The sequence below is a fragment of the Elizabethkingia miricola genome (assembly GCF_001675285.1).
Classification (GTDB): Bacteria; Bacteroidota; Bacteroidia; order Flavobacteriales; family Weeksellaceae; genus Elizabethkingia; species Elizabethkingia miricola.
On record NZ_LSGQ01000030.1, the window covers coordinates 402,916 to 460,586 of the forward strand.

The following is a 57,671-nucleotide window of genomic DNA, read 5'->3' on the forward strand; positions in this document are numbered from 1 at the left end:
GTCGAAGCAACTCGGTATACTTTTAAAGCCTGATCTTCTGAGGTCTTTTTCTTTTTCATTTGGATTTTCACCAGTTCGCCGGTGAGGCTCACAACACCTATATCATGTCCGGGACTTGATTCTACTGTGACAACACTACCTATATGAAGCGGCAGCTTATTTACATTATGATAAAAAGCTTTACGGTCATTCTTAAACCTTACTTCTACATAATGACATTGATTCGATGTAGGCTGAGCTACATTGGATAACCAGTCAAAAACGCTTAATTTATAACTATTCCCGCAGGTATCTACATTTTCACAGCCATTCGAGGAGATTTTCGGCCCACACGAATGGGAAGAATCGCCGGATGTCTTACATCCACAACTCATATTTTCTATTTATATTAATTACTGCAAATTTATAATATTTTTTTGATGCTTTTTTTATTTTATATTTTTCACAACTAGGCATATTTTAATAACATTTTCTCAAATAATAAAACCTATTATTAAAAATATAAAAACAGTACAATTTCTGAATACCCCGCTAATTTAACAAATACAAAAATTAAACAAAAAAACAAGGACTCCTAAACGCTCCTAATATAGTATATTTGTAGCTAAATAGTATTTTAAACATAGTTTTTCTTCCGATAAAACCTTAAATATTAACGAAGAATTAACAATTGTAAATAAAATAATTTTATATTTGAGAAAATTAATTATTCCAGTAATTATGAAAAAAGTTTTTTTATCTGTAGCACTAGCAGCAAGTATGGCAACATATGCAGGTGGTTTCAGGCTATCCTTACAAGGGGTTAAGCAACTTGCAATGGCTCATACCAGTGCTCACACAGAAGATGCCAGTGTAGCATTCTTCAACCCGGCAGGTATTTCATTTATCCCTTCTAAGCTTAGCGTTGCAGCTGGGGGCTTTGGGGTAAAAACATCAATGACATTTCAGAATCCTTCAACATTACAATCTTATAAAACAGACAATCCTATAAGTACTCCGATCTACGCGGCAGTAACTTATAAGGTTTTAGAGAATGTTTCTGTTGGTTTCAGTTTCACAACACCATATGGCAGCCACCTGGTTTGGGATAAGAACTGGGAAGGCAGAGAGGTTGTTCAGGAACTGAATCTAAGATCTTTCTTCTTCCAGCCTATGATCTCCGTGAAATTAGCACCGTGGATGTCTGTGGGGGTTAGCTATATTCACGCAACAGGAAAGCTAGATTGGACAAAAACAGCAACACTTGTTAATGGTGAAGCAAATCTGAAAGATGAAAAAGCAAAAGGAAACGGATTTGGATTAGGTTTCTATTTCCGTCCGGACGAAAAATTAGACATCTCTGTTGCATACCGTTCTGCAGTAGATATGAAGGCAGACAATGGTACTGTACAGCTTAGCAATGTATCGCCAGCATTATATCCTGCATTAGGATTAAACAGCACCGGAGCAGATTCTTTCAAAGCAATGTTACCATTAGTTGACGAATATACAATTGGGGTAACTTACAAAGTAACTCCAAGATGGTCAGTTTCTGGGGATTTCAATTATTACGGATGGGATCGTTACAGCAAGCTGAACATTAACTTTGCTAACGCAAAATTAGGAAATGACCCAAGCGATATGAGAGTTTATTCAGCTCCTAAAAACTTCAAAAACACAAAATCTTATAGAGTCGGAACACAATACTGGTTTACTGATATGATTGCCGGAAGACTTGGATATTACTATGATGAGTCTCCTTACAACGATAACCAATTTAGCCCGGAAACTCCTTCTATGAACAACAATGTACTAACAGGGGGTATCGGTCTTAAGTTTGGAAAACTTGGAGTAGACTTAGCAGCCAGCTACAATTTCTACAAGAGCAGAACTGTTAGCAATGACTTCTACAACATGAGCGGACAGATAAAAGGAAGTGCTTTTATCTTCGGACTTGGCCTTTCATATAATGCATTTTAATCTTGAATAACATGAAAAAATATATTTTAACATCATTATCTGTTGCTTCATTTCTTGCTTTATCGAGCTGTAAAACAGACTTCGATCAAAATGTATCAAGTATAAAGCCTACCAACGGTGATGCTGACTTCAGTAATTATATATCTTTAGGAAACTCACTAACTTCCGGATATAGAGATAATGCTCTTTACCTTGATGGACAAAAGGAGTCTTATCCTTCCATAATCGCAGCTCAGATGAAGCTTGCAGGCGGAGGCGAATTCAAACAACCATTAATGCCGAATAATACTGGTGGTTTTTCTAACCTTCCAGGTTTCTCAGGAAAATTAGAATTAAAAGTTGTTGACGGAGCACTAACTCCTGTACCTTCAGATCCAGGAGCAGCATTAGATAATGTAGCAGCCGGAAGACCTTACAATAATATGGGCGTACCAGGAGCAAAAGTCGCACATTTACTTGCTCCGGGATATGGTAATCCAGGAGGTCTTGCTGCTAAAACTGCAAATCCATATTTTGTGAGATTTGCATCCAGCGCTACAACTTCTGTTATTGCCGACTTTATCTCTCAGAAACCTACATTCTTTTCATTATGGATCGGAAACAATGATGCTTTACTATATGCTCTGGCAGGTGCTGATGATACGAAAGAAACATTGACTCCTCCTGATATGTTTAAAACCTACTACAACGCTCTTGTTGCTCAGATTGCCAGCACAAAAGCAAAAGGTGTAATTGCAAACATTCCGGACGTTACAACAATTCCTTCATTAACAACAGTACCTTACAACCCGCTTACAGCGGCATCATTAGGTAAAGGAGATGTTAATGTTGGTAATGCAACAATCGATCAGCTGAATGCAAGTCTTTACGGACCGCTAAACCAGATATTAACAGCTTTTGGGGCAGGAGACAGAATTAAACCTCTTTCCAAAACTGTAGCAAATCCTCTACTAATTCAGGATGAAAGTTTGACTAATTTAGGCCCACAGATTACAGCTGCAGCTCTTGCTAGCGGAAACGCTACACTAGTAGCTTTAGCTCCTTATTTAGGTGCAACTTATGGACAAGCCAGACAAGCTGCTCCTGGAGATTTGGTTCCATTGACTACAAGAAGTGCAATCGGAGCACAAGTTGCATTACCTACTGGAATTCCTGCATCATTAGGGGCTAATGGTGTTGCTTATCCTTTCGCAGACAATTATGTATTAACTGTTAAAGAAGTTACAACTATAAATGCAGCAATTGCAAGCTATAACACAACTATTCAGGCTGCAGCTACTGCCAATGGTTATGCTTTCGTAGATGCTAACGCAAAAATGAAAGAATTGAGCTCTCAGTCAGGAATTCAGTACAATGGTGTAAAATATACTGCAACATTTGTTACAGGTGGAGCTTTCTCTCTTGATGGTGTACACTTAACAGGTCGTGGCTATGCAGTTATTGCAAATGAGTTTATTAAGGCAATTAATAAAACTTACAGATCTACCCTTACACAGGTTAATCCTAACGATTACTCTGGCGTTAAATTCCCGTAAATCAAATATTTAAATATTAATTATAAAAACCACTCGAGCAATTGAGTGGTTTTTTTTAAATTTGCACCAAATAAAAAGTAAAGATGATTGAGAGTCAACCAACCTACCTTTTCTCTACAAGAACTAGTAAAGAACTGGCAGAGAAAATTGCTACCCACTATGGCCAGAATCTTGGAGCCATTAATATCTTAAATTTTAGCGATGGCGAATTTGAGCCTATATTAGAACAGTCTGTAAGAGGCGGAAGGGTATTCTTAATTGGATCAACATTTCCTCCGGCAGACAATTTATTAGAGCTTCTTCTAATGATTGATGCTGCAAAGAGAGCTTCTGCAAAAAACATTACAGTTGTTATCCCTTACTATGGATTGGCAAGACAAGACAGAAAAGATAAGCCAAGAGCTCCGATAGGTGCTAAATTAGTGGCTAATCTTTTAACAGCAGCTGGTGCTACAAGAATCATGACAATGGATCTACACGCAGATCAGATTCAGGGATTCTTCGAAATTCCGGTAGACCATTTGTATGCTTCTACAATTTTCATAGACTACATTCAGTCTTTAAATATTGAAAACCTTACTATTGCATCTCCGGATATGGGAGGAGCTAAAAGAGCTAAAAACTATGCTGGCCACCTTGGTGCAGAAGTAGTAATTGCATATAAGGAAAGAAAAAAGGCAAATGTTGTAGAAGAAATGTTCCTTATTGGTGATGTAAAAGATAGAAACGTTGTTCTTATAGACGATATGATCGATACAGCGGGAACTCTTTGTAAGGCTGCTGATATCCTTATGGAAAAAGGTGCTAAAACTGTAAGAGCTATGGCTACACACGGTGTACTTTCCGGAAAAGCATACGAAAACATCGAAAAATCTCAACTTTTAGAAGTAATCGTTACAGATACAATTCCTGTAAACACTGAATTATCCTCTAAAATAAAGGTATTATCATGTGCTCCGTTGTTTGCAGATGTTATGAGAAGTGTTCACGAACATCAATCTATTAGTGATAAATTTATTATTTAAAAAATAATTAATATCTTTGCACTCGAAAAATTTTAAACATTTTAAAATTCATTTATAATGAAATCTATTACAATTCAAGGTACAAAAAGAGAAAGCGTGGGCAAAAAGTCTACAAAAGCTTTACGTGATGCTGAATTAGTTCCTTGTGTTGTTTATGGAGGTACTGAAATTTTAAACTTCTCTACTGAAGAGAAAAGTTTTAAAGCTTTAGTTTACACTCCTGAAGCACACACGGTATCTATTGAGGTTGATGGTCAGGTAATCCCAGCTGTTCTTCAGGACATTCAGTTCCACCCAATTACTGACAAAATTTTACATGTTGACTTCTACCAATTATCAGAAGATAAGCCTGTAATTATGGAAGTTCCTGTAAGAATTACAGGGCGTGCAAAAGGTGTTGTTAGAGGTGGTGTTTTACGTCAGTCTTTCAGAAAACTGAAAATTAAAGCTCTTCCAGCTAACTTACCAGATGAAGTTGTTGTTGATGTTACTAAACTAAACATCGGTAACAAAATTTATGTTGGTGATATCAAAACTGACGTTTATGCATTCATGCACCCAGACAACGCAGTTATAGCAGCTGTTAAGATGTCTAGAAATGCAATGAAAGCAGGAGCTGCAGCTGATGATGACGATGAAGAAGAAACTGTATCTCCAGATGTTCCGACAACTGAAGAAAAATCTTTCGAAGGATAAGATCCCCAGAATATTTAAAAATAAAATCCCGCTTTATGCGGGATTTTTCATTTAGAACCTTATTTAAAAAATATTTGAAGAATAATTTTTTCTCTTAATTATAAACTCAGCGGTATACCTGCATAGAAATTCAGTAATTTCTGACTAAACAGGTAATTATACTTTGCCTGTGCTACAGATCCCTGAGCATTGGCATAGTTATTACGGGCAATATTCAGGTCATAAATTGTAGTTTTTCCTGCATCGTAACTTTTCTGAGCAAAATCCAAAGCCAATCCTGTACTCTTTTCTGCTTCCTGGGCCGCCAGATACTTTTCATAATTAGCGTTAACATCAAAAGCAGCCTTTTGTACATTTTCTTTTACGGCTTGTTTCTGCTGAGCCAACGAGTTTTTCGCAATTTCCTCATTAATTTTAGCCTGTTCTACCTGTACTTTAGTATTTCCCTGATTAAAAATCGGAATATTAGCAGAAAGACCTAACTGTTGAGAAAAGTTATCTTTATACTGCTTGAACAACGGTGGTGCAGTATACTGATTCTGATTCAGCGATGTATAGTAGTTCGTTCCTATACCTGCATTTCCCGTTACTGTTGGCCAATAAGCAGCTTTTGTTATCAAAGTCTGAGTTTCAGATGACTTTATTCTTGATTCTGCAGCTTTAATCTGAGGCTGAGTTTCATATGCTTTGTTTAAAACACTATCATCAGATACCAAAGGGGCAGTTAGTCCATCTATTCTGTGGTCTTCTACATCAAAGGTTTTATAATCTGCTAATTGTAATAACTGAGCCAGATTAAACAAAGCTCTCTCGGTTTCAATACGGGCATTACTAAGATTTTGCTTTTCTCTTGCTAATGCGGCCTCAGCTTCGTACTGAACGGTTAATGGAGTTGTTCCTACATCTGTTGTCATTTTTGCTTTATCAAAAGCCTTCTGAGCATTGTTTACAGCACTCTCATTAATCTTTATAATTTCTTTATTCAGTAAAACCGAAAGATACTGCTGAGCAATCTGAAGTGAAACATCATTTTTAACCGTTTCCAGATCATAGATACTTGCCTCTATATCATAGTTAGCTTTACGTACCTGCTTTTCCAGCCTGCCATTATTATAGATAAGGATATTAGCCCCTAGCCCAATAGAGTTATTGTAGTTATCAGTACGGTTAACAATACCTGTATTTGTTATGTTCTGTCCAAAGTTGGCATTATTGGATATAGACCCTCCCAGCGTAGGCAAAGAGGAATTTTTAGCCATTGAAAGATTTTTATCCTGAATCTGTTTATTGTACTGATTCTGTATGACTTTCAGATTATTTTTCATTGCATATTCTACGCATTCCTGCAAGGTCCATTTTTTTTGGGCACTTGCTGAAAAATAAAATCCAACGCATAACAATAAACAACAGATTTTCTTCATAGTCTTGTTTTACTTCAATTAGACGTATAAAATTTTGGTTTGTTACAATACTTCTGAAAATTATTTTGCAACCTCATTTTCCATTATAACCAAGGCTTCCGTAAGGCTTTTAGGCCTATACCCCAACTGTTCTTTTGTATGAGAAAGATCAAACCCAGTTCTCACCGGTCTGTTTTTATCCTGCCCTATATCTTCTGATGAAATAGCTGTAATTAAACTCTCGTCTAAATGATAAAACTGTGCAATTTTTCTGGCAAACTCTTCTATGCTGTATTCTTCCTCTCCACTAATATTAAAGATTCCTTTAGCTTTCTTTTCTACTACCAGGCGACACGCTGCAGCAAGATCATTAATAAAAGTAGGCATCCTCCAATGATTATTAACGACTTTAATTTCATTTCCTTCGGACAACATTTTCCTTACCCATAAAACAAAATTCCCCCTGGCTGGATCATCCGAATTTCCATAAACAAGAATAGTTCTTAGTATGGCATAGTCACATCCGGACTCTTCCAACTTTTCTTCAGACAAAGCTTTAGTTCTCCCATATTCATTGACAGGGCTTCTTTTATCATTTTCCTTGTAAGGGCCATTCAGCCCGTCAAACACAAAATCTGTTGATAATTGTATTACAAGACTTTGATGCTTTTTAGCCTGTTCTGCAATATTCACTACCGCATCAACATTAATAGCATACGCAAAATCTTTATCTTTTTCACATCCCTCTACATTTGTTACTGCTCCTGCATTGATTATAAAAGAAGGTTTATATTCATCGAATATATTGTTTACCTCTTCTTTATCGGCAATATTCAATTTTCTGAAGGTTGTATTCTCTGGTAAATCTGAAATTTTGTTGTCACTAAGTGATGTTGCTATAATTCTATAAGGTTGCCCTGAAAATTCTTTTATCAGGCGTCTTCCTAAAAAACCATTACTGCCTGTAATAAGAATTATCTGAAGATTATCATTTTTACCATTCATTTTTATTATATTTATTGGTACGAAGCTAAAAAAGATATTTTAATATTTTACTAAATTAGCGCAATGTTTATTAAGGAATATATTTCTAAAGACTATCCCGCCTTTCATCTATCAGATTCTCTGGAAGAAGTTAAGGCTATTGTGCGGGACTTTGGCTACTCCCATATTTTTGTAAAAAAGAATAGTGTATTTCTTGGAAATATAAGTACTGAGCTTATAGAAGAAAGTGAAGCCAAGCATCTTAATGAACTAAGTCATCATCTGGAAAGATTTGCAATGCTGGAAGACAGCACTTCTCTGGACAGCATCAGACTTCTGCATACATTCAATGCGAATGTTGTTCCGATTATCAATCAGAATGAAAAGTATTTAGGCTACATTTCTTGCGAAGATGTTTTTGCGGATTTCTCTAAGTACCCTTTGTTTTCAGAAAATGGAGCTGTTTTAATTGTTGAGACTGCTACCCGGAATTACTCTATGACCGAGATTGCTAAAATTGTAGAAAGCAATAACGGAAAGTTTTACGGAGCCTTCATCTATCACATGACTGAGGAAACGATTCAGATAGCACTGAAAATCAGCAGCGAGAACCTGAGCTCTATTGACGAAACATTTGACCGGTACAATTATATTGTGGTTCACAAATTTTACCACAATGAAAAAGATGACTTATTAAAAGATCGTTTTGGTTTTTTACAAAAATATATGGAATTTTGATTTATGAAGGCAGCTATATACACACAAAAGAGAGATCTGGATACATTTCTATATCTGAGCAGGTTTATCTCTGAACTCAACAAACGAAATGTTACCGCTGTACTTCATAAGGATACTGCCGAAGGATTACAGTTTTCCAAGGTTTTTCCTATTTTTTCAAATAAAGAAGACCTTAAAGATCAAGAGATTGATTATTTTTTTAGTTTCGGTGGAGACGGTACCATTCTGAATGCGTTAATTTTTGTCCAGGATTTGGGTATTCCTGTAGTAGGAGTCAATACCGGAAGATTAGGATTTCTGGCCAGCTTTACCAAAGAAGAAGTTTTTGACAATATAGATAAAGTCCTGAATAAACAACTAATCATTACCCAAAGATCAGTTATTAAAGTAAACGGTGTCAATATAGATTTTCCATATGCACTGAATGATGTTACTATTTCCAGAAAGGAAACAACCTCTATGATTACGGTAAATTCTTATATCAATGATGAGTTTCTGAACGTTTTCTGGGGGGACGGGCTTATTATTTCAACTCCGACCGGTTCTACTGCTTATTCATTGAGTTGTGGCGGCCCTATTATCTCTCCTGAGAATGATAATTTTGCCATTACACCAATTGCACCACACAACCTTAATGTAAGACCACTGATATTAAAAGATGATGTAAAAATCCGCCTGAAAGTGGAAAGTCGTGTACCACAATATTCTCTTTCTCTGGATTCCAGGTTATATCATATCGATACCTTAGAAGAAATTTCTCTTGAAAAAGCACCATTCACACTGTCTTTAGTCCAGCCTGATGATATTAGCTTTTTCGAAACAATAAGACAAAAACTACTTTGGGGGAACGATAAAAGAAATTAACCTGAATTTCTTATCTTTACCGAATAAAAATTTTAAATAACCTACATCAAATAAAAAAATAAGAAAATGAGCAAAATGTTTCCAGCTGGCGTAGCCACAGGTTCAATGGTTACTGACATTTTTCAGTATGCAAAAGAAAACAAATTTGCCTTACCGGCAGTAAATGTTATCGGTTCCAGCAACATCAATGCAACAATGGAAACAGCCGCTAAACTTAACGCACCGGTTATTATTCAGTTTTCCAATGGTGGAGCAATCTACAATGCAGGGAAAGGATTATCTAACGAGGGTCAAAGAGCTGCAATACTTGGAGCTATTGCCGGAGCACAACATATCCACACATTAGCAGAAGCTTATGGAGCAACTGTTATTTTACACACTGACCACTGTGCAAAAAAATTACTTCCTTGGATCGACGGACTTTTAGATGCCAGTGAAGCTTTCTATAAGCAAAATGGCAAATCTTTATATTCTTCTCACATGCTTGACCTTTCTGAAGAGCCTTTAGAAGAGAACCTGGAGGTCAGCGCAAAATATTTCGAAAGAATGGCAAAAATGCAGATGACTTTGGAAGTAGAGATCGGTGTAACAGGAGGTGAAGAAGATGGTGTAGACAACTCTGGTGTAGACAATTCATTGCTATATACTCAGCCGGAAGACGTAGCTTACACATACGAAAAGCTAAAAGCAATTTCTGATAACTTTACTATTGCAGCCGCTTTTGGTAACGTACACGGAGTATACAAGCCAGGTAACGTAAAGCTTACACCAAAAATCTTGGATAATTCACAGAAATATGTTCAGGAGAAATTCGGAACAGCAGATAAACCAATAAACTTTGTATTCCACGGAGGTTCTGGTTCTACTCTTGATGAAATTCGTGAAGCAATTGGTTATGGTGTTATCAAAATGAATATTGATACAGACCTTCAGTTTGCTTATGCAGAAGGAATCAGAGATTATATGAATGAAAAAATAGAATATCTGAGACATCAGATTGGTAACCCGGAAGGAGCAGATGTTCCAAACAAGAAATTCTATGACCCAAGAGTATGGGTTAGAAAAGGAGAAGAAACATTCTCTAAACGTCTTGTTCAAGCTTTCGAGGATCTAAATAATATTGATACCCTTAAATAATAAATCAACAGAAACAGAGTTAAAATTTTAGCTCTGTTTCTTCTCTTAAATAAATTAGAAAATGGCTTTTGACTGGTTTAAAAGAAAGAAACAAAACATCAACACACCAACGGAGCAGAAGAAAGATTCTCCGAAAGGATTGTGGCACCAAACACCAACAGGAAAAATTATTGAGCATGAAGAGCTGAAGAACAATAACTTCGTTTCTCCTGAGGATGGATTCCACGTGAGAATCGGAAGCAGAGAGTACTTCGATATGCTTTTCGATGGCAGCAAGTTTAAAGAGTTAGATGCTAATGTAGAAAGTGTAGATATTCTTAATTTTAAAGATACTAAAGCTTATACTGACCGATTAAAAGAGGTAAAAGGCAAGACTAAATTAACGGATTCTGTACGTAATGCCGTTGGTAAAGTAAACGGACTGGAACTTGTTGTATCATGCATGGATTTCTCTTTTATCGGAGGTTCATTAGGCTCTGTAATGGGAGAAAAAATCAGCCGTGCTATCGACTATGCAATGAAGCATAAATTACCATTTATGATTATTTGCCAGTCTGGTGGAGCAAGAATGCAGGAAGCAGCTTATTCACTAATGCAGTTAGCAAAAGTTCAGGCTAAGTTAGCTCAGCTTTCGGACAAAGGCTTACCATATGTTGCTTATTTAACTGACCCTACTTTTGGTGGTATTACAGCTTCTTTTGCGATGACTGCTGATATCATTATGGCTGAACCTGGTGCACTTATCGGTTTTGCAGGTCCTAGAGTTATCAGAGAAACAATTGGTAAGGATCTTCCTGAAGGCTTCCAGACGTCTGAATTCCTTTTAGAAAAAGGTTTTGTAGATTTTATCGTAAGAAGAAACGAAATTAAAGATACAGTATCCAGATCAATGAGATTACTGATGAATGTTAACGCTTAATACACAAGTTAATGAAAACCCTAAAAGTTTTTATTAATACTTTTAGACAATTAACATTTAAAAAATTTATAAGGTTGCTTAAACTCTCTTTAAGCAACCCTATTTTTTCTATATTATCCTTTGTCGCAACTGTCCGGGCCTATCTTATTGCCAAAAAATATTTTCCGAGAACCAACAGCACTGATGGTAAAGGAAATGCCTTCAGACATGCTCTATGGTGTTGTCTGATTCTGATGTATTGCTGCAAGGTATCATCACCCCAAAAGTGTATCCGCTGGTGTAAAAGAGTCACAGATTTTCATGAAGAGCTTTTCCCCAACGAGCCTTTACAAACCAAGATGGATCTGCACAACAACACAATAGGAATTCAGTTTTTTGAAAGCCTGTTACCTGGTGTCCACCGTCAATTTTTCGAAACTTCATTTTTCATCAACGGTCTTATCGAAAAAACACGCTATGCTGTATTTATTTCCAGTATGGATGAAGATGCAGGAGAGCAATTAATGTATATTCAGCGATAGTATTCCGGCTCCTTACAGTCAGTTGGTAAGTGCAAAACTTCCGTATTTGTATCTGGCAACAGGATCTGTTTTCTCAGCATAAATAATTTTATATCCGCTATCCAAAACGATTGGCAAATCCATTGCATTGAAATACAGAATTAATATTTTTCTGGGGTTTCTTATAAGAGACAATTCAATATTATGCAGTACTTTTTTTAAAACCGGTGGTCCAAAAGGATTGAAAAAGTAAAAAACATTTATATCATCCCGAATTTCATACGTTGTTGCATCACGATTATGAATGATATAACTTATCTTTTTTTTCCTTGTGAATTTTTGGATGTTCTTGTGGCATTCTTCTGCCAGAAGCGGCGATAGCTCTACCCCAATATATTTTTTAAAATTGTAGCGTGTCGCCAGTAAAATAGCAGCTCCTTTTCCGCAGCCTATATCAATAAATACACTTTCATTCCAGTTCCAGTCAACCTCATTTAGCATTCTGTTGAACGAATAATGCATAATAGGTTCGTACTTATAAGCATGCATATTGGGTAAGTTAAGCTCATCCGGAGTAAATACTTTGGATAACTTTATCCCGTATTTTAGGAAATAACCATAGCGGGAATACATAAACTTATAACTGTTTACAATTCCTCTTTCTTTAAGCAGAAAAATTGTTCTTTTGACAATATAAGGTATACTTCTCATTATATATTTATGAAATGGATTTAATGCAGGCAAATAGCTATTATATAATCAAATATAAGTTTTTTACCGCTTATGAATGATAATTTTTCAAAATTACCACCATAACCTTACTGTACTTGTGAATAAGAAGCAGAATCAATATTTTTTCCTTATTTTTACTAAAATTTAGCATAAATGGCTTTAAGCAGAATCTGGAGTGCTTTCATTATCGTTGCAATTGCCGTTGCAAGTATTAAATACCTCAGCTCTAGTGATTATAAATCGGTCTACAATGATATGATTGTAGGAAAAAGTGGAGATACTATACAAATCGGAAATAAAAATCTGACACAATTTTCACCGATAATCCGGGATTCAATTGCTAAAAACCCAAATTATCAGGAGAGCAGAATTCACTATAGCAAGAAAGAAGGCAGTGAAGACGTTAAGATATACCGGATTCAAGCCTCAGACGGGGTAATTAGCACCAGTAAAACTGCTGTTGATATTTGTATTGGCCTTATAGGTATTATGACCTTATTCATGGGTTTTATGAGCATCGCCGAAAAAGCAGGAGGTATCAATTTCCTTAGCCGCTTAATACAACCTTTTTTCTCAAAACTGTTTCCGGAAATCCCGAAAGGACACCCCTCTTTTGGTCATATGATGCTGAATTTTAGTGCTAACCTTCTGGGATTAGATAATGCAGCAACACCTTTTGGCCTAAAAGCCATGGAAAGCCTGCAAACCCTAAATCCAAATAAGGACAAAGCCAGCAATGCACAAATCATGTTTTTATGCTTACATGCCAGCGGATTAACCTTAATTCCTGTTAGTATTATTGCTATCCGGGCTTCCATGAAGTCTGCAACTCCTACAGATATCTTTCTGCCATGTATGATTGCCACTTTCTTTGCAACTATGGCGGCTATGATTATTGTTTCTTTTAAACAAAAGATTAACCTGTTACAGCCAGTTGTTCTGGCTTATTTAGGTGGAATTTCTGCTATTATAGCGCTATTGGTAATGTTTCTTGTTCGCCTGAACAAGGAAGAACTGGATGATTTTAGTAAACTTTTAAGCAATGGTATTATTCTGTTAATCTTCTTACTTATTGTATTAGGCGGTATTTATAAAAAGATCAATATTTTCGATGCTTTTATAGAAGGTGCGAAGGAAGGCTTCTATACCTGTGTAAAGATTATACCTTACTTAGTGGGTATTCTTATCGCTATCTCTTTACTTAGAACCAGCGGTGTTTTCGATATTATTATCGACGGAATGAAATATCTGGCAAACCTCTCCCATTTAGACACCAGGTTTGTAGATGGACTTCCGACAGCATTAATTAAACCTCTAAGTGGCTCCGGAGCTCGTGGAATGATGGTAGATACCATGCAGACCTTTGGACCTGACAGTTTTCAGGGAAGACTTTCTGCTATATTACAGGGAAGCTCTGATACTACATTTTATGTGATTGCAGTGTATTTTGGCGCTGTTTCTATTCGTGATACACGTTATACAGTAGGCACAATGCTACTGGCAGACTTAGTAGGTGTCATCACTTCTATTTTATTAGCTTACATGTTCTTTGGATAAATTAAAAATATGATTCAGGATAAAGACTTTACAATACGATTAATCAGACAACTTTCTCAGGCATTGGAAAAGCTGCTTTTAGGAAAACCGGAAGAAAGCTTGATGCAGAAAGAACTGGATTTTGATTCTCTTATGAGGGATATTTTCAAAATGAATTTTGAAGATGTATCTTCCAAAACTTCGGAAGAACTGATTCAACTGGTCGAGGAGAGGGAAACTAAAGATCATCCCGATTATTATGAAATGCTGGGAAATCTCTTTTACTTTCATTACCAACAGGATAATAATGCTGAATATGCACAGAAAGCAAAAGCAATGTATCAGAAATATCTGCAAACCAGCGGAATCTTCGCACTACCTATTATCAATAGAATCAACAGTATTCAATAAACTAAAAACTCCCTGAAATTTCAGGGAGTTTTTATTATGTTATTTAACTTTCTTCTGGTTCGCTTTTTCAATAATCTTTTCCAGAATTCTTAATGTTATCAGATATGTCGGTTTTACACCTGTAAGACCCAATCCTCCGGAAGATAGTGTACTACCTGTTTCCAGTGGGTTATCCGATGCATAATAAGCATAGATTACAAACAAATCTTCTTCAATGTGATTTCTGATTTTAGATGCAATCTGAATTGCTTTCTGATAATGTGCACCTTCCATTTCCAGCCCTACAGCTTTCCATGAAGTTGTCATAAAGTAAGAAAGGATATCTTTATTCTGAAGTGAAGTTCCCAAAACGGTAATCATGCTTCCTTCAAATGCTTTCAGCTCGTTGTCTGTAAAATCATCTTTGCTCAATGCATTTTTGAAAACATAGTTATCTGCAGTTCCCTCAAAGATATGAGATGTAGGAATCATAATATCTCCTTTACCTCCGGTAAGAATACCCGCTTTACCCATTACAGAAACAGATTTTACATTCATTTTAAATGTAATGTTATTTGTTTCAAACGGACGAAGCAATTCATCCATTACCTCAAAAGCCTGCTCTCCAAAAGCGTAGTCAAAGACCATAATAACATCGTCTCCGGAATACTTATAATGTCCTAGCGGGCTGTTTTTAAGATCAGTTTTGGCCAGATCAATAATCTGAACATCGATATTACTTCCACTGTCATCATCAATGTAGATAACACTTTTATTCTGAGCATAATCCGATATCTTATCTCTCAGTTCCTTTGTGTTACTTATCTTCTGATACAGAAGGTAATCTACTTCTTTTGTAACTTTTTTGTTCAGTGCATCATTTGCAAAAAGCATATTCTGCACACTGTGCATATTGGCACTTATAATATGTAAAGGTCTTTCATGAAGGTTATTTTCAACCAAAACTCTCTTTACATTATTCGCCCATTTCTCACCAAAGAAGTGATGCCCTACACGCTCCTGAAGGATTGAACTGAAATAAATTTCACGCTCTCTGCTTTCCTTCCAGTCTTCAAGACTTATCTGGCCTAACCAGTAAATAATCTTGAATAAACGATCTGGGTTATCATCATCACCAAAGTTGTTATAAGCTTCTAAAGTTTCATCAAACGGCCTTCCTAGCAATGCTGAAAGATGAACCAATGCCACTTCTTTTTCCTTTCTGGAAAACTTTTTTTCTCCTAATGCAACCTCTTCAATAATTTTCCAAACACGCTTAGGACGCCCGCCTTCATTCATATCGAAGCCGATATCACGTATTTTATCTGCTTCAAGATATAAGAATGTAAGATGCGTTAGAATATCATAGATTTCTGATCTTCCCAAAAGAACTTCAATGTTCATTTGGTGTTCATCTATACGATAACAATTTCTTCGACGTTTTTTAGGAACTATGGGGTCAAAGCTTCCTTTTTCGAAGCCTTCATCTGAAGTTAAATGAATGAAAGCACATTCTTCTATTCCTTCCGGAAGTCTGTCCAAAACATATAAAAGACCATTAAGCTCTACTTTGTTGGGATTCCCCATACTACCGTAGATCTCTGGTTGAATGATCATTAAAAGTTTACGTAATGCTTCGCCGGAAATACCTCCAGGTTTGAAAAACCCTCTGTAGAATAAGTGTCGCATGGAAACATAGATACGCTCGATAGCCTCTGTCGTTTCTCTCGCTCTTGAATTTACCATACTATTTCTTTTAGCAAATATAGGAGATATTCTCATTCCATGAAAGTTTTCTATCCTCTGTCCCACCTAAAAAAGCCTTTATTAAATAAAATTAATGATGCTTAAAGATCCCTTAAAACTATTTTACAATAAGGTAAATAATCCAGCGCTTTACCAATAAAAAAGCCCTTACAGTATTTTGTAAGGGCTTTGTACTTATATTGTTAAGATTATATTTTACTCAAAAGATTTCTGAAGTTAACCTTATCATCAATGATTCTTCTCAGTTCAGAAACCGGAACTCTTTCCTGCTGCATTGTATCTCTGTCTCTAAGTGTTACAGTATGATCGTTTAATGAATCATGATCAATGGTAATACAGAATGGCGTTCCTAAAGCATCATTTCTTCTGTAGCGCTTACCAATACTATCTTTATCTTCATAAATAAGATTGAAGTCAAATTTCAGATCGTTAAAGATTTTTTCAGCATACTCACCTAAACCATCTTTCTTCATTAATGGAAGAATAGCAGCTTTTACTGGTGCTAAAGCTGGAGGAAGAGAAAGAACAGTTCTTTCAGATCCGTCCTCTAGTACTTCATCTTTAAGACAGTGAGAAAGGATAGAAAGGAATAATCTGTCCAAACCTACAGACGTTTCCACTACGTATGGTACATAGCTTTCATTTCTTTCCGGATCAAAATATTGTAGTTTTTTACCAGAGAATTTCTCATGTGCAGAAAGGTCAAAATCAGTTCTGCTGTGAATACCTTCCAGTTCTTTGAATCCAAATGGGAATTTAAATTCTATATCAGCCGCAGCATTTGCATAGTGCGCTAATTTTTCATGATCGTGGAATTTGTAGTTCTCTTCACCAAGACCTAAAGCCAGGTGCCATTTCAAACGCGTTTGTTTCCATTTTTCATAGTACTCAAGTTCTGTTCCAGGAGGTACAAAGAACTGCATTTCCATTTGTTCGAATTCACGCATTCTGAAGATAAATTGTCTGGCTACAATTTCGTTACGGAATGCTTTACCTATTTGGGCAATACCGAAAGGTAGCTTATGGCGCGATGTTTTCTGAACGTTCAGGTAATTTACAAAAATACCCTGTGCTGTTTCCGGACGCAGGTAAAGATCCATTGCCGTTTCTGTAGTAGCACCAAGCTTAGTACCGAACATCAGGTTAAATTGTCTTACTTCTGTCCAGTTTTTAGAACCTGTATCCGGATCTGCAATTTCCAATTCTTCAATCAGAGATTTCACATCTGCCAGATCTTCATTTTCAAGAGATTTTGCCAGACGAGACAGAATAGTTTTCTGTTTCTCTCTGTATTCTATTACTCTTGGATTTGTAGCTTCAAACTGAGCTTTATCAAAAGCTTCCCCAAAACGTTTTGCCGCTTTATCTATCTCTTTCTGAGCTTTATCTTCTAATTTCGCACAATAGTCTTCTACCAGAACATCTGCACGGAAACGTTTTTTAGAATCTTTATTATCAATTAATGGATCATTGAAAGCGTCTACGTGTCCGGAAGCCTTCCAGATTGTAGGATGCATAAAAATTGCTGAATCAATTCCCACAATATTTTCGTTCAGTTGTACCATTGCTTTCCACCAATACTGCTTGATATTGTTTTTCAGCTCAGCACCGTTCTGTCCGTAGTCATAGATTGCAGAAAGCCCGTCATAAATTTCACTTGACGGAAATATAAAACCATACTCTTTCGCGTGAGAAATCACCTTCTTGAAAACGTCTTCCTGTTTAGCCATAATATTATTTAAAGTGCAAAAATAAGTTTTTTAGGGAGTTCTTTCAATTTTTTCATAAAAGTCATTATTATTTAGATACTAATTAGTACTTCTTTTCCGTTTCAGAATACTAATTTTACCGAAAATGAAATTTTTTTTCCAAAATCTTATATGTATTTTTGACATTAGAAAAATAAAAATCTACAATGCCTGATATCATTAGACTCCTTCCCGATCATGTAGCGAACCAAATTGCCGCCGGCGAAGTGGTGCAGAGACCTGCATCCATCGTTAAAGAGCTTTTGGAAAATGCTATAGATGCTGGTGCAACGTCCATAGAACTGATTGTGAAGGACGGTGGCCGGACTCTGGTACAGGTTGTAGATAACGGAAGCGGAATGTCGGCTACGGATGCCAGACTGGCTTTTGAGCGTCATGCTACTTCCAAAATAAGAACGACGGAAGATATTTTCCGAATTGCTACTAAAGGTTTCAGAGGTGAAGCTTTAGCTTCTATTGCAGCTGTTGCTCAGATAGACCTTAAAACCAAACAAGCAGAGACTTCATACGGCACGCATATTATGATCCACGGTGGGGAACTGATTGAACAGGAACCTGTGCAAAGTACAGACGGGAGCAATTTCGCTGTAAAAAATCTGTTTTATAATGTGCCTGCAAGAAGAAAGTTCTTAAAATCAGACAATGTTGAAATTCGCCATATTATGGACGAATTCCAGCGTGTTGCTCTTGCGCACCCGGGGTTAGAATTTTCACTTTACAATAATGATTCCGAAGTATTCCGTTTACGAAAAAGTACAGAATTACAAAGAATCGTCGATATTTTCGGGAGACGTTTACATTCCCTTTTAGTTCCAATTAAAGAGGAGACTGACTGGGTAAGACTTAGCGGATATGTAGGAAAACCCGAAGCTGCAAGAAAGAACAGAGGCGAACAGTTTTTCTTTGTTAATGGAAGATATTTTAAAAGCCCATATCTTTCCCGTGCAGTTCAGGAAGCATTCGAAGGGCTTTTACAGCCTCAGTATATCCCGAGTTATTTCCTGTTTTTAGAAATAGATCCGGAGAAAATAGATGTAAATATTCATCCACAAAAAACGGAAGTAAAATTTGAAGATGAGAATGTTATTTTCGCAATGTTGCGTTCCTCTATCAAGAGATCTCTTGGGATTTATAACATCTCCCCAAGCTTAGATTTCGACAGAGAACCTATGCATGATGAAATGATTGTTTCCCGCTCACCTAGTGACAGAGTTGTAATCCCTACTATTCAGGTAGACCGCAATTATAATCCTTTTCGGGAAGAAACTACTACCCCGAAACCGCAGGAAATAGTTAGTCTTACAGAAATGTATCAGACCAGTGTCTCGCCATCGCCTTCAAAAATCAACTTGTTTGATGAAGACGATACAGAAGATGAGCTGATGCGCCTTCCTAACGGATTTTGGCTTTACAATCACAACAACAAAACATTAATGCTCGATTTGGGCAGAATGCACCAATTGGTGCTTTATGAAAGAAAACAAAAGAAGAAAACCTCTCAAACACATAGTCAGAAATTATTATTCTCCCACGAGATTTATCTTAATGAGATAGAAAAAATGACCTACCTGGCCGTTCGTGAGAAGTTGATTAAAATAGGTTTTGATATGAATCTGGATGCAAGTGAACATATACTACATGTTCATGCTGTACCGGAAGACTTATCGGACAAAGATGTTATTCCTCTTTTACAGAAAATTTTTGCAGAATATGAAGACGAAAGCTTAGACTTTTTTGAATTCTTTGAAAGCAAACAGGTAAAATTACAATCTAAATCCAATTTCGACTTTCATCAGAAAGAAGACGTAGAAAGCCTTATTCAAGATTTTTCAGCACTGGGATTCCCGGAATATAACCACAATAAAAAGAAGTGTTATATAGAGCTTCCTATTGAAGAACTGAAAAATAAACTTAAAATGTAAAAAATATGCAAAGATATATTCCACCTATTACCAAAACCCTGCTAATCGTTAATGTTCTATTATTTGCAGCTACTTATCTGATAAAATCGCTTGGAGTAAATTTAGAAGTAGTTCTGGGGGCTTTTTTCCCGGGATCACCTAACTTTCAGTTTTATCAGGTTATTACTCACATGTTTATGCATGGCGGATTCGCGCATATCTTATTCAATATGATTGCTTTATGGTCTTTCGGGTCAGCTATCGAGATGACATTAGGACCTAAAAAGTATGCTATATTCTATTTTGTATGTGGTATTGGTGCTTATGTTCTATTTAATGTTGTTAACTATATCCAGGTAGACAGCCTTATTAACAGCCTTGTTGCACAGGGAACAGATATCGAACAGCTTTTTCACCTTTCAAAACTTGGCATTAATGGTAATTTGATAAATGATACCACAAATGCTACTTTCAGAGGAAACCCGGAGGAAGTTAAAGAACTTTTCGGTTTTTTAATAACACCAATGGTGGGTGCTTCAGGGGCTATTTACGGGCTTTTAGTAGCTTTTGCCATGCTTTATCCGGACGCTAAGATTATGATGCTGATTCCGCCAATTCCTATTAAAGCGAAGTATCTAATGCCTTTCCTTATCATCGTTGAGTTTTTCTTGGGTGTGAGAGATTCTCAGGGAGATAATGTTGCACACTTCGCACATCTTGGTGGCGCAGTTATTGCTTTTATCCTGATCAAAATTTGGACTAAAAACAGATTCAGGATAGATCGCCGATGAAAGTTATTCGACTTATACTTACATTATTGCATTTGGTGCTATTTTTTGCCCTTGCTGCAATGTTACTCAATAGTTTTATACCACCTAAGGTTTTTAAGTGGTTTAATTTTGTCCCCTTAGTATTTCCTCCGCTTATAATTGCATACGTTGTTCTTACGATTGTATGGATTGCAACCTGGAAAAAAAGGGCTATATTTTTCCTTATTGGTCTTCTTTTCTTTTTCAATCCTATCAGAAGATGGGTTAATTACAGCCCGGGGTCTTCATCAGGAAATCTAAAAGTTGTCACTTACAATATTCATGGCGGACAAGATCTCCCTGCTCTAAAATCCTTTTTGGAAGATGAAGCTCCTGATGTTATCTTTTTTCAGGAAAAAGGTTATCACAATAAAGAATCTTTATCTATTCCAGGGTTTAAGCATGCTGTAGAAGAACAGGTTGTAGCTATATATTCTAAATATCCGGTGAAAAATCAGGGTGAAATCATAAAAGATGGCAGCAATGGACATTCTCTGTATGCAGATATCAGCATAAATGGAAAAACCATTCGTTTTATTAATGTTTATCTTGAGCCTTTTTATCTGAAGAAAGATATGCTTCGTCCAACCGGAGACAATAAAATTAATGAAGAAAAAGCAAAAATTTTAGGTTCCCGAATGGCAGAAAGTTTCAGAATTCACCAGGACCAGGTCGCTGCTGTGCGGGAATTTGTACAGAATTCTCCTTATCCTGTTATCCTGGGTGGAGATTTCAATTCCGTACCCAGCTCCTATGAATATTACCATTTAAGCAAAAACCTTAATGACGCATTCATGGATGCGGGCTCTGGATCTGCTACAAGTTTTCACGATTACAAATTTCCAATTCGTATAGATTATCTCTTCAGCAGCCCGGCAATAAAGGCAACAAGCTATACTGTAGACCGAGAATTAAAAATTTCTGATCACTTTCCGGTAATTTCTTCTTTTAAAGTGAAATAAATATCATTTTTTTGCGTTAAATTCACATCTCAAACATTTAATCAACTAAATATGAAAAAAACAATTTTAGGTGTAGCAGTATTCTCTGCACTGGCTCTTACTTCTTGCAAAAAAGAAACGACAAGTACTGAAACTAAATCTACAGATTCCGGTACAGTTACAACAACTACAACTACTGAAACTAAATTAGATAGCGCAAAAGTAAAAGATGGCGTTCAGAAAGCTGAAGACAAAGTAGAAAATGCAGCTAACAAAACTGGTGATGCAATAAAAAATGCAGCTGATAAAACTGGTGACGCTGTAAAAGACGCAGCTAACAAGACTGGTGATGCAGTGAAAGATGCTGCTCATAAAACTGGTGATGCTGTAGACAAAGCTGGTAAAGATATTAAGCAAGGTGCTCAGAAAGCTGGTGATAAAATAGACAGAGCTGCTACTGCTGCTAAAGAAGAGTTAAAAAAATAATTAGATCTTCTTTTTCACAAGATATAACGGGCATTTCAATTGAAACGCCCGTTTTTTGGTTATAATTATTATATTTATCTATCAGAACAAGACATTTTCATAAATGAAATTTTTCATATTTTTGACGTCAATTCTATATTGTTTCCAACACACAATTTAATACAACTACCAAATGATCGAAAACTATTTACTCTGGGGAATAGGCATTGCCTTTGGTGTAATGCTCCTGGTAATGCTTGGACAAAGAATCCGCATTGCCTATCCTATATTCCTTACAGTTGCCGGACTGCTGATAAGTTTTATCCCTGGCTTACCGACTTTTCAGGTAGATCCTAGCATTGTTTTCCTTATCTTCCTGCCTCCTATTCTTTTTGAAGCGGCATGGAATACCTCATGGAAAGATTTTCTAAGGTTCAGAAGACCCATACTGGGACTGGCCTTTGGTTTGGTCTTTCTGACATCCATAGTAGTAGCATATCTCTCTTCTAATATGATTCCGGGAATAACTGTAGCAATGGGATTCTTACTGGGCGGGATTAACTCCCCTCCGGATGCTGTTGCCGCTACATCCATCTTAAAACACTTAAAAATTCCTAAAAGAACTCTTAGCATTCTGGAAGGAGAAAGCTTAATAAACGATGCATCGAGTTTAATAGTAATGAAGTTTGCACTGGCAGCCATACTTACCGGGCAGTTCGTAATGCAGGAGGCCATAGGAAACTTCTTTGTAATGGCTATTATGGGAGCTCTTGTAGGCCTTGTAGTTGCCTTCCTGTTAATGCTGATTTTCAGAATACTGCCAACAACTTCTGATATCGACACTATCTTTACACTGATTACACCTTATATCATGTATATTGTTGCCGAGCACTTCCATTATTCGGGGGTTCTGGCAGTTGTTACCGGCGGACTTGTTATGTCGTATAACTCTAACCGTTTTCAGACACATACAACGCGTATACAGGCGGTAAATGTGTGGAGTACAATTATATTCCTGATGAATGCTTTTATCTTTATTCTGATAGGCTTGCAAATGCCCGGCATTATAGATGAAATGTCACCGGAAGCTATAAAATCTGGTTTAGGTTATGCCGTAATCATTGGCGGGGCTATTGTATTGACCCGATTTGTATGGACCTTTACCTGGACCTATCTCCCGCCTTTATTATTTAAGAGTATCCGTAAAAAAGACAAACATTTAGACTGGAGGGAGCCTTTTATCTTAAGCCTTGCGGCCATGCGTGGTGTTGTATCCCTTGCCGGAGCGTTAGCTATTCCTTTGGCACTGCCATCAGGAGAAGCTTTTCCACACAGAGATATGATTATTTTTGTAACATTTATTATTATCCTGCTCACCCTTGTAGGACAAGGGCTTTTATTACCTATAATTCTGAAATACATTGATATCAAAGAAGTTGGAGCTACCATGTCTGAAGAAGAACAGGAAACAAGAATATTGTGGAAATTAAAAAGAATTGCACTGCATACTCTGGATAAGAACTATTCGGAAGAAGTACAAAAATATTCTTTGGTTAATAACCGGAAAATGCAATTGCAGGCAGATCTGGAGCTACTGGAAAATAGATTAAAATGCATTAATAACAGTTTCCATGGTGATGCGGTAAAATCGGTTACAGAAATCCGGAGAGAGATTATAAAGGAACAGAGAAAACTACTTTCAGAGCTTCGCAGAATGGATGAATTTGACGATTCTGTTCTTCGAAAGCAGGAATTGAGTCTCGATCTGGACGAAGCAAAAATTACAGGATTCCAGCACTAAAATAACATCATAAAAAATGATCGGAAAATTTCCGATCATTTTTATTTTATAAGAAAGATTTATCTTCTTGTTCTATGCCAGCATCTTTTGAGCTTTTTTCACACCCTCTGTTAAGATGTCTATTTCTTCAAATGTATTGTATACAGCAAAACTGGCTCTTACCGTTCCTGCCACACCAAAGTATTCCATGATTGGTTGTGTACAATGGTGACCAGTTCTTACAGCAATACCCAATTTATCCAGGATCATACCTACATCTGAGGCTATACCTATTCCGGACAGATTAAAGGAAACTACACCTGCTCTATTGGCTTTTTCACCATATACTTTTAGACCTTCTATTTCCAGAAGCTTACGTTGTGCATATTCCAGCAATGCATGTTCATGTGCTGCAATATTGGTCCTTCCTACCATCTCCATAAAATCTACCGCTGTTCCCAATGCAATATTACCTGCAATATTTGGTGTTCCCGCTTCAAATCTGAAAGGAAGTCCTGCATAGGTTGTTTTCTCAAATGTACAATGATCAATCATTTCGCCACCTCCGTGGAATGGGTTTAGCTGTTCTAAAACGGCTGCCTTACCATATAAAATTCCGGTTCCTGTTGGTCCATACATTTTATGGCCTGAGAAAGCGAAGAAATCGCAGTCCATTGCCTGAACATCTATTTCAAAATGTGGTGCAGCCTGTGCACCGTCTATGAATACAAAAGCATTAGATTTTGCTCTTATTTTTCTGATGATTTCATCAATCGGATTAACAATACCTAAGGCATTGGAAACCTGATTTACAGAAACAAGTTTTGTTTTCTCAGAAAGCCATTCATCCAGAACATCAATTTGCAAAATTCCTTCTTCATTCATTGGAATTACACGAAGTTTTGCTCCCGTTCTCTGACACAATATCTGCCAAGGAACAATATTAGAATGATGCTCCAGGTAAGAAATAATGATCTCATCATCTTTTTTAATCAGATCAGTAATAGCATAGGCAACAAGGTTTATACCTTCTGTTGTACCTTTAGTAAAAAGCACTTCATAGTCATGCTCCGCATTGATAAAATGCTGTACCTTCTTACGGGCATCTTCCATCATCTCTGTAGCAACCTGACTAAGCGTATGAATACCTCTGTGAACATTTGCGTTATAATGCTCATAGTAGTTATTAATAGATTCCAGAACCATTTTAGGTTTCTGGCTGGTCGCTGCATTATCTAAGTAAACTAAATCTTTACCATTTACCTTTTCCTGAAGAATAGGAAACTGTGAACGGATTTCCTGTATATCGAACATTAATTTTAGTTTTTTTGTTCTGTTAAAGCCTTTATATAAGCATCAACTTCTGCTTTTTCGCCGGCATATTTCTGCTGAAGCTCAGATCCTTCGCCCATTCTCCCGTAATATACGAGAGCTTTGTCTGCAAAGAATTTTTTATGAAAGTCCGATACTTCCGGTAATTGTGGAAAACGCTTATGAAACAACATTTCATAATAGGCCTGCCACTCTCTTTCATTTCTGTCCTCAACAAAGTCTTTAGCTGCTCTTTGTGCTACATGAACCATCTCATGAGCGATCATATTCATCACAAGAGCTAAATCAAAGTCAAACAGGTTTCGGGGAATCATAATTTTCTGAGCCTCTCCAAATTCTCCTTCTGTCGTCAACAAAATAGAATCTGGTTCCAGTTCGTCCCGAAAACCAAATCCTGAAAAATCTTTATTCTCCAATCCAAACTGGTGTACCACAAAGTCTGCGGCCTCCAGAATCTGGTTATGCTCTTTATAAGCATTGAGATTAAAGTTTATATTCTCCAGGTTCATTGCTGTATTATATAACTACCGCTGTGCCACTGGCTGTTACCATTAGCATACCACCGTTAGGTCCAACAGTTTCATAATCTAAGTCGATTCCGATAACTGCATTAGCACCCATCTGTACCGCACGCTCCTGTAACTCTCTTAAAGCGGTGTCTTTTCCTTCGATAAGAACCTTTTCATAGGTCGTAGATCTCCCTCCGAAAAAGTCGGTTAACCCTGCCATGAAGTCTTTAAGAGCATTCGCTCCGATAATGGTTTCTCCGGTAACAATTCCTTTGTATTCTTTTACCGGATGTCCTTCGATTGTGTTGGTGGTAGTTAGTATCATCTTTATGTTAATTAGAATTCGATATCTACTTCTAACTTCTCAGCTAAAAGCTTAGAAACTTTTAACTTAAGAGGCTCAATGTCAATATTCTGCATTGCATCGTGAGCAAAGGCATATAACAATAGTGCTCTTGCTTCATTTTTAGAGATACCTCTGGCTCTCAGATAGAATAATGCCTCATCATCCAGCTGTCCTACTGTACAGCCGTGAGAACACTTCACATCATCAGCAAAGATTTCTAACTGAGGTTTGGTATCGATTGTTGCTCCTTCGCTTAACAAAACATTGTTGTTTTGCTGATAAGCATTGGTTTTTTGTGCAATTTTATCTACAAATACTTTCCCGTTGAATACACCGTGTGATTTACCATTATAAACACCTTTATAATTCTGGTAGCTTTCACAGTTAGGGAAGTTATGATGTACAGCTGTATGGTGGTCTACTAACTGATCGTTATTAATGATCGTAATCCCGTTCATAAAGCTGTTGATATTCTCTCCGTTATGAATAAAATCCAGGTTGTTTCTTACCAGCTTACCTCCGAAAGAGAAAGTATTTACAGTCGCAAGGCTGTCTTTTTCCTGTCTTGCATAGGTATTATCCACTAAATAAGAAGTATCGCTGTCATTTTGCAGTTTATGCCAGTCTGCTTTAGCATTTGGATAAACAAAAATCTCGGTTACAGAATTGGTGAAGGTAAATGTATCGTCGAAGTTATGATGACTTTCAATAACCTCAACTTTAGATCCTGCTTCAGCAATCAGTAAATTTCTTGTATTGTAGAAAGTGTTTTCTTCCTGATTTTGTGATAAATAAAATACATGAATTGGTTTTTCAATCACTGTATTTTTCGGTACATGAAGGAAAAAACCATATTTGCAGTACGCAAGGTTTAGGTCTGCAAACGGATTATCCTCATGGGTAATTGTATTGAAATACTTCTCAAAAACTTCTTTGTGTTTTTCATCATTCAACGCATAATTGAAAGATAAAAACTCTACATTTTCAATTGAAATTTTTGAAAACTCTTTGCGTAATTCTCCGTTAATGAAAACAATATAATCAAAATTCTCTTCACCAATATGTAAAGCATCTAAGTCCTTTTTAGATACATTATGCTCTTTTTTAGGGAAGAAATTATATTCCTTATTAACGATTTCCGCAAGGTTGGTATATTTATATTCTTCGTTTTTCTTTTTAGGAAATCCTATCTCCTGGAACTTAGCCAAGGCCGCTTTTCTTTTATCATCCAGAAAGCGGTGTTTTAGAGTTTCTAAAAAAGCTTCGTGTTGTTGTAAAACTTGTTCTTGTAACATTGTAATGATTTAAGTTTGAATTTGATTATGATCTTCTTACTCTCCTTCTAAGGATTAGATAAGCCAGTCATAACCTTTCTCTTCAAGCTCTAATGCTAAAGTTTTATCTCCTGTTTTTACAATCTTACCATCTGCCAAAACATGTACAAAGTCTGGCTGGATATAGTTCAGTAGTCTCTGATAGTGAGTAATAACTAAAACAGCGTTTCCTTCGTTACGGAATTTGTTTACACCATCTGCTACAATTCTCAACGCATCGATATCCAAACCTGAATCCGTTTCATCCAGAATAGCTAATTTCGGATCTAACATCATCATCTGGAAAATCTCATTTCTCTTTTTTTCTCCACCCGAGAACCCTTCATTTAAAGAACGGGAAAGGAAATCTTTTTTGATCTCCAAAAGCTCAGATTTTTCACGAATTAACGCCAACATTTCTTTTGCAGGCATTTCTTCCAAACCTTTTGCTTTTCTGGTTTCGTTCATTGCTGCTTTAATGAAGTTAGTTACCGAAACTCCAGGAATTTCTACCGGATATTGGAAAGAAAGGAAAATACCTTTGTGTGCTCTTTCTTCCGGAGCATCTTCAAGAATTTCTTCACCTTCAAAAAGAATTTCACCTTCAGTTACTTCATACTCTTCTTTCCCTGCAATAACAGAAGAAAGTGTAGACTTTCCGGCACCGTTAGGCCCCATAATAGCATGAACTTCACCTGGTTTTATTTCTAAGTTGATTCCTTTTAAAATTTCTCTTTCTTCAATTCCTGCATGAAGATTCTTTATATTTAACATGTTAAATGTGGTAAATTATTGTTGATTATTTTTTTATCCTACTGATCCTTCTAATGAGATCTCTAAAAGTTTCTGTGCCTCAATAGCAAATTCCATTGGCAGCTTATTCAGAACTTCTTTACTAAAACCATTTACAATTAATGCAATTGCTCTTTCGGTATCTATACCTCTCTGGTTACAGTAGAAAATCTGATCTTCCCCAATCTTAGAAGTTGTTGCTTCGTGCTCTAGCTGAGCAGTAGGGTCTTTAATTTCTATATAAGGAAAAGTGTGTGCTCCGCATTCGTTACCCATTAACAACGAGTCACATTGTGAGAAGTTTCTTGCTCCTTTTGCAGAAGGCATTACCTTCACCTGTCCACGGTATGAATTGTTAGACTTACCTGCAGAAATACCTTTAGAAATAATTGTCGATTTGGTATTCTTACCAATATGAATCATTTTAGTTCCGGTATCTGCATACTGATGGTTATTGGTAACTGCTATAGAATAAAACTCTCCTACAGAATAATCACCTTTCAGGATGCAAGACGGGTATTTCCATGTAACTGCAGATCCTGTTTCAACCTGCGTCCAGGAGATTTTTGCTCTTTTCTCGCAAAGACCTCTTTTTGTCACGAAGTTGAAGACCCCTCCTTTACCGCTTTCATCACCAGGATACCAGTTCTGTACAGTTGAATATTTAATCTCAGCATCGTCCATTGCGATTAGCTCTACAACGGCAGCGTGCAATTGGTTTTCATCTCTGGATGGTGCTGTACACCCTTCCAGGTAAGAAACATAACTCCCTTCATCAGCAATAAGCAAAGTTCTTTCAAACTGTCCTGTTCCTGCCTGGTTAATACGGAAATAAGTAGAAAGTTCCATTGGACATCTTACCCCTTTCGGAATATAACAGAAACTACCGTCAGAGAATACTGCAGAATTAAGTGCAGCATAGAAGTTATCTCCTCTTGGTACAACTTTACCAATATATTGTTTTACTAAATCCGGGTGATTTTTAATCGCTTCGGAAATAGAGCAGAATATAATTCCTTTTTCAGCAAGTGTTTCCTGGAATGTAGTTTTTACCGAAACGGAATCCATTACGATATCTACAGCAACACCCGATAGACGTTTTTGTTCATCAATTGAAATACCTAGCTTTTCAAAAGTTTTCAGTAATTCCGGATCTACTTCATCAAGACTTGCCAATTCCGGTTTAACTTTTGGTGCAGCATAATAACGAATAGCCTGAAAATTAGGTTTTTCATACTTAATATTTGCCCAATCCGGTTCTTCCATTTTCAACCAGATACGGTAAGATTCCAGTCTCCATTCCGTCATCCATTCTGGCTCTTCTTTTTTTGCCGAAATAGCACGAATAATATCTTCATTCAGCCCAATCGGGAAATCTTCGTAATCGATCTTTGTTTCCCAACCGAATTCATATTTTTTATTCTCGAGGTCAACCCTTAGGTCGTCTTCTGTGTATTTACTCATTATTTATTTTGTTTTGGAAATTATGGACAAAAAAGTCCTAATCTCCGATGTCTCCTGTATTTTTTATAAATTTATAAACTAAAGCTTTCTCCACATCCACATGTTCTTGATGCATTTGGATTATTGAAGATAAAGCCTTTACCATTAAGTCCTCCGGAATATTCTAAAGTTGTCCCTACCAGATAAAGAAATGACTTTTTGTCTACGATAATTTTGATCCCGTTGTCTTCAAAAACCTGGTCAATATCGTGTTTTTCTTTATCAAAATTCAGAACATACTCCAATCCAGAGCATCCACCACTCTTCACTCCAACACGGATATAATCTTGTGTTGGATCAAAGCCATCCTCAGTCATTAACTGAACAGCTTTTAATTTTGCCTGATCGGATACTTTTATCATTATTTCAATAATTTAGAATAAATTTAGATTGCAAAATTAAGACAAATAATACCAAATTCAAATCCGTCCATCATATATTTATCTATAACAAGAATAGATAGCTTTAACTTTTTATAGGATACATCATCAAACCGGCATAAATTCTTTCTTAAAATGAAAAAGATATTTTTATTATGCCTTGCTCTCATAACGGTTTCTTTATCGGCACAATCCCGTCGGTTTGTATATGAAGTAGCCATGAATCCTGATTCTACACAGCTTGTTCCTATGATTAAGGAACGAACATTATTGCAAGTAGAGAAGGACAAGTCTTATTTCTTAAGTGAAAACAAGCTTCGACGAGATTCCCTACTCAGTACTTTAGCCCCGGAATTAAAATCAGAAAATAGGAAAGACAAAAACAAAGCTCAGCCTTGGCCTGTTGCACACACTAATTACAATTACATTATTGAGAAAGATTATAATCCCGAGAAAATTGTTTTTGCGGAAAACATTGGTCCACAGGCCTCTGCATACACTGAAGACCGACCGATGAGATGGACATTAACAGAGGATACAGATAACATTGCTGGTTATAAAGTTTTTAAAGCAACATGCAATTTTGGAGGAAGGAAATGGATTGCATGGTATACAAAAGATATTCAGATTTCCGATGGCCCATACAAATTCAAGGGACTCCCAGGTCTTATAATAAAAGTTCAGGATGATAAAGGAGACTATATTTACACCCTCCTCACAGAAGAAAAAATAAACAATAGTTTTCCTCTAAACATAAAAGAGGATACAAAAATGTTATCCCGGTTAGATTTTGAACGTCAGCAAATCATTTTTGAGAGTAAGCCCCAGGATGAAAAACAAAAACTCTTTGCTGATTCTGGCTTCTCTGGAAAAAGGAGCGGTAATTTTCGCGGTAATGGAGGCCGTGGTGGTGGCGGTGGAATGAAAGGCTTCGGCGGCGGCGGACAAGGAAGAATGCGGGGTATGCAGGAGGGTTCTCCAAACAGGGAAATGCCTCAAGATTCAGGTACAATGAGCTCTTATGAAAAGAACTTCAATGCTTTCAAACATAAAAACCCAACAGCACAAAATCCTATTGAAATTGGTTTGTAAATTTTTAATAGATTTAACATCATATTTATCACCATGTTAAAACTATTACTATGAAAACCTTACAATTATTCATTTTTTGTATTAGTACACTTTATTTCACACAAAACATCCGGTTTGTTTATCAGGTTCAGATGAAAACAGATTCAACCAAACGGGATCAGGTAAAATCTGAACTTGCTAATCTGGATATAGACAAAACAAATTCTGTGTTTTATGCTGCAAAAGCCATTCTACGGGATTCCATAATGGAAGCAAATGAAAAAAGTCGAATAGGTTACTTAACCGAAGAGCAGGCTAAGATGATGATATCGAATATTGGTTATCGAATCAATAAAAATTATAGGAAACAGGACATATCTTTTATTTCGGCAGTTGCCGGAGACAACTTTATATATAATGAGTTGAAACCCTTTAATTGGAAAATAACCACAGAAACAAAAAAGATTGGTGCTTATAATACCCAAAAAGCTCAGACACAATATGCCGGGAGAATATGGTATGCATGGTTTACTACCGAAATTCCTTTTCAGGATGGGCCTTATAAATTTTGCGGCCTGCCTGGGCTTATTGTAAAAGCGGAAGATTCGAAAGGAGATTACCAGTTCGAACTCATAGAAACCAGAAAAATCTCTGATTTATATGAATCATCTACTTTATGGAAAAAGCCGATTAAAGTAAAAAAAGAAGAATTTCTTAAAGCATACAAAAGATTCAATGCGAATCCTATTGCTTTTCGTCCGCCACCACCAGTAAGCGTCAATGAAACGTCACATAAATTAGATTCAGACTCTGATACCAATGCCGACAAAAAATACAGAGATGAAGTAACCAAAAGAGCAAACAGTTTCAATAACCCTATTGAGCTTTATTAAATATTTTTTCGTTGTCATTTTTAACATTATATCTTTTTTACAATCCAAAAAGACAGAAATAATTACAATGAAAGTATTCAAACTATTACCAATATTTATTGTTTCTCTTGCATTTTCGCAGAGTACAAGGTTTGTATATCAGGTAAGCATGAAGCCTGATGCTACAAATAAAGGGGACATTAAAACAGAACAGGCCAATCTGGATGTAACACCACAAGGATCTATATTCTACAGTGCCAAAACAATACAGAGAGATTCTATAATGGATCGTATGCGCCAGACAAGAAATTTTGACCGTACTCAGATGCAGGACCTGCGCTCTGCTATTAATTACATTATTGAAAAGGATTATCCAAAACAAAGTATAACTCTTAAAAACAGAATTGGCAGAGATCAGTATTCTTATTCTGAAACTCAACCTTTCCAGTGGAAAATACTAAATGAAACTGCTAAAATCGGGGAGTACAACACCCAGAAAGCAGAAACACAATATGGAGGAAGAACATGGTATGCATGGTTTACAACAGAAGTTCCATTTCAGGACGGACCTTATAAATTTAGTGGATTGCCAGGTCTTATTGTAAAAGCTGAAGACAGCAATGAAGATTATTCTTTTGACCTTATGCAGACTAAAAAAATTGCAGAGCCATATGCTATTCAAAACAGAGGCGGCCAAGTAATAACGGTAAAAAAAGCTGATTACCTGAAAATGGAAAAAAGATTCCAGGACGATCCCGGGTCTTTCTTTACCAATAATTCAGGTGGTGGAGGTGGAAACGGCCGAAGAATGAATATGGATCCTCAGCGGATGAAACAAATGCAGGACCGTTTTAAAGAAAAACAGAAAAAGAACAATAATCCTATTGAACTAAATTAAAAAAGAGCGCCTACCGGCGCTCTTTTTAGTTATTTGCTAAACTTGATTTTTCCATGTTTAGGTTCTCAACAGGAGTTTTCAACCACTGTGAAGAAGCAAGATAGTTCTGATCTGGATAATAAATAAACAGTATGTTTTTTTCTTTTATTGCATCAATAAGAGAAGCAGCTATATCCCTTGGCACAGCCGGACAGCCCCAGCTTCTTCCTATGCGCTTGTGCTGTATTGCAAATGCTTCGTTAACATAATCTGCACCATGCATTACGATTGCTCTTTTATACGCAGCATCATTATAGCCTGCATCTAATCCTTCTAATTTCAGAGAATATCCATTATCGCCTTCATAGGTGTTTTCGGTTGTGTAAAAACCTAAGCTGCTCTGATGTGAACTTTCTCTGTTTGAAAACTTTTCTGCAAACTCTTCTCCGGTACCTTTTCCATGTGCCACTAAAGAGTTGAAAATAATTTTCTTCTCTTTTACGTCAATTACCCATAATCTTTTCAGATTGGACGACAGACTAAAATCGCAGATTGTTAAAAGGTTACTGTTTTCAGGCACTTTTCCTGCCTTTTTAAGATTTACATATCCAAGATACGCTTTTTCGAAAACTGTTTCTGATAATTTGTTGAAGCCGGTAAAGTCAATTGCCTCGTACAATATTGAGGAGGAAGAGACAGCTTCATGTTTTGTTTCTGTTTTTTTTACTGTCACAGCAACGTCTTTCTTTACCAAAGATCTTGATTCCTCAAAATTGGTATCGTTGACAAAAAAAGAGGTTGACACAACATAAACAGAAATTAATGAAATGATTAATTTCTTCATGTAATACTATTTAAGATGTCTTTTTTGAAAATTGCTTCGGCAAAATTAGAACAAATTCAATATCAACACCTTAAATAGACACAAGTTTAACTTTATTTAAGAAACTTTAACGCTGAGATTCACTATCCGGAACAAAATCCAGACTAACAGAATTCATACAATAGCGTACTCCTGTAGGCTCCGGTCCATCATTAAAAACATGACCCAAATGAGAGTCACATCTGCCACAAACAACCTCTATTCTTTCCATTCCGTGGGAGGAATCTCTTTTATACTTCACAGCATCTTTTTCAGATTGAAAGAAGCTAGGCCATCCGCAAGTACTTGCAAATTTTGAAGATGAGCGAAAAAGATGATTTCCACATACAGCACAGTAATATTCTCCTAGTTCATCTGTTTCATTATATTTCCCGGTAAAAGGACGCTCTGTCGCCGCCTCTCTGGCAACCGCATAAAGATCCGGAGACAATATCTTTTTCCACTCCTCATTGGAAACATTTAGTTTCGTTTTATCTGTTCTGGAGTAGTATGGATTGTTTTTTGATGTTTCTGTATTCATAGAATTGGTTTTAACAGGCACTTTCATTTCTGAGCATTGTAATAATAAACTCAGAATGCATAGATTAAAAATAAGGTGCCAGGTTTTCATATTTCAAATTTACTAAATTTGTTCAGATGACAGAATCACAAAAAAGAAAACAACTCTTTAAGTACAAAGCTCTGGCTACCGGATTATTTCTTCTGATGGCCTGTATCTTTATAACAACAACCGTACTACAGAAGCAATATACCTCTCATTGGATCGGTTATATACATGCATTTTCCGAAGCAGCCATGGTGGGTGCTCTTGCAGACTGGTTTGCCGTTACGGCACTATTTCATTATCCTATGGGTATAAAAATACCACATACCAATCTAATTGAAAACAGTAAACAGAAAATTGGAGATAACCTGGGTAATTTTGTAGTCGAAAATTTTGCTTCTGCGGAAAATATCCGTCCATATATAGAAAAAATAAAGGTAACCGGTTTTCTAAGTGAATGGCTTTTAAAAGAAAAGAATCAGGAAGTACTGGTTAAAGAAATTGCTGTTTTACTGAAAAATGCCATCTCCCAGTTTCAGGATCCGGATATCATCGGCTTTATTGCCGGAAAAATAAAAGAGGCTGGAGAAAATTTAAAGATCAATCATATCCTTTCTAATGGTATTTTCTATCTTTTGGAGAAAGGTGAACAGCAGGCAATTATAACCTTTCTGTCCTCAAAAATTAAGAATTACATCCTTGAAAATGACGAATTGATACGCGACAAAGTGCACCAGAACAGTTATTCGCTGGTTCCAAAATTTGTTGATAATAAGATAGCAAACAAGATCACGACAGGACTGGCCAGTTTTTTTGAAGATATAGAAAACAACCCTGATCATAAGGTAAGAAATAAAATTTCAGACAGTATCTATCAATTTGCAAACGAAATAAAAACCTCTGATCGATGGGAAAGCGAACTGAGCAAAATAAAAGCATCTATCCTGAATGAGGATAAATTAAATGATTACGCTACAGATATATGGCTTTCTTTGAAGAAAACATTGATGTCCGAGCTGGACAATGATCATTCAGCGCTAAAACAATATGCTCAGAAAAACATACGCCAGTTTGCAGAGGACCTGAACCAAAATGAATCACAGCAAAACAAAATAGATCAGTGGATCCGTTTTAACGCCTACAGACTCATTCTAAAAAATACAGGAAAGGTTTCAGAACTTATCAGTACTACTGTTGGCAACTGGGAAGGCAAGGAACTCAGTCGGAAATTAGAACTAGAAGTGGGTAAAGACCTTCAGTTTATCAGGATCAACGGAACCATAGTCGGCGGATTAGTTGGGCTTATTATATATACCCTTGCCGCTTTTATTTAACCATTAATCGACAAAAACAATCATTGAATTTATTTCAATAATTTATATGAATAATTATCCAACAATTCAATTTCACTGTTTAGCTTTAAAAATTAGATAATAAAACTAACATAATACTAGTTTTACCATAAATATATTTAAGCTTTTTCAATTCAAATTTTAACGTCATAACTGTAAAAAGTAAAAAGATTCATACTTACAATAAATAAATAGATTAACTTTTTTCTTATTTAACAAATCATTAAATTTTATTCCTACATTCGTTAACATTGTGTTAATATAAAATTGACACAAGAAGTTATTAGTCCAAATTATAAAATTTAAGTTAGTATGAAAAAACGATCCATTATGATGGTTCTTTTAGCATCCTCTATTGGCCTATACGCCCAGGAAGGAAAAGCTAAAGATTCTACAAAAACAGCCAATATCCAAGAGGTTGTTATTACTTCTCTGGGTATTAAAAGACAGGCCAGATCACTGACCTACTCAGCCCAACAGATAGGAGGAGATGATCTTACTGAAGTTAAAACTCCAAACTTACTCAACTCCATCAACGGAAAAGTCTCCAATGTTCAGATTAATAAAACAAATGGAGGTGTTGGAGGTTCTGTAAGAATAGTAATGCGTGGTGATAAATCAACCAGAAATAGTCAGCCTTTATTTGTTATAGACGGTATTCCGATTGTAAACAATACGGGAGGTCCAAATGTAGATTATTATGCCGGCATGCCTGATACCGGAGATATAATGAGTACTATAAACCCTGAAGATATTCAGAGTATCAACTTTTTAAAAGGAGCTTCCGCTGCGGCTCTGTACGGGGCACAAGGGAGTAATGGTGCTATTCTGATCACAACAAAAAAGGGTGCTGCAGGTAAATCCGCAATATCATTCACTTCAAGTCTTACATTTGATCAGGTCTATTCTTTACCAAAATTTCAAAACTCTTATCTCCAAACTATTCCTTATAACCCCCAAACCGGAGATACCGGATCTGCTGAAAGCTGGGGAGCAAAGGGATCTTCCAAAGATTACAGCAAAAAATTCTTCGATACCGGAACAACCTGGACCAATAGTTTAACCTTTACTTCAGGAAATGAAAAGTCTACTAATTTCTTTTCAATCGGAAATACAACAAACAAAGGAGTTATACCAACCTCAACTTTCGAACAGTATAATGCAAGCTTTAGAAATTCAAGTAAATTTCTCGATGACAAGCTAACTTTAGATGCTAATTTAATGGGATCTTTACAGGATTCCAAAAACAGATTAACACCCGGATCATATTTTTCCCCTATTGCCAATTTATATTGGTTACCAAGAGGGGTAGATCTTGATAGCTTCCGTGATAATTACTCGTATTTCAACAAAGAACGCTATCTACCTGCACAGAACTGGTGGGCTATAAAGCCTGATGGTTCATTTTCTGTTGAATCTCAAAACCCTTACTGGATTCTTAATAAAAATCCGGTTACAACAAAAAATAAAAACTTCTACGGATCTGCTGCTTTAAGCTATGCCATTAATGACTGGTTAACCGCCAAGATAAGAGGAAATTACAACTGGTACCAATCTGATTCCGAACGTGACGTCTCTGTTTATTCTCTTCCGGTGGTATTAGGAGGTAATAATAATGGTAAAATATATAAAAATACCATTGAACGAACTACTAAATACGGGGATTTCATTCTATTAGGTAGCCCTCACATCAGTGATAATATAAGTTTTGATTTTACTGTCGGGGCAAGTATTTCCGATATAAAAATCTCTACAACTAATCTCGAAAATAACATGTTTGCCAAGGCCAATGTTTTTGCGCTAAACAATTTAATATGGCCCGGACAAAATGGAAGCGGGCTAAACTATACAATATATAATACAAGAAGACAGGACCAATCTGTTTTTGCCAGTACAACTTTGGGTTACAAAAAATTAGTTTATGCTGATTTTACGTTCCGTAATGACTGGTCTTCTACATTAGCAGGCACAGGTAATAATGGCTTCGATTATGAATCTGTAGGTTTAAATGCTATCCTTTCGGATATATTTAAACTACCTGCTGCAATTAATTTCTGGAAAGTCCGTGGTTCTTATGCAACAGTAGGAAATGCCCTGGATCCCACATCTACAATGCCACAATACCTGTTCAATGCAGGAGCCATTGTCGGGACATTTAGCTCATCACCTGTAACGAATCCTGAATTTAGAGAACTCTTTCCTAAACCAGAACTCAACAGAACCTATGAATTTGGTACGGAGTTCAGACTCCTTAAGAATCGTTTAAGTATTGATTTCACCTATTACAATTCAAACGTTTCTAATCAGTATCTAGTTGGTGTAGATGCAGTTGCTAACTTTGGCGCTGCTACCGGAAAAGTAGATATCAATGCAGGAAAAATTCAGAATACCGGATTTGAATCATCTGTTTCATACGACATTTTTAAAGGTTCTTCTTTTGGCTGGACAGCAACATTTAATGCTTCTGCCAATAAAAATAAGATCAAAGAGCTACTGCCTACAAAATATTACCCAAATACAGCAATACCTTTTTCACTTGTAGGAGGAGGATACAACAAACTGGTATTAGGAGGTTCGTTTGGAGACATCTACGGATTCGGCTTCAAAAGAGATAACCAGGGAAGAATACTGGTAGACAAGGATGGTGTTCCACTAAGAACAGATACTAATCTAAACTATCTGGGCAATCCTAATCCAAAGTTTATTTTAGGATTAAACAACTCTTTTAGCATTGGCAGGCTAAAAGTTGACTTCCTTATCGATGGCAAGTTTGGAGGTAAAGTATTAGGTATTACCCAGGCTACATTAGATGGCAATGGCGTAAGTAAAGCATCTGGCGATGCACGTGATGCCGGTGGTGTCACAATTCCTAACGCTGCCTATGAAAACGGTACTGCCTATACCGGAAAAACCGATGCTGCTAAATACTATACAGCTGTTGGTGGCAGATCTCCTATAGATGAGGCATATGTTTACAATGCTACTACTATAAGACTGAGACAAGCTTCATTAGCTTATACCTTCAAAACGAATACAAAGTATCTTAGAGACGCTACTGTTAGTGTGATTGGTACTAATCTATTCTTCTTTTACAAAAAAGCACCTTTCGATCCGGAACAGGTATCTGGTGTTAATCCGGGAGGCGTTGGTATAGACATGCTTGGAATGCCAATTACAAGATCTATTGGTTTTTCTGTAAAACTTAACTTCTAAATTTGAGAAACAATGAAAAAATTAAAATATAAAGCAATATCCCTGGGTGCCATGGCATTACTTACCGTAGGCAGCTGTACAAGGGATTTTAATGAATATAATTCGCAATATTCACAGGGATTAGGCGACGAACAGCTAAAAGCTGATTTTGTACTACTGGTAAGCCCTTTCAGAGAAATGCAACGAAATTTAGTTCCGTTTACCGATTGGATTTATCAACGACAAACCAATCTAAGCTCGGATATGTTTAGCGGCTTCTTTAGCACCCCTACTCCTTTTGGAGGTGGCAGAAATAATACAACTTATTTCATGGTAGAAGACTGGAACGAAAGAATTATGATGGTACAGTTAGAAGATACTTTCGGGCAAACGAAAAGCTTTAAAAGAGTTGCTGGTGACTTATACAAAGGCGTAGACTTTTCGCACTCTCTTGCTATTCTTAATATTATGAAAGTAATCTCTGCATTAAAAGTATCAGATGCACACGGACCTGTAATTTATAGTAAATTTGAGTTTCCAAACCCAGATGGCTCTACTGATTTCGATTCGCAACAGCAGGCCTATATGTTTTTCCTCAATGACCTTTCTCAATCAATTCAGACGCTTCAGTCGACAATATCTACAGAGGACAAATCAGTAATCACTAAGTCAGATCTTATGTTTGGCGGAAATGTACAAAAATGGGCAAAACTTGCCAACTCCATAAAGTTGAGAATCGCTATGAGAATGAGCTATGCTGATGCTGCAAATTCTAAAAAATATGCTGAAGAAGCCCTAAGTTCACCAGTAGGTTTTATAGACTCGAATGATTCTAATGCTCTGGTCAATTACGGAGGAGCCTCTCCTTTAACTAATATTGCATATACATGGGGAGATTGTAAAATCGGAGCACCACTGATGGCCTATATGAACGGATTTAAAGATCCACGAATATCCGCTTATGCTCTTCCTGCGACGGATAATGCTGTCAGCGGACAATATATAGGTATCCGTCAGGGAGTTGATTTGGGTGGTAGTAAAGATCGTTATGGCAACTTCTCTACACCTACAGCCGCCGCTCCAGGGGGAGATTATTTTTCCGGATCCAACGGAAAAGCGAAAATCTTCACAGCTGCTGAGGCATGGTTTTTAAAAGCTGAGGCTGCCATTAGGGGTTATGCTGGTGCTGGTGATGCTAAAACTAATTATGAAAAAGGAATTCAGACTTCTTTTGAGGAGTGGGGGAAAAATACAGGCTTTTCAGATTATATTAAAGACAAAACATCTACAGAGGCAGCTTATGTAGATCCGAAAAATACAACTAATAATATACCTTCTGGCGATCCTATGCTTAGTACCATTACCATTCAATGGAGTGATGGTGACAGTTTTGAGAAAAAATTAGAGCGTGTTATTACCCAAAAGTGGATCGCGCTTTATCCAGACGGTCCAGAAGCATGGGCTGAACAGAGAAGAACCGGCTATCCGTTGTTATTTCAGAATAGAATCAACGATAGCCAGGGAGCCATTAGTACAACAGCCTTTATCCGGAGAATACCTATTCCTAATAAGTATCGTAATAACAATCCTGTTGGCTACCAAAAGGCAGCAGCTACTTTAGGAGGTCCTGATACCGGAGGGACTAAACTATGGTGGGATAAGAAATAATCTTACAAAGAAAGGACGGGAATATTCCCGTCCTTTCTTTTATTATTCCTTATTAATTTTTAATACGGACAGATTTCTTCCCAACAGCTTAACGGACCATATCCAAAATTGCCATGAACTTTGGTATAATTACTAAAACATTGTGCATACGAAGAGTAATTAGCACTAAAGTTACATGATCCAGCACTAGATCGACATGTGCTATTTACATCCGCACATGTAGTCTGGGTACCACCACCACTGATATTTTTCAATTCTGTTCTTGTTAAAGGATTTCTTTTCATGTTTTTCAGATTTTTCATAGTAAATATTTTTATTGGTTAGTTTACCGAATATACAACTTTTTCATTATCAGAAATCTATCATCTAAAAAAAGCTTTATCATTCGTAAGTAAAATATCCGTCAATGAAAAGATTCCGAGCATTTCCTCTTTTTTCACCTGTAAATATTCCTTTTTATAACTGAATATGAACAGTATCCTTTCCAAAACAGCAATCCCTTTATCATAATTTTTTATCTTTGGAAAAAATTAATAAAATGGTTAGAAACTTCCTTTCTATTGCCCTTATGCTGGTTTTCGGACTGGGATTGGCTCAAAAAGGGCCTTACTATCAGCAAAAGGCAAAGTATAAGATGGATATTGATGTAGATGCTACTAAGTTCACTTACCTTGGAAAACAAAGCATTCAGTATACCAACAATTCACCTGACGAATTAAAAGTTATTTATATGCATCTTTATTGGAATGCCTTCAAATCTGGCTCTATGATGGATGAAAGAGTAAGGAATCAGGGTAAAAATTCTGATAAAAGATTACAAAAAGATGGCATATCACGCTTAGCATCAATTCCTGCAGATCAGGAAGGACGCCAAAATATTCACTGGATTAAACAAAATGGAAAGGATCTAAAATTTGAAATACAGGAAACTGTAATGAAAGTTATCCTTAATGAGCCTTTAAAGCCTAACAGTACTACCTCTTTATCTATGGAATGGGATGCTAATATCCCAATGCAAATCCGTAGAGCCGGCCGTAATAATAGCGAAGGCGTGGATATGACTATGACACAGTGGTATCCTAAAATTTCTGAATATGATTATGATGGCTGGGCAGCTTTCGACTATATCGGAAGAGAGTTCCACGCTCCGTTTTCAGACTTTGACGTTACAATAAAAATAGATAAAAACTACGTATTAGGTGCCGGAGGAACTCTGGAGAATCCTACAGAAGTAAAAGGTTATACTGCAGCATCAAATGTAAAAGCAGATCAGGATGGTAAGGCAACATGGAAATGGACAGCTAAAAATATTCTGGATTTTGCATGGGCAGCGGACAGAGATTATTCTGTTGATGAATTCACTGTATTAGGCGGGCCAAAAGTTTATTTTGTCTATCAGAAATCAGAAAAAACAAAATACTGGGAAGAGGCGAAGCCTTATGTAACCAAGTATTTCCAGATAATGAATGCACAGTTCGGACAATATGCCTGGCCTTCTTATTCCTTTATACAAGGAGGAGACGGAGGAATGGAATACGGAATGTGTACCATGATCTTAGGAGAAGCGAAATCGGTAAAAGATTTATGTGGCCTTATGTTCCACGAAGGATCCCACTCCTGGTACCAGCAGATGCTGGCAACCAATGAAAGTGTGAGACCTTGGATGGACGAAGGATTTACAAGCTATGCAGAGGCTTATGTGAGCAACCAGCTTTTCCCACCTGCTAAACCGCAAGCTAATCCTTTTGTCTCCAGCATCAATAATTACATAAAATTTGTGAAAACTGGAAAAGAAGAACCTGCTTCATGGTTAGGAGACCACCACGATGATGGAACAGCATATACTTTTGCTTCTTATGTAAAGGGCGAGTTATTCCTTGTAGAATTAGGCTACATTATGGGAGAGCAGAACCTTTCAAAAACGATGAAGAAATACTATGATGATTGGAGTATGAAGCATCCTACAGACAGAGATTTCATACACATCGCACAAAAGATTTCCGGAATGGATTTGAAGTGGTTCCAGAACTATTGGATCAATACTACAAAAACCATTGATTATGGCATTAAAAGTGTAAAATACGGAGATACTTCCACAACAATTACATTAACAAATAACGGAACCCTTCCGATGCCTATAGACTTCAATGTCTTAACTAAGGATAAAAAGGTATTAACATACCATATCCCGCTTAATATGATGCGTACTGCCAAAACTACAGATATCTACGGTCCAATTACCCTAATGCCTTTCTGGAACTGGACAATGAAAGACTATGAACTGACTATTCCATACAGTAAAGCTCAGCTTCAGGCTATCGGAATCGATTTCAGTCAGCGTTTAGCAGATGTTAACCCTGCTGATAATATTATCGAGGTAAAATAGTTTTATGAAATCAATAGTCATCAATATCGGAAATACCAATATCCGTTTCGGTTTGTTTAACGGGGACAGTTGTGAGATTTCCTGGGTAATCAATACAAAACCATACCGTACAAGCGATGAACTCTTTATTCAGTTCCTTACGCTTTATCAGTATAATAAAATTGATATTGGTAATATTGAGAAAATCATCATTGGTTCTGTTGTGCCTCAACTTACCTATGATATTTCCAGAGCTGTACACAAGATCCATAATATGAAACCTATTCTGGTAGACCGCAGTACTCCTTCTGGGGTACAAGCCAAGTCTAAACAGATGGGTACAGATATCTATGCAAATCTTGTAGCGGCACACAATCTTTATCCAGACAGAAAAAAGATTATTCTGGATTTCGGAACCGCACTTACGGCGAGCTGCGTTGCCGAAACAGGTGAAACATTGGGCGTTATTATTGCTCCCGGTATTATTACCTCACTTAATTCATTGATTAATCAGACGGCCCAGCTGCCTGAAATTGAATTAAAGAAACCAAAATCTGTATTGGGATTAGATACGGTAACCTGTATGCAAAGCGGAATGGTTTACGGCTTCCTTGGGATGGTAGAAGGCTTTGTAGACAGAATCAATAACGAAGTGAATGACGACTGCTTTGTAATTGCAACAGGCGGAGTATCCCATGTATATAAGCCTCTGACAGAAAAAATTCATGTTGCAGACAGGCTCCACACCCTTAAAGGGCTTTACTACTTAGGTAAAGATTTATAAAATGGAAGCTCCTCTAAAAATAGAAACAGAACATCTGATTCTTTCTCCTTTGAAAGAATCAGATATTCCGTTGATTACAGAGTATTTACAGGAAAAAATTATTTCTGACAATACTTCTAATATACCTTATCCATATTCCGAATCAGACGCCCGAATCTGGATAAAAATGTCAGACGATGCCCTGACAGCTAAAACCGGCTACACTTTTGCCATACGTGAAAAAGAAGGGAAAATAATTGGTGCCATTGGCCTACACGACAGAGGTGATGATAAGGCTGAATTAGGCTACTGGATTGCTGTTCCTTTCTGGAACAAAGGCTATGCTACAGAAGCAGCATCCGCAATTTTGAATTTCGGAATTAAAGAGTTAAAGTTCCATAAGATTTATGCAACACACTTTATTCATAATCCGGCTTCAGGAAAAATTATGGGAAAAATTGGTATGCAGAAAGAAGCTGTTTTAAAACATCATATAAAAAAAGAAGGGCAGTACTTAGACATCCAAATGTACTCTATTATCATCTAACGTTTCGATTTGAAAAAATCTTTGATGAGTGCCGAGCATTCATTTTCCAGAATTCCGGAGACTATTTCTGTTTTAGGATGAAGTGACAATCCTTTATTGATAAATCCTCTCTTTTCATCCCTCGCTCCTATCACTATTTTTGAAAGTTGTGACCACGCCAGTGCTCCGGCACACATTACACATGGCTCTAAGGTAACGTACATTGTACAGTCTATAAGATATTTCCCTCCCAACATATTCGCGGCAGCCGTTATCGCCTGCATTTCTGCATGAGCAGTTACATCATTCAGTAATTCTGTAAGATTATGTGCTCTGGCAATGATCCTGTCATTATAGACCACGATACAGCCTACCGGTACTTCATCCTTTTCCAACGCTGCCTGTGCCTCCTGAAAGGCCATTTTCATAAAGTATTCGTCTGTAAACATCTAGTCAAATTTCATAGTAATCGGAAAGGTAAATCTGGACCGGACCGCTACACCATGCAGTGTTCCCGGGATAAATTTATCCGGTACAAGATACATACATATTTCTGCCTGTCTGTTGAAGACAATGTTATCCCCCTCTGACTTCACCTGAGCAATGCTTCCGTCCCTCTCAACAACAAAGGTAACAACGCTTTTCAGCACAGCATTACGATCTACATCAGCATCAAAATAAAAAGAACTGTTTACAATTTCTCTCAGCTTATCGATTCCGCCCGGATACTCAGCTGCGTGATCAGGATTTTTCTCTACAATTACCTCTTTTTTCTGGGGAACTACCTTGTTCAGCTTTGCCAGCTGTTCAAGGTTTTTAGTCTTGATTAAAACACCAAGATAAGCCTGATTGCGCACACTATCCAGCTTCTTGATAAAGAAACCGTATTCACTTTCCAGTTTTATTTTTTCTTCGAAATTTCGAACCAGTCCCAGTCTCCGTTTAAACTCTTCGTTAACTTTTAACTGATGCTGATCATAAAAATTCTTGACCTCTCTGAACTCTTCAGTTTGTTGTGAAAAACAGAAAACAGAAAACAATAAAAAGCAAAAACAATATAGAGATCTTTTCATAACCAACGTTCCTCGAAATATAGTATCAAATATAGTCAAATAGTCTGTAAAGCGCAGCATCTTAAAGCACTCTTAGACACAAATCATGAAGCTTATACAATTTGTAACTATTCTAAATTAATGAAATCTAATGAAAGTCATTTCACCGTTTATACATATCAATTCTTTTTAACAATTAATAGCTTAAATTTGCACCCTGATATAATGGCAGCCAAATTGAATACATATCAAACCTCACAATTTACGGTTCTCAGTATTAGTTTCGAGAAAGCCGATGCTGTTACCAGAGGGAGATTTGCCTTTTTCGACGATCATATTAAAAGTTTTGTTAATCATATTCACGATCGCGAAATGGGTGACGCTTTTGTCGTTTCCACATGTAATAGAACCGAAATTTATACCACAACACATAATTATATGTTTGTGGCTCAGTTATTTTGTGAAACCGTTGGTGTACAATTAATGGATTTCATGCAGTTTGTAACTGTAAAAAAAGGAACTGACGCTCTGGATCATCTTTTCAGAGTTGCTGCCGGTCTGGAAAGTCAGATTATCGGAGATTTTGAGATTATTTCTCAGATTAAAAATGCCTACAACCGTTTCAAAGAATATAAACTACATTCCAATGCATATCTGGAAAGAGCAATTAACTCTTCAATTCAGATATCAAAAAGAATAAAGAATGAAACCGGGATCAGCAATGGAGCAGCTTCTGTTTCTTATGCTGCGGTTCATTATATTCTGAAAACTCAGAAACAACTTCCTGAGAAAAACATCTTATTATTGGGTGTTGGTGAGATTGGGCAAAATACAATTGAAAATCTTGTAAAGCATATTTACAAGCCAAAAGTAAAAATCGCAAACAGAACTGCCGAAAAAGCAGAGAAGATTGCCGAAAAATATCATATTCCTCATATCAATTTCGAGGACTTCCCTAAGGAACTGGAACAAACCGATATTCTTATCGTTGCAACAGGTGCAAGTAAGCCTATCCTGTATCCTGAGAATATGCCTAAAAAGGACATTCTGGTTATAGATCTTTCTATTCCGAATAACGTAGACAAAACAGTTGCCGATGTTGACGGAGTAGAGCTTATCGATGTAGATGCTCTTTCTGTTCAGATTCAGGAGACGATGGAACAACGTAAGAAAGAAATTCCTAAAGCAGAAATCATCATCAGAGAAATGTCTAAGGATTTTATAGAGTGGGAGAAAAAAAGAAAGATGGCACCACATATCCATGTCTTCAAAAATAACCTGAAAAAAATTGAACAAAATGAAATTCATAAGGTTGCCCGGAAGAATGGTGAAGTAGATGAGGAAGATTTACATCTGACACGCAAAATGATTCAGAAAATAACCAATCGTTTTGCTAAATACATCATAGAAAATCCACACCGTTCGGAAGAAGTAACAAAGCTTCTGGATGATATCCTAAACCTTCAACCAAAGGAAGACAGTTATGAAGACCATTAAAATCGGTACACGAAACAGCCCGTTAGCTATGTGGCAAGCAGAGAGAGTAGCTTCTCAGCTTCAGACTCTGGGGCACAAAACAGAACTTGTTCCGGTTGTCTCTACAGGAGATAAAAACTTACAACAGCCTTTATATGCACTGGGAATAACAGGTGTTTTCACAAAAGATCTGGATATTGCTTTGCTCAATAAAGAAATAGATATTGCAGTACATTCACTAAAGGACGTTCCCACAGCTCTTCCTACTGGAGTTATTATCTCTGCTGTACTGGAAAGAGATTTTCCTGAAGATGTATTGATCAGAAATCCAAAAGCAAAAGATAAGGACATATCAGAATTATCGGTTGCTACCAGCAGCCTGAGAAGAAAAGCTTTCTGGCTAAATCAATATCCAAAGACTCACTTTTCAGATATCCGCGGAAATGTACAAACACGTCTAAAAAAACTGGAAGATGGGCTTGCAGATGCTACCCTGCTTTCTTTGGCGGGCATAAAAAGAATGGAAATGGATATTGAATACGAATATTTACCATTTCTGCTTCAGGCACCATCACAAGGAGTCGTTTGTTGTGCATCTTTAGCTGAAAATGAAGAATTAACTTCAATATTAGCTCAGATTAACCACGAAGAAACCAATAAGTGTACTAAGATCGAAAGAGATTTCCTTAGACATCTGGAAGGCGGATGTACAGCACCAATTGGTGCACGTGCAACAATTTCCGGAAACAGCATTACATTTGAAGGAAGAATTGCCTCTTTGGACGGCTCTAAAGAAATTGATCTGAAAGAAATTGCCGAGTGGAAAGATGATCTTGGAGTACGTTTTGCACAGCAGGTTTTGGACAATGGTGGAAAAGCCATTATGGAAGAGATAAAAACCCAGCTATAAGAGATGGCTGTCCGTATTCTTTTCACAAAGGAATTGTCTAAAGAATACATCCAACAACAATTGGGTGATTATTTCGATCCCTCATTTCTTCCTGTTATCGGAATCCGTTATATTGAAGATCAAATTGATATCGAAGATTATCACCATTTTATTTTCACAAGTATTCAGGGAGTAAAAGCTGTTAAAGAAAAAATTATCTTCCCTGAAAATTCAAAATTCTATACTGTAGGCGAAAAATCCCGACAAGCTTTAGAAAAAATGGGATTTTCTGTGGAAATTGTAGCCAAAAATGCATTGGAACTCTCTGATAAAATTCAGGAGTTAAATCCCATAAAAATAATGCATTTTTGCAGTTCGAAAGCTTTATCTACATTAAAGAATCAATTGTCCAAAGCTGGTTTTGATTTTGCCGAAAAGATAGTTTATGAAACCATACCTTTGTATCCAGAGAGGAATACCCCGACAGATGCTATTGTATTTTTCAGTCCTTCCGGTGTAGAAAGCTTTATGAAAAACAATACTGTAAAAAATAAAAGATTATTTGCCATTGGCGAAACAACGGCTAACTATCTAAAATCTTTTACTGACAACGAAATTATAAAAAGTGAACAAGAAAGCCTCGAAGATTTGCTTCAGGTAATAAAAGATACTTATAGAAATGATTAAGAACGACTTATACTTAAGAGCCCTAAAAGGTGAAACTGTTGAAAGACCTCCGGTATGGATGATGAGACAAGCAGGAAGATATCTTCCTGAGTTTATTGCTCTTCGCGATAAATATGATTTCTTCACCCGCTGCCAGACTCCTGAGCTGGCTGCTGAAATTACAGTACAGCCTATCAGAAGATTTCCGTTGGATGCAGCAATCCTTTTCTCTGATATCTTAGTTGTTCCTCAGGCAATGGGTATCGATTTCAAAATGAAAGAGAATGTTGGCCCTTGGCTGGACAATCCTATACGCACAAAAGAAGCTGTAGAACAAATTGTAGTTCCAGATGTAGATGATACATTATCTTATGTTTTCGATGCTATTACCTTAACATTGGAACATCTTGATAATGAAATTCCATTAATTGGTTTTGCCGGCAGCCCATGGACAATCCTATGCTATTGCGTAGAGGGTAAAGGAAGTAAGGCTTTTGATATTGCTAAATCTTTCTGCTTCCAACAGCCAGAAGCAGCACACCAACTTTTACAGAAAATAACGGATACTACAATTGCTTACCTGAAAAGAAAAGTAGAAAAAGGAGTTTCTGCAGTACAGGTCTTCGACTCTTGGGGAGGAATGCTTTCACCTGCAGATTATCAGGAATTTTCATGGAAGTATATCAATCAGATCGTGGAAGCTTTAAGTCCACTAACTGAAGTTGTTGTATTTGCTAAAGGATGTTGGTATGCATTGGAAGACATGGCTAAATCTAAAGCTTCAGCTCTTGGTGTGGACTGGACAGTAACCCCTGAAATTGCAAGAAAGTTAACCGGCGGAAATATTACACTTCAGGGTAATTTTGATCCGGCAAGATTACATTCTTCACCAGAAACGATTCGCAAAATGGTTCATGAGATGATTGACCGTTTCGGAAAAGATAAGTACATCGCTAATCTTGGGCACGGAATTCTTCCTAATATCCCGGTGGAAAATGCTGAAGCCTTCATCAGAGCTGTTGTAGAATATAAAGCATAGCATTAATATTATAAATTATAAGCCGGTCATAGTGACCGGCTTTTTTAATCTTACTGGTTATGAGGTTATTTTTATATATTTATCAATAACTTATAACCATGAACAAATTTCTTAAGCTTTTTATTCTGCTTTTAATTCCCTGCAGTCTTGCGGCTCAGGCTGTTAAAAAGCCTTCAAAGCCTAATATTATTTTCATTTTAGTAGATGATTTAGGATACGGAGATATTGGTATTTTAAATCAGAACCAGAGAAAAAAAGAAGGAAAACCCTATATAGCGACTCCGTTTCTTGATAAACTCGCTGCACAAGGAGCTATACTTACCCAATCCTATAGTAATGCACCTGTTTGCGCCCCTTCACGGGCATCTCTGCTAACAGGACGTACGCAAGGACATTCCGAGGTAAGAGACAATCAGTTCGATAAAGCTCTTGAAGACAATTACACGATAGGAAATACCCTGCAGAAAGTCGGATATACAACAATAGCTATAGGAAAATGGGGACTACAGGGGACAGATGCGAATTGGTCCTCTCATCCGCTTAAAAGAGGTTTTGATGAATATTACGGGTATATCAGGCATTCCGATGGTCACGAACACTATCCTAAAGAAGGAAAGTACAGAGGCAAGAAGGAGGTATATGATAATTACTCCAATGTAACTGAAGATCTGGATAGATCTTACACAGGGGACCTGTGGACAGCTCGTGCAAAATATTGGATTACCCAACACAATCAGAATCAAAAAGACAAACCGTTCTTCATGTATCTTGCTTATGATACACCTCATGCCGTTATAGAACTTCCCACTCAGGAATATCCAAAAGGAAACGGTCTACATGGAGGATTGCAGTGGCTTGGCAAAAAAGGACAAATGATTAATACGGCATCTGGAGAAATAGATTCCTGGTATGCACCCGAATATGCAAACGCCACTTATAAAACAATTGATGGAACCGAAAAGCCGTGGACAGATGTAAACAAGAGATACGCAACGGTAATACAACGTTTAGACGCTCAGGTTGGCGATTTATTACAACTTCTGAAAGATCTGAAAATTGATCAAAATACACTTGTTGTATTCTCTTCAGACAACGGCCCTTCACAGGAGTCATATTTAAAAGAACCTTATACACCTGAATTTTTTGATGGTTATGGCCCTTTTGACGGTATAAAAAGAGACCTATGGGAAGGAGGAGAGCGCATGCCTGTCTTTGTACAATGGAGCAGCAAAATCACACCGGGACAGAAAATTGATCTCCCAAACATGTTATCCGACTGGATGCCTACTTTCCTGGATGCTGCAGGAGCAACATCACCACAGCGCGCAGATGGTATTTCAATTTTACCAATACTTACCGGAATGGCCAAACAGCAAAAAGATCCTATTGTCTATGCAGAATATTTTGAAGAAGGACATACCCCCAACTATACTGATTTTGAAACCAAAAGACGTAAAAGAACACGAGGACAAATGCAGTTGGTTCGTTTTGGAAAATATAGTGGTGTACGCTACAATATCAAGGATGCACAAGATAACTTTGAGATTTATAACGTGGTTACAGATCCTAAACAAAAAACTGACTTAGCTGCATCTATGCCTTCGCTGCAACAAAATATGAAAGATTTTGTTCTGCAAATCCGACGTCCGGATTCTTCTGCCGCCCGTCCATATGATAAAGCATACATCCCTGGAATTTCCCATAAATCAGCAAGAAAAGGCATTCAATGGTACAGTTATCAGGCAAAATCTCCATGGGTACCAGATACAAATAATCTGAAGCCTGTAAGTAACGGCACTCTTACTACTCCCACTATTATAAATAAAAGCATCAAAGGAAATGTTATTACTATAAAAGGAGTTCTTAATGTACCACAAAATGCCAATTATACATTTTACCTCAAAGCATTTGGAAAAGCTTTCCTGAGAATAGAAGCGGCTTTAATCGATGCTGATTACAACTACATTTCCGGAACAGAAAAAAGTGCAGATATTTTGCTAAAAGCAGGTCTCCATCCTTTTTCACTCACTTATAAAAAGTCTGAAAAAGATATAGATGTAAAGGCTTTTATATTTGAATGGAGCAGCGAAAACTTCAACAGAAAAGCCTTCACTCCAGACGATTTCTATTAAAATACAATATAGTTTTTCCAATTACCTGTATTTGATGCTTTCAATAACAATACGTTTTTCAATAGATTAAGTTGTTGTAACTTTGCAAAAAATTTTTGTAGAATGAAAATTGTAGTCGGACTATCCGGAGGAGTAGACTCCAGTGTAGCAGCTTATTTACTAAAACAACAGGGACATGATGTTGTTGGACTTTTCATGCGTAACTGGAACGATGCTTCGGTTACTCTGGAAGATGAATGTCCATGGATAGAAGATAGTAATGATGCACTAATGGTTGCCCAAAAGCTGGGTATTCCGTTCCAGGTAATCGATATGAGCGAGCTTTATAAGGAGCGTATTGTAGATTACATGTTCGAAGAATACGAAAAAGGACGTACGCCCAATCCGGATGTTCTGTGTAACCGTGAAGTAAAGTTTGATGCCTTCATGGATGTTGCTCTTTCTCTGGGTGCTGAAAAAGTGGCTACGGGCCATTATGCGCAGCTTTCTTCTATAGAAAAGGATGGTGAAACAATTTACCGCTTGTTAGCCGGTAACGATAATAATAAAGATCAGTCTTATTTTCTTTGTCAGCTAAGTCAGGATCAGCTTTCCAAAGCTCTGTTTCCGATTGGTCATTTAACAAAACCACAGGTAAGAGAAATTGCAAAAGAAATCGGTTTGGTAACCGCTGATAAAAAAGATTCCCAAGGACTTTGTTTTATTGGGAAAGTAAGTCTTCCTGAGTTTTTGAAACAACAGTTACAGCCAAAAGAAGGTGAAATTGTAGAAATATTCAGAGACTTCTCAGGATTTAATCAGTCTCAGCCTGAGTTCCAATCAAAACAAGAAGAACTGGAATATTTTTCTTCAAAAATCAAATATCAGAAAAGTGACGGAAAAGTCATTGGAAAACACCAGGGTGCTCAGTATTACACAATTGGTCAAAGTAAAGGTCTTGGTATTGGCGGTCATAAAGAGTCTTGCTTTGTGATCTCCCGTGATATGGAAAACAATATACTTTTTGTAGGAGAAAGCCACAGCTTCCCGGGATTGTATAAAAAAGCTTTGAAAATAAATAATGACGAAGTAAAATGGATTCGCAAAGATCTGCAATTACAAAACGGTGAAAGCCGCGAAGTAATGGCCAGAATCCGTTACAGACAGCCTTTACAAAAAGCTGCAATCTATCAGTTTGAAGATGCTTTCTATATAGAATTTGAAGAACCTCAGTCAGCGATTGCTGAAGGACAGTTTGCAGCTTGGTACGACGGAGAGGAAACGCTTGGAAGCGGTGTGATCTCTTAAGCATGAAACCTCGGATTTTAGCTGTTATTGGCAGCGTAAGACCTAATTCTTCAAATCAGAAGATTGTAGAAAAGATTGAAGAATTACTTTATCATGATTTTACATTCTCCTATTTCAATGGATTAACAAATCTTCCCTATTTCAATCCGGATCAGGCTTTTGAAAATACTCCTGAAAAAGTAGTCGCATTCAGGGAAGAAATACAAAATACAGACATTGTTCTGATCTGTACACCGGAATACATTTTCAGTATTCCGGGAGTACTGAAAAATGCATTGGAATGGTTTGTTGCAACAGATATATTCAACCAGAAACCAGTAGCACTCATTACAGCTTCTGCCTCCGGAGAAAAAGGTCAGGAAGAATTACACCTTCTTATGAAAACTTTGGGAGCAAAATTTTCTGAGGAATCTACCCTTCTGATTCCGGGGGTAAAAGGCAGATTCAGTACTGATGGACAGCTTACAGATCCCAATACAATCAGGGCTCTTCAGAAATTATCAGAAAATATTAAAACCCTGCTGTAACTTTTTCTATTTTAGATTGTCTTTATCAAAAAGAACTATAATCTATGAAAAAATTACTCTACACTACTTTTCTAGCCTCTACTATTCTTTCATCATGTTCGGGGACTTTTGGCTTCAGGGGAGTTTATGCCCAACTTTGGAATATTGATGCCCAGAAAGAATACATAATGACTTCTAACACCTCTAGAAATCACAAATTTGACTTAATCAATACCTCCACCGAGGATTCTTCTTTTAAGATCTATACTCCTGACCACAAATTGTATCAAATCATTAAAAAGGGAGAAAAAGCACACTTTACGGATACACCCTTTAACGGAATTATAATAGAAAACACATCTTCTGTAAACGGAAATGTACAATTCTATGCTTACATCCAGGAAAAAGGATATCTTACGGCTCCTACGGTTAAGATTTCGGAAATAAAGAAATAATGACCTTCCGTTTCTCTGAAGAACAGATATTATACCCGATTATTTATTGCGCTTGACACGATTTACAGGATTCTACTATGTATTTCGGGAATAATAATATTAATTAATCTTGTTTCTTCAAAGTAATATATTCTTCGAACATCCTTATTTTTAATACGATTCAGAATTTGAAAAATAAATTTGGAAGGTAAATAAAAAAATACTTACCTTTGTCGCCTTTCATTTTTACTTTTTATTAGATTTATTTCAAACTGCAGCGGCGTTCCGCTCGCAGTTTTTTTATTTTATTTACCTGTCCTCAGGAAAATAAGACCTGAAATAATTAGCATAGCACCAGCAACCTGTATCATATTTAAGGTTTCACCATCTATAATTCCCCAGCCTACAGCAACGATAGGCATCAGCAAGGTAACAGATGAGGAAAACAAAGGTGTAGAGATATTCACCAGCCGATAGTTCAGCATCATCGCCAGTCCTGTTCCAAAAACAGATAACAGAGAAACAAAGCCTAAGCCTTCCCAGAAGTTGGCATCTGCTTTAAAGTTGGTAAAAAAGCCTGCAAAAGCCAGCGAAACGAGTGAAGGTAAAAATAATACCAATGAAAAAACATAAGCAGACAACATTTTTGCGGGAATTGAACCCAGTTTCGCCTTAACTGTTGTAACGTTTATAGCATAAAACACTGTCGCCAGTAAAAGCAATAAAATAGGAATGATCTCAATAGAACCTCCTTCATTTTTGGAAGCCAGCATAAGAATACAAGCGCCAACAAAGCTAATAGCAACACCAATCATCTGCTTCTTTGTCGAATTAATTCCCCACAGCAGAGGCCCAACTATGATTACAAAAATAGGCAGCATAGAATTGATAATTCCGGCAATACTGCTGCTGATTCTGGTTTCTGCTATCGGAAACAGAAACATTGGAAAAAAATTACCGCAAAGCGCTACTACTACAACCCATTTCAATTGTTTTGCAGGAAAACTCTTCAGGTGCTTTATTGCAATAGGCATTAGTATCAGAGAAGCTATCAGAATCCTCAGCGCTCCTACTTCAAAAGGATTAAAATGCTGCAGAGATTTTTTAATCAGGATAAATGATGAACCCCATATTAAAGTAAGCACCATCAGAAGAACCCATTTTTCCTTATTCGTATCCATTTATTTTAAAAAGTTTAAATAGTCTAATTTGTCTATCATCCTTGCTCCAAGGCTTTCTAAATGAGCCGTATAAACCTGACAGTCTATCACATCATACGTCCCTTGATATTTTTTTGCGAAATAAATAAAACCGGCTTTTGAGGCATTACTTACTTTCGCAAACATACTCTCTCCACAGAAAACATTTCCCAGGTCAAGCCCATACAAGCCACCAACCAGTTCTTCATCCTGCCAGACCTCAATACTTTTTGCCTTCCCGAGTCTGTGTAACTCTATATAAGCTTCCTCCATCTCATCAGTTATCCAGGTTCCGTCCTGATCTTCTCTGTAAATATCTTTACAGCTCCTGATTACTTCGATGAAACACTGATTTTCGGTAAAAGAAAATGTTTCATCACGAAAAACCTTACGCATAGATTTTGAAATCTTTATTTCATTCGGAAACAAAACAAATCGCGGATCCGGGCACCACCACAATATTTCTTCGCCTTCATTAAACCATGGAAAAATACCCAGCTGATAGGCAAACCAGATTCTTTCGACGGAAAGATCTCCGCCAAAAGCCATAAGCCCTTCTTCCGGATTATATAATGCCGGATCCGGGAAAGAAATATCATTAGGGTCTAGCTGATACATAGGAAAAACAAAATCCTACTCGATAAACAGTAGGATTTATATGATGGTATAAAGATTTCTGATTAGAATGGTAAATCATCATCGTCATCGTTACCAAATACATTGGTATCCTGACTTGCAGTTGATTGATTAGCCTGCATAGGAGCAGCCTGAACCGGCTCATTAAAATCACCTGTTGCTTTTTCTACTCTCCATCCTGTAATAGAGTTGAAGTAACGGATTTGTCCATCCGGAGCTTGCCATTCTCTACCACGAATGTTAATTCCGATCTTTACCTGCTCTCCTTCTGAAATAGTATTGAGCAAATCAATTTTATCTGATAAAAACTCTATACTTATAGGCTGCGGGTATTGTTCCTGAGTCAGAAGAATCAATTCTCTTTTCTGAAAACCGCTGTTAAAAGTCTGAACATCAAATAATTTCTTTACTGTACCTATTAATTCCATTTCAATATTTTTTACGAATTGTAAAGGTAATAAAATTGGAATGAAGAGTAGTGACCGGAAGTGACTTTTTGTCGATTTAAAAAAAAAATGAATTTTTTTGAAAATAAATTTGGAGGGAATACAAATTGTCTCTATATTTGCACTCACAAAAACGATAGAGAAGTTCTTTAAATAAAGCGGATGTGGTGTAATTGGTAGCCACGCCAGACTTAGGATCTGGTGCCGTGAGGCGTGGGGGTTCGAGTCCCTTCATCCGCACTATGCGAAAATAGCTCAGCTGGTAGAGCACAACCTTGCCAAGGTTGGGGTCGCGGGTTCGAATCCCGTTTTTCGCTCCACTTCACACCCTGGTGGTGGAATTGGTAGACACGCAGGACTTAAAATCCTGTGCCCATTTGGGCGTACGGGTTCAAGTCCCGTCTGGGGTACAAAAAGCATTGTTAATCTTTGATTGACAATGCTTTTTTCATTTATACTCTACCCTATTCTTTTCTCTCTATATAGATATCTGAAAATAAAAATCCCTATTTTTAAACTTATTTATAAAGTAAACATGAAATGAGGATTACCAGCATTGATCATATTGTATTAACAGTTGCTGACATAGAAAAAACGGTACAGTTTTATACTGAGGTGTTAGGCTTTGAATTAATCACTTTCGGGAACAACAGAAAAGGACTTCGCTTTGGAAACCAAAAAATAAATTTACACCAGAAAGGGCGTGAATTTGAACCTAAAGCTCTGTTTCCTACATCTGGTTCTGCAGATATATGTTTTATTACGGAAACCGGCTTAGAGGATGTTTTAAAAGAACTTCAGGCTAAGAATATTCAAATCACTGAAGGTATTGTAGAACGTACTGGTGCTCTTGGAAAAATACGCTCCGTTTATTTAAGAGATCCCGATAGTAACCTCATCGAGCTAAGCAATTACCTCAGATAATCAAAAATTATAAAAGGCTGCCCAATTCCTAGGCAGCCTTTACTTTATATCAAAAAGATTATTTATTACCAACGTAATAACATTCCGTAAGCTGAATCCTGAGACCAGGCAAGCGTACGGTAAAAGGGAGCTAAATAAGCTTCACTTTCAACCGGAATATAACATGAAAGCCCTGAAAATGCATTAATTGGTTTTCCCAGGAAGTTCGGTGTATTCGCTTTATACACCACCGCTTTTGACAAAGCACTCTTTACAGATACCAATTGCTCCTGAGGGAAATATTTATCCAGCATATCTGCATAATCATATGCAGAAACAGGAGTGTTCGGATCCAGATCCAGACGCTGTACTCCGTTTCTGCCAATTTTAGCAATCACATCCGGGTTATTCTGCAGAAGCTTTTTTGTTTCCTGAGCCAGCAATGGCAATTGCTTTGTATCAATCACAGAAAAAGTAGCAGACTGCTCTAACCCTGATTTCTGGCGGTAATATTCAACATAGGCTTTGGCTGTCTCTGTAAGTCCTGTTTTTACATCAGGTGTATACAATAAACGACCAATCTGGTGATAAGGCATTCCCACACTAAGCACTTCTGTTGGAGAGGCCAGTATATAAGGCGCTACATTACGAAGCTCATAAAGCACCTCAACAGAAGCCATGGAGCATGCATCGAAAATCAGAAAATCCAGATTTGCGGGTAAAGCTGATTTCAGCTGTTGCACATCCATACTTTTGGAATTATCATCACCAAAAGAACGTGTTTTCAGCTGGCCAAGATTTGCAGGCACCCAGTTTGTAGCATGAGACCAAAGTATGGCTCCGTATGAATTTGCGGGAGCCAGGCTTTTCA

General features: G+C 37.0%; 56 protein-coding genes and 3 tRNA genes (2 of these 59 only partly in view). 37 read left to right on the forward strand and 22 right to left on the reverse strand.

Annotated elements, in window-relative coordinates; translation table 11 throughout:
• Positions 1 to 374: the 5' portion of a PSP1 domain-containing protein gene (locus ATE49_RS16315; RefSeq protein ID WP_065082971.1), read on the reverse strand. 961 nt of this gene lie to the left of the window's left edge; the window shows 374 of its 1,335 coding nt (coding positions 1–374); it begins with the start codon at positions 372 to 374; its stop codon lies off the left edge, out of view.
• A gap of 346 nt (positions 375 to 720) precedes the next feature.
• Between ATE49_RS16315 and ATE49_RS16320 the strand changes: the two genes are divergently transcribed.
• The 4 genes from ATE49_RS16320 to ATE49_RS16335 all read left to right on the forward strand — a co-directional run bounded on the left by ATE49_RS16320 (position 721) and on the right by ATE49_RS16335 (position 5,215).
• Complete coding sequence (locus ATE49_RS16320) at positions 721 to 1,959, forward strand: OmpP1/FadL family transporter (RefSeq protein ID WP_059156070.1); 1,239 nt, start codon at positions 721 to 723, stop codon at positions 1,957 to 1,959.
• Positions 1,960 to 1,970: 11 nt separating this feature from the next.
• Positions 1,971 to 3,494: an SGNH/GDSL hydrolase family protein gene (locus ATE49_RS16325; RefSeq protein WP_065082972.1), complete on the forward strand. Its 1,524-nt coding sequence runs from the start codon at positions 1,971 to 1,973 to the stop codon at positions 3,492 to 3,494.
• An 83-nt stretch (positions 3,495 to 3,577) separates the two neighbouring features.
• Positions 3,578 to 4,519 carry a ribose-phosphate pyrophosphokinase gene (locus ATE49_RS16330; protein ID WP_034871800.1) on the forward strand — a complete coding sequence of 314 codons (942 nt, stop codon included), beginning with the start codon at positions 3,578 to 3,580 and terminating at the stop codon, positions 4,517 to 4,519.
• Positions 4,520 to 4,576: 57 nt separating this feature from the next.
• Positions 4,577 to 5,215 carry a 50S ribosomal protein L25/general stress protein Ctc gene (locus tag ATE49_RS16335; RefSeq protein ID WP_059156072.1) on the forward strand — a complete coding sequence of 213 codons (639 nt, stop codon included), beginning with the start codon at positions 4,577 to 4,579 and terminating at the stop codon, positions 5,213 to 5,215.
• A 98-nt stretch (positions 5,216 to 5,313) separates the two neighbouring features.
• Here ATE49_RS16335 and ATE49_RS16340 read toward each other — a convergent pair whose 3' ends face one another.
• Entirely contained in the window at positions 5,314 to 6,636 is a 1,323-nt protein-coding gene (locus tag ATE49_RS16340; RefSeq protein WP_065082973.1) for a TolC family protein, read from the reverse strand.
• 60 nt (positions 6,637 to 6,696) lie between these two features.
• Positions 6,697 to 7,620 carry an SDR family oxidoreductase gene (locus ATE49_RS16345; RefSeq protein ID WP_065082974.1) on the reverse strand — a complete coding sequence of 308 codons (924 nt, stop codon included), beginning with the start codon at positions 7,618 to 7,620 and terminating at the stop codon, positions 6,697 to 6,699.
• A gap of 63 nt (positions 7,621 to 7,683) precedes the next feature.
• Here ATE49_RS16345 and ATE49_RS16350 point away from each other — a divergent pair, with 63 nt between their 5' ends.
• The 5 genes from ATE49_RS16350 (at position 7,684) to ATE49_RS16370 (ending at position 11,778) form a co-directional block, all read left to right on the forward strand.
• Complete coding sequence (locus tag ATE49_RS16350; RefSeq protein WP_034871804.1) at positions 7,684 to 8,337, forward strand: CBS domain-containing protein; 654 nt, start codon at positions 7,684 to 7,686, stop codon at positions 8,335 to 8,337.
• A 3-nt stretch (positions 8,338 to 8,340) separates the two neighbouring features.
• Complete coding sequence (locus tag ATE49_RS16355; RefSeq protein ID WP_059156075.1) at positions 8,341 to 9,201, forward strand: NAD kinase; 861 nt, start codon at positions 8,341 to 8,343, stop codon at positions 9,199 to 9,201.
• A 66-nt stretch (positions 9,202 to 9,267) separates the two neighbouring features.
• Positions 9,268 to 10,338: a class II fructose-bisphosphate aldolase gene (fbaA, locus tag ATE49_RS16360; RefSeq protein WP_059345749.1), complete on the forward strand. Its 1,071-nt coding sequence runs from the start codon at positions 9,268 to 9,270 to the stop codon at positions 10,336 to 10,338.
• A 61-nt stretch (positions 10,339 to 10,399) separates the two neighbouring features.
• Positions 10,400 to 11,257 carry an acetyl-CoA carboxylase, carboxyltransferase subunit beta gene (accD, locus tag ATE49_RS16365; protein ID WP_059156077.1) on the forward strand — a complete coding sequence of 286 codons (858 nt, stop codon included), beginning with the start codon at positions 10,400 to 10,402 and terminating at the stop codon, positions 11,255 to 11,257.
• 11 nt (positions 11,258 to 11,268) lie between these two features.
• Complete coding sequence (locus ATE49_RS16370) at positions 11,269 to 11,778, forward strand: DUF6973 domain-containing protein (protein WP_065082975.1); 510 nt, start codon at positions 11,269 to 11,271, stop codon at positions 11,776 to 11,778.
• An 18-nt stretch (positions 11,779 to 11,796) separates the two neighbouring features.
• Here ATE49_RS16370 and ATE49_RS16375 read toward each other — a convergent pair whose 3' ends face one another.
• Entirely contained in the window at positions 11,797 to 12,468 is a 672-nt protein-coding gene (locus ATE49_RS16375; RefSeq protein WP_065082976.1) for an SAM-dependent methyltransferase, read from the reverse strand.
• 174 nt (positions 12,469 to 12,642) lie between these two features.
• On the opposite strand from ATE49_RS16375, the gene ATE49_RS16380 reads away from it, so the two are divergent.
• A complete protein-coding gene (locus tag ATE49_RS16380) occupies positions 12,643 to 14,046 on the forward strand; it encodes a nucleoside recognition domain-containing protein (protein ID WP_065082977.1) in 1,404 nt (467 codons plus the stop codon).
• 9 nt (positions 14,047 to 14,055) lie between these two features.
• Entirely contained in the window at positions 14,056 to 14,436 is a 381-nt protein-coding gene (locus ATE49_RS16385; protein ID WP_065082978.1) for a hypothetical protein, read from the forward strand.
• A 39-nt stretch (positions 14,437 to 14,475) separates the two neighbouring features.
• On the opposite strand, the gene ATE49_RS16390 is transcribed toward ATE49_RS16385, so the two are convergent.
• Together ATE49_RS16390 and ATE49_RS16395 are read right to left on the reverse strand one after the other, a co-directional pair.
• Positions 14,476 to 16,161, reverse strand: coding sequence for a DUF6909 family protein (locus tag ATE49_RS16390; RefSeq protein WP_059156238.1), 1,686 nt, complete (start codon positions 16,159 to 16,161; stop codon positions 14,476 to 14,478).
• A 209-nt stretch (positions 16,162 to 16,370) separates the two neighbouring features.
• Positions 16,371 to 17,912: a glycine--tRNA ligase gene (locus ATE49_RS16395; protein ID WP_009086691.1), complete on the reverse strand. Its 1,542-nt coding sequence runs from the start codon at positions 17,910 to 17,912 to the stop codon at positions 16,371 to 16,373.
• Positions 17,913 to 18,097: 185 nt separating this feature from the next.
• Between ATE49_RS16395 and mutL the strand changes: the two genes are divergently transcribed.
• From mutL to ATE49_RS16420, 5 genes are all read left to right on the forward strand, one after another.
• Entirely contained in the window at positions 18,098 to 19,873 is a 1,776-nt protein-coding gene (gene mutL / locus ATE49_RS16400; RefSeq protein ID WP_059156083.1) for a DNA mismatch repair endonuclease MutL, read from the forward strand.
• 5 nt (positions 19,874 to 19,878) lie between these two features.
• Positions 19,879 to 20,643 carry a rhomboid family intramembrane serine protease gene (locus ATE49_RS16405; RefSeq protein ID WP_024563909.1) on the forward strand — a complete coding sequence of 255 codons (765 nt, stop codon included), beginning with the start codon at positions 19,879 to 19,881 and terminating at the stop codon, positions 20,641 to 20,643.
• A complete protein-coding gene (locus ATE49_RS16410; protein ID WP_065082979.1) occupies positions 20,640 to 21,623 on the forward strand; it encodes an endonuclease/exonuclease/phosphatase family protein in 984 nt (327 codons plus the stop codon). The genes ATE49_RS16405 and ATE49_RS16410 overlap by 4 nt, the downstream gene beginning before the upstream one ends.
• Positions 21,624 to 21,674: 51 nt before the next feature.
• Positions 21,675 to 22,088, forward strand: a complete 414-nt coding sequence (locus ATE49_RS16415) for a hypothetical protein (RefSeq protein ID WP_059156086.1) — start codon at positions 21,675 to 21,677, stop codon at positions 22,086 to 22,088.
• 172 nt (positions 22,089 to 22,260) lie between these two features.
• Positions 22,261 to 23,868 (forward strand): Na+/H+ antiporter, encoded by a 1,608-nt coding sequence (locus tag ATE49_RS16420; protein ID WP_059156087.1) that lies wholly within the window; start codon positions 22,261 to 22,263, stop codon positions 23,866 to 23,868.
• Between the two features lie 72 nt (positions 23,869 to 23,940).
• Here ATE49_RS16420 and ATE49_RS16425 read toward each other — a convergent pair whose 3' ends face one another.
• From ATE49_RS16425 to ATE49_RS16455, 7 genes are all read right to left on the reverse strand, one after another.
• Entirely contained in the window at positions 23,941 to 25,161 is a 1,221-nt protein-coding gene (locus tag ATE49_RS16425) for an aminotransferase class V-fold PLP-dependent enzyme (RefSeq protein ID WP_065082980.1), read from the reverse strand.
• Between the two features lie 5 nt (positions 25,162 to 25,166).
• Complete coding sequence (locus ATE49_RS16430; protein WP_065082981.1) at positions 25,167 to 25,688, reverse strand: hypothetical protein; 522 nt, start codon at positions 25,686 to 25,688, stop codon at positions 25,167 to 25,169.
• 7 nt (positions 25,689 to 25,695) lie between these two features.
• A complete protein-coding gene (locus tag ATE49_RS16435; protein WP_059325747.1) occupies positions 25,696 to 26,013 on the reverse strand; it encodes a YbjQ family protein in 318 nt (105 codons plus the stop codon).
• 11 nt (positions 26,014 to 26,024) lie between these two features.
• Complete coding sequence (gene sufD / locus ATE49_RS16440; RefSeq protein WP_065082982.1) at positions 26,025 to 27,329, reverse strand: Fe-S cluster assembly protein SufD; 1,305 nt, start codon at positions 27,327 to 27,329, stop codon at positions 26,025 to 26,027.
• Positions 27,330 to 27,383: 54 nt separating this feature from the next.
• Positions 27,384 to 28,121, reverse strand: a complete 738-nt coding sequence (sufC, locus tag ATE49_RS16445) for a Fe-S cluster assembly ATPase SufC (protein ID WP_065082983.1) — start codon at positions 28,119 to 28,121, stop codon at positions 27,384 to 27,386.
• 33 nt (positions 28,122 to 28,154) lie between these two features.
• On the reverse strand, positions 28,155 to 29,603 hold the full coding sequence (gene sufB / locus ATE49_RS16450; protein ID WP_059345760.1) for a Fe-S cluster assembly protein SufB: 1,449 nt from the start codon (positions 29,601 to 29,603) through the stop codon (positions 28,155 to 28,157).
• Positions 29,604 to 29,674: 71 nt separating this feature from the next.
• A complete protein-coding gene (locus ATE49_RS16455) occupies positions 29,675 to 30,004 on the reverse strand; it encodes a HesB/IscA family protein (RefSeq protein ID WP_009086664.1) in 330 nt (109 codons plus the stop codon).
• A gap of 153 nt (positions 30,005 to 30,157) precedes the next feature.
• On the opposite strand from ATE49_RS16455, the gene ATE49_RS16465 reads away from it, so the two are divergent.
• From ATE49_RS16465 to ATE49_RS16475, 3 genes are all read left to right on the forward strand, one after another.
• The gene (locus ATE49_RS16465) at positions 30,158 to 31,114 is read left to right on the forward strand and encodes a GLPGLI family protein (protein WP_081278497.1); all 957 of its coding nucleotides are present in this window, start codon (positions 30,158 to 30,160) and stop codon (positions 31,112 to 31,114) included.
• A 50-nt stretch (positions 31,115 to 31,164) separates the two neighbouring features.
• Complete coding sequence (locus ATE49_RS16470) at positions 31,165 to 31,986, forward strand: GLPGLI family protein (protein WP_065082986.1); 822 nt, start codon at positions 31,165 to 31,167, stop codon at positions 31,984 to 31,986.
• Positions 31,987 to 32,053: 67 nt separating this feature from the next.
• On the forward strand, positions 32,054 to 32,863 hold the full coding sequence (locus ATE49_RS16475) for a GLPGLI family protein (protein WP_065082987.1): 810 nt from the start codon (positions 32,054 to 32,056) through the stop codon (positions 32,861 to 32,863).
• A 25-nt stretch (positions 32,864 to 32,888) separates the two neighbouring features.
• On the opposite strand, the gene ATE49_RS16480 is transcribed toward ATE49_RS16475, so the two are convergent.
• Both ATE49_RS16480 and msrB read right to left on the reverse strand, forming a co-directional pair.
• Positions 32,889 to 33,686 (reverse strand): murein L,D-transpeptidase catalytic domain family protein, encoded by a 798-nt coding sequence (locus ATE49_RS16480; protein ID WP_065082988.1) that lies wholly within the window; start codon positions 33,684 to 33,686, stop codon positions 32,889 to 32,891.
• Positions 33,687 to 33,792: 106 nt separating this feature from the next.
• Positions 33,793 to 34,335, reverse strand: a complete 543-nt coding sequence (msrB, locus tag ATE49_RS16485) for a peptide-methionine (R)-S-oxide reductase MsrB (RefSeq protein ID WP_065082989.1) — start codon at positions 34,333 to 34,335, stop codon at positions 33,793 to 33,795.
• A 26-nt stretch (positions 34,336 to 34,361) separates the two neighbouring features.
• Here msrB and ATE49_RS16490 point away from each other — a divergent pair, with 26 nt between their 5' ends.
• The 3 genes from ATE49_RS16490 to ATE49_RS16500 all read left to right on the forward strand — a co-directional run bounded on the left by ATE49_RS16490 (position 34,362) and on the right by ATE49_RS16500 (position 40,481).
• On the forward strand, positions 34,362 to 35,603 hold the full coding sequence (locus tag ATE49_RS16490) for a DUF445 domain-containing protein (protein WP_065082990.1): 1,242 nt from the start codon (positions 34,362 to 34,364) through the stop codon (positions 35,601 to 35,603).
• Positions 35,604 to 35,933: 330 nt separating this feature from the next.
• Entirely contained in the window at positions 35,934 to 38,834 is a 2,901-nt protein-coding gene (locus tag ATE49_RS16495; RefSeq protein WP_260233952.1) for a SusC/RagA family TonB-linked outer membrane protein, read from the forward strand.
• Positions 38,835 to 38,846: 12 nt separating this feature from the next.
• On the forward strand, positions 38,847 to 40,481 hold the full coding sequence (locus ATE49_RS16500) for a SusD/RagB family nutrient-binding outer membrane lipoprotein (protein WP_065082992.1): 1,635 nt from the start codon (positions 38,847 to 38,849) through the stop codon (positions 40,479 to 40,481).
• 59 nt (positions 40,482 to 40,540) lie between these two features.
• Here the strand turns inward: ATE49_RS16500 and ATE49_RS20075 are convergent, their stop codons facing one another.
• Positions 40,541 to 40,783, reverse strand: a complete 243-nt coding sequence (locus tag ATE49_RS20075; RefSeq protein ID WP_233174410.1) for a hypothetical protein — start codon at positions 40,781 to 40,783, stop codon at positions 40,541 to 40,543.
• A 236-nt stretch (positions 40,784 to 41,019) separates the two neighbouring features.
• Here ATE49_RS20075 and ATE49_RS16505 point away from each other — a divergent pair, with 236 nt between their 5' ends.
• From ATE49_RS16505 to ATE49_RS16515, 3 genes are read left to right on the forward strand one after another with little or no spacing between them, the layout of a single operon-like run.
• Positions 41,020 to 42,867, forward strand: a complete 1,848-nt coding sequence (locus ATE49_RS16505; RefSeq protein WP_065083194.1) for a M1 family metallopeptidase — start codon at positions 41,020 to 41,022, stop codon at positions 42,865 to 42,867.
• A 4-nt stretch (positions 42,868 to 42,871) separates the two neighbouring features.
• Complete coding sequence (locus tag ATE49_RS16510) at positions 42,872 to 43,630, forward strand: type III pantothenate kinase (protein WP_065082993.1); 759 nt, start codon at positions 42,872 to 42,874, stop codon at positions 43,628 to 43,630.
• Position 43,631: 1 nt separating this feature from the next.
• Positions 43,632 to 44,156 (forward strand): GNAT family N-acetyltransferase, encoded by a 525-nt coding sequence (locus ATE49_RS16515; RefSeq protein WP_065082994.1) that lies wholly within the window; start codon positions 43,632 to 43,634, stop codon positions 44,154 to 44,156.
• Here ATE49_RS16515 and ATE49_RS16520 read toward each other — a convergent pair.
• Both ATE49_RS16520 and ATE49_RS16525 read right to left on the reverse strand, forming a co-directional pair.
• A complete protein-coding gene (locus ATE49_RS16520) occupies positions 44,153 to 44,584 on the reverse strand; it encodes a nucleoside deaminase (protein WP_065082995.1) in 432 nt (143 codons plus the stop codon). The two genes, ATE49_RS16515 and ATE49_RS16520, sit on opposite strands and share 4 nt — an antisense overlap.
• Positions 44,585 to 45,208, reverse strand: coding sequence for an energy transducer TonB (locus ATE49_RS16525; protein ID WP_065083195.1), 624 nt, complete (start codon positions 45,206 to 45,208; stop codon positions 44,585 to 44,587). It abuts the gene before it with no gap.
• A gap of 204 nt (positions 45,209 to 45,412) precedes the next feature.
• Here ATE49_RS16525 and hemA point away from each other — a divergent pair, with 204 nt between their 5' ends.
• The 8 genes from hemA (at position 45,413) to ATE49_RS16565 (ending at position 53,637) form a co-directional block, all read left to right on the forward strand.
• A complete protein-coding gene (gene hemA / locus ATE49_RS16530) occupies positions 45,413 to 46,684 on the forward strand; it encodes a glutamyl-tRNA reductase (RefSeq protein WP_059345771.1) in 1,272 nt (423 codons plus the stop codon).
• Positions 46,671 to 47,573 (forward strand): hydroxymethylbilane synthase, encoded by a 903-nt coding sequence (gene hemC / locus ATE49_RS16535; protein WP_059156099.1) that lies wholly within the window; start codon positions 46,671 to 46,673, stop codon positions 47,571 to 47,573. The genes hemA and hemC overlap by 14 nt, the downstream gene beginning before the upstream one ends.
• 3 nt (positions 47,574 to 47,576) lie before the next feature.
• Positions 47,577 to 48,239, forward strand: a complete 663-nt coding sequence (locus ATE49_RS16540; RefSeq protein ID WP_065082996.1) for a uroporphyrinogen-III synthase — start codon at positions 47,577 to 47,579, stop codon at positions 48,237 to 48,239.
• On the forward strand, positions 48,232 to 49,257 hold the full coding sequence (gene hemE / locus ATE49_RS16545; RefSeq protein WP_059156101.1) for a uroporphyrinogen decarboxylase: 1,026 nt from the start codon (positions 48,232 to 48,234) through the stop codon (positions 49,255 to 49,257). The genes ATE49_RS16540 and hemE overlap by 8 nt, the downstream gene beginning before the upstream one ends.
• A 98-nt stretch (positions 49,258 to 49,355) precedes the next feature.
• Entirely contained in the window at positions 49,356 to 51,389 is a 2,034-nt protein-coding gene (locus ATE49_RS16550) for a sulfatase-like hydrolase/transferase (protein ID WP_065082997.1), read from the forward strand.
• 102 nt (positions 51,390 to 51,491) lie between these two features.
• Positions 51,492 to 52,676 carry a tRNA 2-thiouridine(34) synthase MnmA gene (mnmA, locus tag ATE49_RS16555; RefSeq protein ID WP_065082998.1) on the forward strand — a complete coding sequence of 395 codons (1,185 nt, stop codon included), beginning with the start codon at positions 51,492 to 51,494 and terminating at the stop codon, positions 52,674 to 52,676.
• Positions 52,677 to 52,678: 2 nt separating this feature from the next.
• The gene (locus tag ATE49_RS16560; RefSeq protein WP_065082999.1) at positions 52,679 to 53,203 is read left to right on the forward strand and encodes an NADPH-dependent FMN reductase; all 525 of its coding nucleotides are present in this window, start codon (positions 52,679 to 52,681) and stop codon (positions 53,201 to 53,203) included.
• Between the two features lie 44 nt (positions 53,204 to 53,247).
• Positions 53,248 to 53,637 (forward strand): hypothetical protein, encoded by a 390-nt coding sequence (locus ATE49_RS16565; RefSeq protein WP_065083000.1) that lies wholly within the window; start codon positions 53,248 to 53,250, stop codon positions 53,635 to 53,637.
• Between the two features lie 284 nt (positions 53,638 to 53,921).
• On the opposite strand, the gene ATE49_RS16570 is transcribed toward ATE49_RS16565, so the two are convergent.
• The 3 genes from ATE49_RS16570 to ATE49_RS16580 all read right to left on the reverse strand — a co-directional run bounded on the left by ATE49_RS16570 (position 53,922) and on the right by ATE49_RS16580 (position 55,879).
• Positions 53,922 to 54,797 carry a DMT family transporter gene (locus ATE49_RS16570; protein WP_065083001.1) on the reverse strand — a complete coding sequence of 292 codons (876 nt, stop codon included), beginning with the start codon at positions 54,795 to 54,797 and terminating at the stop codon, positions 53,922 to 53,924.
• On the reverse strand, positions 54,798 to 55,433 hold the full coding sequence (aat, locus tag ATE49_RS16575) for a leucyl/phenylalanyl-tRNA--protein transferase (RefSeq protein WP_034871851.1): 636 nt from the start codon (positions 55,431 to 55,433) through the stop codon (positions 54,798 to 54,800). It lies immediately after the preceding gene.
• A gap of 62 nt (positions 55,434 to 55,495) precedes the next feature.
• Positions 55,496 to 55,879 (reverse strand): DUF3127 domain-containing protein, encoded by a 384-nt coding sequence (locus ATE49_RS16580; RefSeq protein ID WP_009089942.1) that lies wholly within the window; start codon positions 55,877 to 55,879, stop codon positions 55,496 to 55,498.
• 176 nt (positions 55,880 to 56,055) lie between these two features.
• Between ATE49_RS16580 and ATE49_RS16585 the strand changes: the two genes are divergently transcribed.
• From ATE49_RS16585 to ATE49_RS16600, 4 genes are all read left to right on the forward strand, one after another.
• Positions 56,056 to 56,137 (forward strand) — tRNA-Leu (locus ATE49_RS16585).
• A gap of 4 nt (positions 56,138 to 56,141) precedes the next feature.
• A tRNA-Gly gene (locus ATE49_RS16590) sits at positions 56,142 to 56,217 on the forward strand.
• 6 nt (positions 56,218 to 56,223) lie between these two features.
• Positions 56,224 to 56,307, forward strand: a tRNA-Leu gene (locus ATE49_RS16595).
• 130 nt (positions 56,308 to 56,437) lie between these two features.
• On the forward strand, positions 56,438 to 56,821 hold the full coding sequence (locus ATE49_RS16600) for a VOC family protein (RefSeq protein WP_065083002.1): 384 nt from the start codon (positions 56,438 to 56,440) through the stop codon (positions 56,819 to 56,821).
• A gap of 65 nt (positions 56,822 to 56,886) precedes the next feature.
• On the opposite strand, the gene ATE49_RS16605 is transcribed toward ATE49_RS16600, so the two are convergent.
• Positions 56,887 to 57,671 carry the 3' portion of a clostripain-related cysteine peptidase gene (locus ATE49_RS16605; RefSeq protein ID WP_065083003.1) on the reverse strand. 355 nt of this gene lie beyond the right edge of the window, so the window shows 785 of its 1,140 coding nt (coding positions 356–1,140); the start codon falls outside the window, past its right edge; it ends in the stop codon at positions 56,887 to 56,889.

Excerpts from the sequence above, each read along its gene's own strand:
- mnmA (WP_065082998.1), top strand. The coding sequence starts at position 51,492 with ATGAAAATTGTAGTCGGACTATCCGGAGGAGTAGACTCCAGTGTAGCA.
- ATE49_RS16500 (WP_065082992.1), top strand. The coding sequence starts at position 38,847 with ATGAAAAAATTAAAATATAAAGCAATATCCCTGGGTGCCATGGCATTA.
- ATE49_RS16335 (WP_059156072.1), top strand. The coding sequence starts at position 4,577 with ATGAAATCTATTACAATTCAAGGTACAAAAAGAGAAAGCGTGGGCAAA.
- ATE49_RS16425 (WP_065082980.1), bottom strand. The coding sequence starts at position 25,161 with ATGTTCGATATACAGGAAATCCGTTCACAGTTTCCTATTCTTCAGGAA.
- fbaA (WP_059345749.1), top strand. The coding sequence starts at position 9,268 with ATGAGCAAAATGTTTCCAGCTGGCGTAGCCACAGGTTCAATGGTTACT.
- ATE49_RS16325 (WP_065082972.1), top strand. The coding sequence starts at position 1,971 with ATGAAAAAATATATTTTAACATCATTATCTGTTGCTTCATTTCTTGCT.
- ATE49_RS16480 (WP_065082988.1), bottom strand. The coding sequence starts at position 33,686 with ATGAAGAAATTAATCATTTCATTAATTTCTGTTTATGTTGTGTCAACC.
- ATE49_RS16350 (WP_034871804.1), top strand. The coding sequence starts at position 7,684 with ATGTTTATTAAGGAATATATTTCTAAAGACTATCCCGCCTTTCATCTA.
- hemC (WP_059156099.1), top strand. The coding sequence starts at position 46,671 with ATGAAGACCATTAAAATCGGTACACGAAACAGCCCGTTAGCTATGTGG.
- ATE49_RS16540 (WP_065082996.1), top strand. The coding sequence starts at position 47,577 with ATGGCTGTCCGTATTCTTTTCACAAAGGAATTGTCTAAAGAATACATC.
- ATE49_RS16355 (WP_059156075.1), top strand. The coding sequence starts at position 8,341 with ATGAAGGCAGCTATATACACACAAAAGAGAGATCTGGATACATTTCTA.
- ATE49_RS16340 (WP_065082973.1), bottom strand. The coding sequence starts at position 6,636 with ATGAAGAAAATCTGTTGTTTATTGTTATGCGTTGGATTTTATTTTTCA.
- ATE49_RS16420 (WP_059156087.1), top strand. The coding sequence starts at position 22,261 with ATGATCGAAAACTATTTACTCTGGGGAATAGGCATTGCCTTTGGTGTA.
- ATE49_RS16550 (WP_065082997.1), top strand. The coding sequence starts at position 49,356 with ATGAACAAATTTCTTAAGCTTTTTATTCTGCTTTTAATTCCCTGCAGT.
- ATE49_RS16405 (WP_024563909.1), top strand. The coding sequence starts at position 19,879 with ATGCAAAGATATATTCCACCTATTACCAAAACCCTGCTAATCGTTAAT.
- sufB (WP_059345760.1), bottom strand. The coding sequence starts at position 29,603 with ATGAGTAAATACACAGAAGACGACCTAAGGGTTGACCTCGAGAATAAA.
- ATE49_RS16345 (WP_065082974.1), bottom strand. The coding sequence starts at position 7,620 with ATGAATGGTAAAAATGATAATCTTCAGATAATTCTTATTACAGGCAGT.
- ATE49_RS16415 (WP_059156086.1), top strand. The coding sequence starts at position 21,675 with ATGAAAAAAACAATTTTAGGTGTAGCAGTATTCTCTGCACTGGCTCTT.
- ATE49_RS16380 (WP_065082977.1), top strand. The coding sequence starts at position 12,643 with ATGGCTTTAAGCAGAATCTGGAGTGCTTTCATTATCGTTGCAATTGCC.
- ATE49_RS16320 (WP_059156070.1), top strand. The coding sequence starts at position 721 with ATGAAAAAAGTTTTTTTATCTGTAGCACTAGCAGCAAGTATGGCAACA.
- ATE49_RS16505 (WP_065083194.1), top strand. The coding sequence starts at position 41,020 with ATGGTTAGAAACTTCCTTTCTATTGCCCTTATGCTGGTTTTCGGACTG.
- msrB (WP_065082989.1), bottom strand. The coding sequence starts at position 34,335 with ATGAAAACCTGGCACCTTATTTTTAATCTATGCATTCTGAGTTTATTA.
- ATE49_RS16395 (WP_009086691.1), bottom strand. The coding sequence starts at position 17,912 with ATGGCTAAACAGGAAGACGTTTTCAAGAAGGTGATTTCTCACGCGAAA.
- ATE49_RS16600 (WP_065083002.1), top strand. The coding sequence starts at position 56,438 with ATGAGGATTACCAGCATTGATCATATTGTATTAACAGTTGCTGACATA.
- ATE49_RS16570 (WP_065083001.1), bottom strand. The coding sequence starts at position 54,797 with ATGGATACGAATAAGGAAAAATGGGTTCTTCTGATGGTGCTTACTTTA.
- hemE (WP_059156101.1), top strand. The coding sequence starts at position 48,232 with ATGATTAAGAACGACTTATACTTAAGAGCCCTAAAAGGTGAAACTGTT.
- ATE49_RS16410 (WP_065082979.1), top strand. The coding sequence starts at position 20,640 with ATGAAAGTTATTCGACTTATACTTACATTATTGCATTTGGTGCTATTT.
- ATE49_RS16385 (WP_065082978.1), top strand. The coding sequence starts at position 14,056 with ATGATTCAGGATAAAGACTTTACAATACGATTAATCAGACAACTTTCT.
- ATE49_RS16430 (WP_065082981.1), bottom strand. The coding sequence starts at position 25,688 with ATGAACCTGGAGAATATAAACTTTAATCTCAATGCTTATAAAGAGCAT.
- ATE49_RS16520 (WP_065082995.1), bottom strand. The coding sequence starts at position 44,584 with ATGTTTACAGACGAATACTTTATGAAAATGGCCTTTCAGGAGGCACAG.
- sufC (WP_065082983.1), bottom strand. The coding sequence starts at position 28,121 with ATGTTAAATATAAAGAATCTTCATGCAGGAATTGAAGAAAGAGAAATT.
- ATE49_RS16580 (WP_009089942.1), bottom strand. The coding sequence starts at position 55,879 with ATGGAATTAATAGGTACAGTAAAGAAATTATTTGATGTTCAGACTTTT.
- ATE49_RS16465 (WP_081278497.1), top strand. The coding sequence starts at position 30,158 with ATGAAAAAGATATTTTTATTATGCCTTGCTCTCATAACGGTTTCTTTA.
- ATE49_RS16375 (WP_065082976.1), bottom strand. The coding sequence starts at position 12,468 with ATGAGAAGTATACCTTATATTGTCAAAAGAACAATTTTTCTGCTTAAA.
- mutL (WP_059156083.1), top strand. The coding sequence starts at position 18,098 with ATGCCTGATATCATTAGACTCCTTCCCGATCATGTAGCGAACCAAATT.
- ATE49_RS16470 (WP_065082986.1), top strand. The coding sequence starts at position 31,165 with ATGAAAACCTTACAATTATTCATTTTTTGTATTAGTACACTTTATTTC.
- aat (WP_034871851.1), bottom strand. The coding sequence starts at position 55,433 with ATGTATCAGCTAGACCCTAATGATATTTCTTTCCCGGATCCGGCATTA.
- ATE49_RS16490 (WP_065082990.1), top strand. The coding sequence starts at position 34,362 with ATGACAGAATCACAAAAAAGAAAACAACTCTTTAAGTACAAAGCTCTG.
- ATE49_RS16495 (WP_260233952.1), top strand. The coding sequence starts at position 35,934 with ATGAAAAAACGATCCATTATGATGGTTCTTTTAGCATCCTCTATTGGC.
- ATE49_RS16330 (WP_034871800.1), top strand. The coding sequence starts at position 3,578 with ATGATTGAGAGTCAACCAACCTACCTTTTCTCTACAAGAACTAGTAAA.
- ATE49_RS16525 (WP_065083195.1), bottom strand. The coding sequence starts at position 45,208 with ATGAAAAGATCTCTATATTGTTTTTGCTTTTTATTGTTTTCTGTTTTC.
- ATE49_RS16435 (WP_059325747.1), bottom strand. The coding sequence starts at position 26,013 with ATGATACTAACTACCACCAACACAATCGAAGGACATCCGGTAAAAGAA.
- accD (WP_059156077.1), top strand. The coding sequence starts at position 10,400 with ATGGCTTTTGACTGGTTTAAAAGAAAGAAACAAAACATCAACACACCA.
- ATE49_RS16510 (WP_065082993.1), top strand. The coding sequence starts at position 42,872 with ATGAAATCAATAGTCATCAATATCGGAAATACCAATATCCGTTTCGGT.
- ATE49_RS16390 (WP_059156238.1), bottom strand. The coding sequence starts at position 16,161 with ATGGTAAATTCAAGAGCGAGAGAAACGACAGAGGCTATCGAGCGTATC.
- hemA (WP_059345771.1), top strand. The coding sequence starts at position 45,413 with ATGGCAGCCAAATTGAATACATATCAAACCTCACAATTTACGGTTCTC.
- ATE49_RS20075 (WP_233174410.1), bottom strand. The coding sequence starts at position 40,783 with ATGAAAAATCTGAAAAACATGAAAAGAAATCCTTTAACAAGAACAGAA.
- sufD (WP_065082982.1), bottom strand. The coding sequence starts at position 27,329 with ATGTTACAAGAACAAGTTTTACAACAACACGAAGCTTTTTTAGAAACT.
- ATE49_RS16565 (WP_065083000.1), top strand. The coding sequence starts at position 53,248 with ATGAAAAAATTACTCTACACTACTTTTCTAGCCTCTACTATTCTTTCA.
- ATE49_RS16370 (WP_065082975.1), top strand. The coding sequence starts at position 11,269 with ATGAAAACCCTAAAAGTTTTTATTAATACTTTTAGACAATTAACATTT.
- ATE49_RS16475 (WP_065082987.1), top strand. The coding sequence starts at position 32,054 with ATGAAAGTATTCAAACTATTACCAATATTTATTGTTTCTCTTGCATTT.
- ATE49_RS16515 (WP_065082994.1), top strand. The coding sequence starts at position 43,632 with ATGGAAGCTCCTCTAAAAATAGAAACAGAACATCTGATTCTTTCTCCT.
- ATE49_RS16560 (WP_065082999.1), top strand. The coding sequence starts at position 52,679 with ATGAAACCTCGGATTTTAGCTGTTATTGGCAGCGTAAGACCTAATTCT.
- ATE49_RS16455 (WP_009086664.1), bottom strand. The coding sequence starts at position 30,004 with ATGATAAAAGTATCCGATCAGGCAAAATTAAAAGCTGTTCAGTTAATG.